The following is a 57,671-nucleotide window of genomic DNA, read 5'->3' as shown; positions in this document are numbered from 1 at the left end:
CACAGTCCGTCACCGAAGGCTTTCGGGAGCGCTTCGCTTGCCGGGAAATCGGATCCCTGTCCGATCTGCCGCAGGCCAACGACGCGCAACAGGAATACCTTCTGCTGATCGACCAGGAGGGCAGGCACCATTTCGCCCCGACCCAGGTGTCGACGAGCCAGTACTTCCGCAAGATGATCGCCGATAAGACCGGTGAGCTGCTCTGGAAATGGAGCGACAAAGTGCTGCTGGGAGACCGCGCGGAGACCCGCGACCGGATTCTGGAGCTGCACCGTGTCTTCGGCGTATTCGGCGTATTCGACTGAGGGGGGCCTCACCCGCCGCCGGGCCGGGCCACCGGTCCGGCGTAACACGGGGTTCACGCTAGGGCAACGGCCGGGAAATCGCGACTTGCCAAGCTGCGCGGCATACCGCTGGACCCGCAAAAGGATGAGGCCCGTGACCTTCAAGGCTGAGTACATCTGGATCGACGGCACCGAGCCGACGGCCAAGCTTCGCTCCAAGACGAAGATCCTCACCGAGGCCGGCGGCGAGCTGCCGATCTGGGGCTTCGACGGGTCCAGCACCAACCAGGCCGAGGGGCACGCCTCCGACTGTGTGCTGAAGCCGGTCTTCTCCTGCCCCGACCCGATCCGCGGCGGCGACGACCTGCTGGTGCTGTGCGAGGTCCTCAACACGGACATGACGCCGCACCCCTCCAACACCCGGGCGCAGCTGGCCGAGGTGGCGGCGGGGTTCACCGCGCAGGAGCCGATCTTCGGCATCGAGCAGGAGTACACGTTCTTCAAGGGCAGCCGCCCGCTCGGCTTCCCCGAGGGCGGCTTCCCGGCCGCGCAGGGCGGCTACTACTGCGGTGTCGGCGCGGACGAGATCTTCGGCCGTGACGTCGTCGAGGCCCACCTGGAGAACTGTCTCGCGGCGGGTCTCGGGATCTCCGGCATCAATGCCGAGGTCATGCCCGGCCAGTGGGAGTTCCAGGTCGGACCGCTCGCCCCGCTGGAGGTCTCCGACCAGCTGTGGATCGCGCGCTGGCTGCTCTACCGCACCGCCGAGGACTTCGAGGTCTCCGCGACGCTCGACCCGAAGCCGGTGAAGGGCGACTGGAACGGCGCCGGTGCGCACACCAACTTCTCGACCAAGGCGATGCGCGAGGGCTACGAAGCGATCATCACCGCCTGCGAGTCGCTGGGCGAGGGCTCCAAGCCGCTCGACCACGTCAAGAACTACGGCGCCGGCATCGACGACCGGCTCACCGGTCTGCACGAGACCGCCCCGTGGAACGAGTACAGCTACGGCGTCTCGAACCGCGGCGCCTCGGTGCGCATCCCGTGGCAGGTCGAGCAGGACGGCAAGGGCTACATCGAGGACCGCCGCCCGAACGCCAACGTCGACCCGTACGTGGTGACCCGTCTGCTGGTGGACACCTGCTGCACCGCTCTGGAGAAGGCCGGACAGGTCTGATCCCGCCCGTCCGCACCAGGGGCGCCCGCCGGCATCGGCGGGCGCCCCTCGCTGTCCCCGTCACCGGGCGGCCGGGCCGTCTCGCGAGATCTGTGTCTCGATCTGTGAGAGTGCCCCTCCTTCGCACGCCGTTCATCTGATTCAATGGGCCCATGGCCAGCCTTGAGAACCCCGCGACAGGTCGCACCGACCTCGAGCCGTTCTGGCCTTCCCGGCAGCACCACGACTTCGACCGGGTGTGTTGCCGCGCGGTGAACGCGCAGGCCCTCTAAAGCCGTTCCGGCCTTCGGCCAGCGCGCACGACGTACGTCCGTCTCAGACGACTCGACGACTCCTCCGCGCGAAAGAGCTGACCTCTCATGGCGAACTCCCGTTCCTTCTCCGCCGTCCACTCCCCCGCGGCCACCGCCGCCCAAACCGTGCAGGGCACCGGCCCCGGCGCTCTGCACCCCGGCCGTCACCGGCTGCGTGCCATCGACCGCGACGAGGTCGTGCCGCTCGGCAGCCTGGTGGACGTGACGGACTTCCTGCCGCCGGGCGCCACCTGGCTGCCCGCCCCGCAGCACAATGTGGCCGGGCTGCCGGGCCGGCCGCCGATGCTCGGCTACCTGGTCCTCGTCCCGGCCGAGCAGCAGGCCCCCGCCGCGCTGCTGCCGGAGCCCGCGCGCCTCGACACCGGCGAGGGCGCCGGTCCCGTACGGATCGACGCGTCCGAGCGCACCGCGTACGTGGACGGCCGGACGCTCGACCTCACATATCTCGAATTCGAGCTGCTGGCGCACCTGGTGGCCCATCCGCAGCGGGTGCACACCCGCGACCAGCTGGTGACCACGGTGTGGGGCTACGGCCATGTCGGCGACGGCCGGACCGTCGACGTCCATGTCGCCCGGCTGCGCCGCAAGCTGGGCGCCGACCACCGTCGCACGATCCAGACCGTGCGGCGGGTCGGCTACAAGTACGCGCCCTGACCCGGCGCCCAGGGGGAAGGCGAGGGGCCCGGCCCGCCGTGCGGCGGACCGGGCCCCTCGGCGTCAGATCCCTCAGGTACGCGCCCTGACCTTCCGTACGGCGCCGACCGCCGCGTCGACCAGCACGAACGCCAGCAGGGAGATGCCCAGCAGCGGCACGAACCAGCCGACCAGCGCCGTGGCCGCGGCGAGCGGCAGCAGGGCGGTGACGGGCGCCTTCCGCCAGGCTCCGCGCGGTATCGGCCGGCCTCCGGCGAGCGTGCGCCCCTTCGTGGGCCGGCGCAGCCACCACATGCGGTAGCCCCACAGGATCAGCAGGATCAGCGCGAGGGCGAGGGCGGCCAGGGCCAGCTGGTTGGCCAGGCCCAGGAACACGCCCATGTGCGCGTCGATGCCGAAGCGGGTCAGCTTGGCGAGCACCGGGTAGTCGGCGAACCGGAGTTCGTCGATGACCTCGCCGTTCGCGGGGTCGACGGCGACGGAGTCGAGGTGGACGGGGAACACGGTGTCCGTCTCCTTGACCACATAGCCGGTGCCCTCGGCGGGCATCGTGATCGCGAGTCTGCCGTCGATCCCCGCGGCCTGTGCGGACCGGAGGGCCTGGTCCACACCGACGTCCGCACCCTGGTGGGCGGCTCCGGCGCCGTCGCCGTGCCCCGCGTGTTCGCCGCCGGCGGCGGCGCCGGGCTCGACTGCCGCGGAGACGGCGGGGGTGGCCCCGCCGAGCTGGTCCTGCACCGCGCCGATGTTCTCGCCCGCGTATCGCGACCAGGTCAGACCGGTGGCGGAGAGCAGCACAAGACCGATCACGGCCCACAGACCGACGGTGCCGTGCCAGGAGAGCGTCCTGCGGCGGCCCTTGGTGCCGCGCTCGGGCACGAACAGGGCACGCTTCGAGCTGCGCCGGCGGCCGAGCCACAGGAGCAGACCGCCCAGTGCGACCACCCACAGCCAGCTGGCGGCCAGTTCGCTGTAGTGGCGGCCGAAGTCTCCGAGGAGGAGGTCCCGGTGCAGGCTGTCGATCCAGCTGCGCAGCGGGAGGGCACCCGAACTGCCGTAGGAGGGCAGCTCGCCGCGGACCTGGGCGGTGTACGGGTCGACGAAGACGGCGAGCGACTTGCCCTCCTCGACGCCGGGCGCGTCCATCAGGACGCGGGTGGTGGCGCCGTCCTCGGAGCTCGGCCAGACGCCGGTCACCGTGCCGTCGGGCCGGGCGTCGCGGGCGGCCTCGACCTGGGCGCTCAGCGGCAGGGCACGGTCGCCGACGGGGACCTCCAGCTCGTGGCTGTAGATGACCTTCTCGGCCTGGAACGAGAGGGCGTAGAGCAGTCCGCTGGCGGCCGCGGCGAGCAGCAGCGGTGCGATGAGCAGACCGGCGTAGAAGTGGATACGCAGGAGGAGCGGCCGCAGGGCACTCCAGGTGGAGCCCGTCGGCGGCTCCTGCTCGGTTTCGGTTCTGCCGTGAACGGGGGCGTCAATGGCCATGATGATCCTGGGGAGTTGATGTCGACATGGGGGAATCGGCCCCAGGTCAGACGGCTGCTCCGGGGGCCGTGGCGCGGGGTGCGAGGAACGCGGGCGGCCCGCGGCGCACCAGGGTGTGGCCGAGGACGACGCTGCGGCGGCGAACGGCGTCGGACCGGCGGCGCGCGAGGGGCCGCGGCGGTTCGGGCAGCGCGGGGACGGCGAGCAGAAGCCGCAACGGTGTGAAGGCCAGCGTGCCGACAGCGGCGGCGACCCGGAACACGGCGGTCTCGCCACGGGCCAGCCACAGGGCGCAGAGGACGGCGGCCAGGAGGTGGGCGGCGAGCATGCCGCCGGAGGAGTGTCCGAGGAGACCGTCGACCGTGGTGTCGACGGCCATGGTGTCGGCGGACAGGGAGCCCGGCGGTGTGGAGTCGGCGACCATGGTGCCGGCGGACGTGCTGTGCTCGTGGCTGTGGGCGGGGCCGCCGGTGTGCGGCTGGGCGCTGCTGAAGAGCAGATGCAGCGCGCCCTGCACGGTGAGCACCCCGGCGCCGATGGCGAGGCCACCCCTGCGGCGGGCGCCCGCGAGCCAGGCCACCGCCGCCGTCACGGCGAACGCGGGCAGCAGCACGGCGAACGGGATGTCCTGCCCAGACATGAACGAATGCCCCATCGCGGCCAATGCGGTGCAGACAGCCGCGAAGAGTGCGGCCCGCAGGGCGCGCATCGGCGACCGGGCATCTGTCATGGTCCGCACATGCTGCCATCCCGCACCGGGAAATGGGCACTCGCGGGCGGAATTGGTCCCACCGGCCCCGGCGTTCCGGGCTCCGCCGACCTGTGAACGGCCTCGATCGGGGCTCACGATCCGCGGGATTTCTCTTCTACCGGCAGAACTCCTGGTCAGCGCCGACAGGGTGGAGGCAGAGTCGGGTGCATGAGACTTCTGATGCTCGGGGGTACGGAGTTCGTCGGTCGCGCGATCGTCGAATCGGCCCTTGCCCGGGACTGGCATGTGACCGTCTTCCACCGCGGGCGGCACCCCGCCCCGCCCGGGGTCACGGAGCTCCTCGGCGACCGCACGACGCCGGACGGTCTCGCGGAACTCGCCGAGGGCCGGTGGGACATGGTCGTCGACACCTGGTCCGCCGCGCCCTCGGTGGTACGGGACTCGGCCCGGCTGCTCGCCGGCCGGGTGGAGCGCTACGTCTATGTGTCGAGCTGCTCGGTGTACGCCGCGCCCCAACCGGCCGGGTACGACGAGACCGCCCCCGTGGTCGACGGCTCGGCGGACGCGGGCGACGTGGCGTACCCGGAGGCGAAACGCGGTGGTGAACTCGCCGTCGTGGAGGCGTTCGGCGAGGACCGTTCGCTGCTGGTGCGCGCCGGGTTGATCATCGGCCCCTGGGAGAACATCGGCCGGCTGCCGTGGTGGCTGCGGCGGACCGCCCGTGGGGGCCCTATGACGGCGCCCGGCCCGCGGGACACCCCGCTCCAGTACATCGATGTGCGCGACCTCGCCGACTGGACGCTCTCGGCCGCGGCGGGCTGGCTGAGCGGTCCCTACAACCTGGTGAGCGAGGCGGGGCACACGACCGTCGAGGGTCTGCTGGAGGCGTGCGTCCGGGCCACGGGCGCGGTCCCGGAGCTGCGCTGGACGGATCCCGAGGTGATTCTGGCGGCGGGCGTGGAGCCCTGGACCGACCTGCCGATCTGGGTGCCCCGGGAGCAGTTGCCGGAGCTGCACCACGCGGTGCACGGCGTCGGGGTGGCCAAGGCGCTGGCGGCGGGCCTGCGTTGCCGGCCGGTCGGGGAGACGGTGGCGGACACCTGGGAGTGGCTCCAGTCGATCGGCGGCGAAGCACCGCAGCGGCCCGACCGGCCGGTGGTGGGCCTGTCCGAAGCCGCGGAGGCGAAACTGCTGGGCACGTGAACGCGCCGGCGGGGCTGGGATTCCGGCCCCGCCGGCGGCGGTTGGGGGTGCGGGGGGCCGGATCGGGCCGGGCGTCCATGGCACGGGGCTCGGGCGCCGGAGTTCGTTCCCGACCAGGCGGCCGGGGTACGAGGTCGGCCCGGATCCGGGCCGGGGGTACCGGGGTTCGGGCCCCGGACCGGGCGCCCGCGGTCACGCCCGGCCACCGTGCGCGGCCAGGGCTCGCCCACCCCAGCCCCGCACCCCCGGTACCGCGTCGCCCTCAGCGGCCCGCCGGCACCGGTGCCGCGTGCCGGCCCTGACCCGCCACCGGCTGTCCCTCGCCGTGGTCCATGGTCGGCAGCCACCGCAGCCCCTTCGGCGTACGCCAGTTGCGCTCTCCGAGCAGCGCCATCACCGACGGCAGCAGCACCATCCGGACGACCGTCGCGTCCAGCAGCACCGCCACCGCGAGGCCCACACCCATCTGCTGCATGTCCTGCATGGACAGCGTGCCGAAGACCGCGAACACCGCGACCATGATCGCCGCAGCGCCCGTCACCGCGCCTGCCGTACGGCGGATGCCCTCGCTGATCGCGGCGCGGGTGTCCGCGCCACGGTCACGCGCCTCGCGGATCCGGGACACCACGAACACGTGGTAGTCCATCGACAGTCCGAACAGCACCACCAGGACGAACAGCGGCATCCAGCCCTCGATCGCGCCCACGGCCTCGGTACCGAGCGCGGAGGCTCCCCAGCCGTGCTGGAAGACCGCGGTCATCACGCCGTACGCGGCCGCCACCGAGAGCAGGTTGAGCAGGATCGACGTCACGGCGATGACGTACGAGCGGAAGCACAGCAGCATCAGGAGGAAGGTGACGGCCGTGATGAAGACGAACACCGGCACGATGCCGCGCTTCAGCTGATCGTTGAAGTCGACCGACCCCGCCAGCTCACCGCCGACGTGGACCTGTGCACCGGTGCCGGCGAAGGCGGCCGGGACCGTCGTGTCGCGCAGTTCGGCGAGCGCGGCCTCGGAGCGGTCGTCGCTGCCGTTGCCGGGAAGGCTGACCTCGATCTCGGCGATGTTCTTCGCCGTGTGCACGGTGACATGGTCGAACCCGGCGAGCGCTTCGCGTACCGGCGCGGCGGTGATGTCGTCGGCCTTGACGACCACGAGCGCCGGCTCGGGACCGACCGGGAACGCCTCGGTGATCTTCTTGTGCGCCACCGAGAGGGCGGAGTCGGAGCCGAACTGCTTCTCCATGCCGAGCTGTTCGGTCTTCATGCCCAGTGCCGGGGCGGCCAGCACCAGCAGCACGGCGACCGCGCCGAGGGCGAACAGCTTGGGCCTGTTCAGGACGGGCTTCAGCACCGCGCCCGCGATCGCTCCGCTCTCGTGCACACCCTTCTTCTTGCGACGGTTGAGGAAGGGCAGCCGGCCCGCGTCGATCCGGTCCCCCAGCCAGGCCAGCAGGGCGGGTAGGACGGTCACCGAGCCCAGCATGGCGATGAAGACGACGAGGATCGTGGCGAGGGCGAACCCCTTGAAGAGCATCAGCCCGGACAGGAACATCCCGGCCATCGCCATCATGACGGTCACCCCGGAGACGAGGACGGCGCGTCCGCTGGTGGCGGCGGCGATCCGCAGAGCGGTGTCGGCGTCGTGGCCGGCGGCCCGCTCGTCGCGCTCCCGGCGCAGGTAGAACAGGCAGTAGTCGACTCCGACGGCGAGTCCCATCAGGAACATCACGGAGTACGTCGTCTGGAACAGATGCAGCTGGTGGCTGGCGAGGGAGAGAAGGCCGAAGGCCGCCATGCACGCCGTCAGTGCGAGGGCGACCGGCAGCAGGGCGGCGACGACCGCGCCGAAGGCGACCAGCAGGATGCCGAGCGCCAGCGGTACGGCGGTGAACTCCGCTTTCTGGAAGTCCTCGGAGAGCAGATCGCCGAGCCACTTCTCGGCGCTCGCCTGCCCGAACTGGTGCACCTCGACGCCGTCCCGGCCCGCTGCCGTGTCGCGTACGGCGTCGAGCACGGGCTGCACCCGGTCGGCGGCCGTTGTGGCGTCGCCCTTGATCTCGAAGCGGATCAGGGCCTCGCGGTCGTTCCCGGAAGCCAGCGGCGCCTCGATCCTCGTGGCCTCGCCCGTCTTCCCGATCGCCGCGGCCAGATCGCGTGCCGTGTCCTTCCAGCCGCCCGCGGTCCGGCTGCTGACCAGGACCAGTTCACCGGCCGGCCGGTCGAGGCCCGCGTCGTCGAGCATCTTCTGGGCCCGTGCGGAATCGCCCGTGCCCTGCTCGGACTCGGACATCTCGACCATGCCGGAGGCCCCGCCGGCGACGGTGGCCAGGACGACGAAGAGAAGCCAGCCGATGATCGCCGTTTTCCGGTGGTGTGCACTCCACACACCCATACGTGCTGCGAGGTTGCGCCTCATGACGTTTTCGCCCCCATGGTCCATCGAGTCACGCGCCGGGCCGGCGGCGAGACATGCCGAAAACACGTCGGAACAAGCCGAACAAGACGAGTACGACGCTAGGAACCGGCGGGCCCGCGCCCCAGCCGTCAGGACCCCCGTCCTCGGAGCCGTAGGGCGAGCTCAGGGGGGTGGTGCTGAGTACACCCCCGTTCGGGGTCCGGACCCAGTGCCCCGGCACATGGGCCACGGCGACACTGGTGCCTGAGACCGATCAACGAGGGGAATCCCGATGAAGTCGACGAAGGCACGAGAAGCGGTGACCGCCGGTGCCCAGGGGCTGGCGCTGAGCCTGATGGCACTGATCGGATCGATCACGCTCTTCGTCCTGGCAGTGGTCTCCATCTCCCTGATCCCGATCGGTGTAGGGGTGTTCACCACCCCGCCGATACTCCAGGCGGTGCGGGCGCACACCAACCAGCGCAGACTCCTCGCCGCCCAGTGGTCACGGACGAGAATCCCCGTCCGGTACCGCCCGTTCCCGCGCGATCTGCGCGGCGGCATCACCGGGCAGGTCGAGCGCTGCACCGTGATGCTGAAGGACCCCGCGACCTGGCGGGACCTCCAGTGGATGCTGGTCGACATGACGGCGGGGGCCATCGTCGCGCTCCTCGCGCCGGGGCTGATCCTGGAGGGCCTCTTCGGTCTGCTGCTCGCCGCCGGTCTGTGGAACCCGGTCGTCGACGCGGGGGGCACGTACTGGTACGCCTTCATCCCCGTCACCGGCTGGGGCACGGCGGGCCTCGCCGCCCTGCTCGGCCTGTTCTGGCTGCACCTCGCCCTCAGGGTCAACCCGGTACTCGTGCGCACCCACTTCAGGATCGCCGGATCGGTGCTGGTCCCGGGCCGCGAGGACGAGCTGGAGGAGCGCATCGACCGGCTGACCGAGACCCGGCACGACGCCCTGGACACCTCGGCGGCCGAACTGCGCCGCATCGAGCGCGACCTGCACGACGGCGCACAGGCCCGGCTGGTCGCGATGGGCATGAATCTCGGCACCATCGAGGCCCTCATCGAGAAGGACCCCGCGCAGGCGAAGGAGCTCATCTCCAAGGCCCGTGAGTCCTCCGCGGAGGCGCTGACCGAGCTGCGCGACCTGGTCCGTGGCATCCACCCGCCGGTGCTCGCCGAACGCGGTCTCGGCGACGCGGTGAAGGCGCTCGCCCTGCGGCTGCCGGTGCCGGCCGAGGTGGACGTGGAGCTGCCGGGCCGCGCGGACGCACCGGTGGAGTCCGCCGCGTACTTCGCGGTCAGCGAGGCCCTGACGAACGCGGTCAAGCACGCGGCGGCGGACCGCCTGTGGATCGACGTGTCGTACGCGGACGGTTCCCTGCGGATCGCCGTCACCGACAACGGCGGCGGCGGGGCGCGGATCGGCGCCGGATCCGGTCTGAGCGGCATCGAACGGCGACTCGGTACATTCGACGGAGTACTCGCCGTCAGCAGCCCCGCGGGCGGCCCGACCATGGTCACCATGGAGATCCCTTGCGAGTTGTTCTAGCCGAAGACCTGTTCCTGCTGCGTGACGGTCTGGTGCGCATGCTCGAGGCGTTCGGCTTCGAGATCCTGGCCGCGGTGGAGAGCGGGCCCGAACTGTCCAAGGCACTCGCGGAGCTGGAGCCGGACGTCGCCGTCGTCGACGTCCGGCTTCCGCCGTCCCACACGGACGAGGGGCTTCAGTGCGCACTGGCGGCGCGCCGGGCGAGGCCCGGCCTGCCGGTGCTGGTCCTCTCCCAGCATGTGGAGCAGTTGTACGCACGGGAGCTGCTGGCCGACGGCAACGGCGGGGTCGGTTACCTCCTGAAGGACCGGGTGTTCGACGCCGAGCAGTTCATCGACGCGGTCCGGCGGGTCGCGGCGGGCGGCACCGCGATGGACCCGCAGGTGATCTCCCAGCTGCTCAGCCGCCGGGCCCGGGACGAGCCGATGGGCGGTCTGACCCCGCGGGAGCGTGAGGTCATGGAGCTGATGGCGCAGGGCCGGTCCAATGCGGCGATCGCCGCCCAACTCGTGGTCACGGAGCGGGCGGTGGCCAAGCACACCTCCAACATCTTCGCCAAGCTGGGACTTCCGGTCTCGGACGACGACAACCGCCGCGTCCTCGCCGTTCTGGCCTACCTCGACCACGGCTGAGGGGCCCGCCCTCCTTCCGCTCGGTATGCCGGATTTGGCGATGGAGATTTCTACGAATCCCGGATTGCTTTGAACACCCCATGAGCCCCACCCGTATGGAACGTTGCGCTTCTCCCTCTGCCGGGACCCCCCAAACCCACACCCGGCAACGAAGCAGAGGAGTTCCATGGGACGCAATACGAGAAAACGCTCAACGCTGGCGAACCGGGCGATCGTCGCCTCGGCCGCTCTGATCCTGGGCGGGGGTGGGCTAGTGGCGGTCAACTTCTACGCATCCGCGGGTGAAGGCTGGTCATCCGGTCCGCGAACGCAGCGGGCCGAGAATGCCGGACAAGTGTCCACCATTGACTGCCCCGAGGTCGCCAACGAACTTCCCCGTGAAATGCCCAGGCAGGCACGCGGAGAAGTCGACCGTGAACTGGCGGCGATCGACAGCCAGATCACGGACGCGTACAAGAAGTTCGCTGATCAGAAGGAACAGATTCAGCGTGATCCGCAGTTGGCGGACAACGCGATTCTCAATCCTCTGAAGGACAAGCGTCAGGCGAGCATCGACCGGATCGCGAATGCCATCGGCCGAGGTGGCAACAAGCCGCAGGGCATGAACAACCTCGCCCCCTGTTCGCTGCGTGATGACGGCAACGACCAGGGCGACGGCCAGAACCAGGGAGACAACCAGGACGGCAACCAGGACCAGGGCCAGGACGGCGGTCAGGACCAGGGCAACGACCAGGGTCAGGACAACGGCGGACAGGACCAGGGTCAGGACAACGGCGGACAGGACGGCGGCCAGGACAACGGCGGACAGGCCGGCAACGGGCCCCAGGACGACGACTTCGTCGACATCCAGTCCATCCAGCCGAACGTCAATGAACCGCAGGAGGGCAATGACGCCTCCACGGGCTCCTTCGCCACCGACTGCGGGGTGAACGAGAACGGCAAGTTCAACCCGGACAACGTCATCGTCGCCCCGGGTGTCGCCAATGGCGCGCACCATATGCACGACTACGTCGGCAACCAGGCGAATGACGCTTTCGCGAGCGACGACGATCTCGCCAACGGCGACACCACCTGCCAGAACCAGGGTGACAAGTCGACCTATTACTGGCCGGTGCTGCGTCTGCAGAACGGTCAGGACGAGAACGACGCCAATGCGGACGGCGGCGGCAACGACCAGAACGTCGGTGAGATCCAGCAGCCTTCCCAGGTCACGCTGAACTTCGTCGGCAACCCGGTCAGCAAGGTCACCGCAATGCCGCGGTTCCTGCGCATCATCACCGGTGACGCCAAGGCGTTCACCAATGGTGACGCGAATGCCAATGCCTCCTGGAGCTGCACGGGATTCGAGGACCGTCAGCTGAAGGACAAGTACCCGATCTGCCCCGAGGGCAGTCAGGTGGTGCGCTCCTTCAAGTTCCAGAGCTGCTGGGACGGTCAGAACATCGACAGTGCCAATCACCGCACCCACGTGGCGTTTGCGAACGAGGACGGCGAGTGCGGTGACGGCTTCCAGGCGATTCCCCAGCTGGTGCAGCGGATCGTGTACGACGTGCCTCCGGGCCCGGGCTTCGCGGTCGACTCCTTCCCCGAGCAGCTGCACAAGCCGATCACGGACCACGGTGACTTCATCAATGTCTTCGATGACAACGTGATGGACGAGCTCGTGGACTGCATCAACAACGGCCAGCAGTGCCAGTGACCCTGTCCGGGTGACCCACCCGGACCGGCTGGAACGGCCCCCCTCTCGAGGGGGGCCGTTTCGTGTGTCCGGCCCCCCTGCCGCTGCCGCGCGCCGCGCGGGCTCAGCCGCCGTGGTGCCCGGTGTGCCCCGAGTGGCCCTTGCTGGGTTCGCCGCTTCCTCCGCCGGAGCCGTGCTGGGCACCGGTCTCCACCGAGCCGCCGAGCCGGCCGCGCAGCGCGGTGACGACCTTCGCGTCGCCGACGGCGATCCACTTGCGGCCCACGAGGTAGGAGCCGCCGTAGTCGTTGGCCTCGTTCAGCCATTCGCGCTGGCCGCGATCGGTGGCGAAGGTGGCCAGCACGTACTTGCCGTCACCCGTGGTGCAATTCGCCTGCCGCAGCTCTTTCGCGTTCGTCTGGATGTTCGGTTTGCACTCGGCCTTCGCCGCGATCTGTTCGAGCGTGCCGGTCGCCGTCTTGGGGACCTTCTCGTCGCCACGCCCGTCACCGTCGCCGGAAGATCCGCATGCCGTGGCCAGGGTCAGGGCCAGAACTGCCAGTGCCGCGCGGGCTGTACGCCTCGCGCCTGTCTTCGTACTCGTCCGCATCCGGCCATCGTGCCCCTTCACCACCGATCCGGGGAGTCGAACGGCGGGTAACCTGCGCCACGCACGCACCGCTTGTGACGTGGGCAACACGGAGGATTGCTGATGTTCGAGCTGTCGAGACGTACCGTGCTGGGCACCGCGGGGGCGATCGGTGCGGGTGCCGCCCTCGCCGGGCAGGTCCCGGCGACCGCCGCACCACTGCCCGCCACGCCGCCCGCCTCTCCGCCGATGAGTGCGTCGCCGTCCGGCCCGGCCGCGGCGTACGCGGCGCTGCGGCGGCTGCTCCCCCGCCACGCCGACCAGTTCTCGCTGCGGCTCCTCGACGGCCCCGAGCGTTTCCGGGTGACCGGCTCCGCCGGCCGTGTCGAGGTCGCGGGCACCTCCGCCGCCGTCCTGCTGACCGGCGTGCACTGGTATCTCAAGTACGTCTGCCGGGCGCACATCTCCTGGTCCGGGAGCAACCCCGCGCTGCCGCACCGGCTGCCCGCTCCGAGCCGGCCGCTGGAGCGGGCGGCGACCGTCCCGCACCGGTTCGCGTACAACGACACCCACGACGGCTACACCGCTCCGTACGCCGACTGGGCACGCTGGGAGCGGCTCCTCGACGTCCTCGCCCTGCACGGCTGCAACGAGGTGCTGGTGACCCCCGGGCAGGAGGCCGTCCACCACCGGCTCCTGATGGACTTCGGCTACTCCGACACCGAGGCCCGCACCTGGCTGCCCGCCCCCTCCCACCAGCCGTGGTGGCTGCTGCAGAACATGAGCGAGTACGGCGGCCCGCTCTCGCAGGCGCTCATCGACCGCCGCACGGACCTCGGCCGCCGCATCGCGGACCGGATGCGCGAGCTGGGCATGCACCCGGTGCTGCCCGGCTGGTTCGGGACCGTCCCCGACGGCTTCGTCGCCCGCAATCCCGGTGCCCGGGTCGTGCCTCAGGGCATCTGGAACGGACTGCGGCGCCCCGACTGGCTCGACCCCCGCACCACCACCTTCGCCGAGGTGGCCGCCGCCTTCTACCGGCACCAGGCCGAACTGTTCGGCGACGCCGCCCACTTCAAGATGGATCTGCTGCACGAGGGCGGCAGCGCCGGCGACGTGCCGGTGGCCGACGCGGCCCGCGCCGTGGAGAAGTCGCTGCAGACCGCGCATCCGGGCGCGACCTGGGTGATCCTCGGCTGGCAGTCCAATCCGCGGCCCGCGCTGCTCGACGCCGTCGACACCGGCCGGCTGCTGATCGTCGACGGACTCTCCGACCTGGACACGGTGACGGACCGGGAGAAGGAGTGGGGCGGGGCACCGTACGCCTTCGGCACCATCCCCAACTTCGGCGGCCGGACGACGATCGGCGCCAACACCGATCGCTGGACGGCCAAGTTCACCGCCTGGCGCGACAAGCCCGGCAGCGCGCTCGTCGGCACCGCCTACATGCCGGAGGCAGCGGAGCGCGACCCGGCGGCGCTGGAGCTGTTCAGTGAGCTGGCGTGGCGGGAGGAACGGATCGACCGGCGCGAGTGGTTCGAGGAGTACAGCCGCTTCCGCTACGGCGGCGACGACCCCGCCGCGCGGGCCGCTCTCGGCACGCTCGCCACGACCGCGTACCAGCTCACCAGCACGGACGGACGGCCGCACGACTCGCTGTTCTGCCGCCGGCCGGGGCTGTCCGGGGCCATCGGCACGGCCTTCGACCCCGCCACCTTCGACCGGGCGTTCACCGCGCTGCTGGACGTGCGGCCCGAACTGCGCGACACGGACACCTACCGCCACGATCTGACGGATGTCGCCCGGCAGGCGCTCGCCAACCGCTCGCGCACCCTCCAGCTCCCGCTGCGTGCCGCGTATCTGCACGGGGACGTGGACACCTTCCGCGCGCTGTCCTCGCTCTGGCTGAAGCTGATGCGGCTGAGCGACACCATGGCCGGCTGCCATCGCGCCTTCCTGCTCGGGCCCTGGCTGGAGGACGCCAAACGGCTGGCCACCAGTGCCGGTGAGGCGGTGGAGCTGGAACGCACCGCCCGCGCCCTGATCACCACCTGGGCCGACCGTCCGGCCGCCGTCCAGCTCAGCAACTACGCCAACCGCGACTGGCACGGGCTGATCAACGAGGTTCATCTCCCGCAGTGGGAGGCCTATCTGGACGAGGTGGCCACCGCGATGGCGGAGGGCCGCGCACCCACGCCGTTCGACTGGTACCCGGCCGAGGAAGCCTGGACCCGGGACCGCCGGCCCCATCCGGTCCGGCCCACCGCGGACGCGTACCGCACCGCCCGCCGCGTCCACGACACCCTGGCCACCGCCCCCTACCAGGGCTTCGTCGAGGTCTCGGTGGACCCGCCGGCCTTCACGCCCGGCAGCGAGGGCACGGTCACGGCCGCTTTCCGCAACCTCAACGGGCTGCGCGGCACCGGTCGCGTCGACCTCGACCTGACCGGCCTCACCGCCGAACCGCAGGGCGCCACCTGGCTGTCCCGTGTACCGGCGGGCGGAACCGGCTCGGTCCGCTGGCGGGTGACGGCACCACCGGAACCGCTCACCGAGCCGCTGCGCGCCCTGCCCTACGAGCTGCGCGCACGGTACGGGCCGCGTGGCGGGAAGCGGGTCGCCGTCACGCAGAAGGGCGCCCTGCACGTCGCCGCCCCGCTGGGCCCCGAGTGGCGCACCTTCACCAGCAACGCGGCCGTCTTCGGGCAGCTGGACGACCGGTTCGCGGTCAACGGGGCGGGCAACGACCTGTGGCGGGGCACCGCCCAGTTCGGCACCGCCTACCGGGAGGGGGCGCTGACGCCCGGCAGGAGCGTGGTGCTCCGGGTGGACGCCCAGGACAACACCGGGTCATGGGCCCGCGCCGGCATCGTCGTCCGCAACAGCCTGGCCACCCCCGGCGACACCGGCTTCCTCAACCTGGCCGTCACGCCGTCCCAGGGCGTCGCCCTCTCCTACGACACCAACGGCGACGGGACACTGGACACCTACCGGCGCGTGACGGGTGTCCGCGCCCCGGTACTGCTGCGGCTGACCCGGGGCACGGGGACGTCGTTCACGGGCGCCTGCTCGACGGACGGCGGGACGACATGGCGGACCGTCGCCACGGTCTCCGTGCCCGGGGCCGCCGCTGTGCAGGACGTGGGGCTGTTCATGACGGCCATAAACGGTGGCAGCGGGGCCCGCGGCACGGTGCGGTTCAGCGGATGGTCGCTCCGCTGAGGCCGTCTGACGGCCAGGGCGGTGACCATACGACCATTCGCTCGTTCTGCTGAACGTGCGCCCACAGGATGTCGTCACCCCGCCTGCCCCACCGTCGCCCGCTCCGACCGGCCGGGTGGAGCTCGACCAGGCCGAGGCGGCGCTGGTCGAGCACTACCCGCGCCTCGTCCGGATCGCCTATCTGGTGCTGCCCCCCACCCTCGGCCGCAACCGCCGTGTGCTGACCGCGCACGCGCTCGCGCAGCGCTCGCTGCCGCGCGGCCGGGCCGTCCCCGCTGACACCGGTGACACCGCTGCCGTCCGCGCGGCCGGACGGCCGGAGAACGCCGCCGACCCCGGATATCTCTATGTCCGGGGGCGGGTGCTGCGCCAGGCGCTGGACGCCGGGCTGCCGCTGCGGCGGTTCGCCCGGCCGAAGCGGGCGCAGTTGCCGCCGCTGCTGCCGCACGTCTGGGGCCTGCGGGTCTTCCCGCGCTCCGGCGGCGCCGACGAACTCGCCCTGGACCAGCGGCTGTCGGCGCTGTCCGGCCCAGGCCGGGCCGCGTACGTCCTGCGGGCGCTGGAGGACCTGCCGGACGCCGACGTCACCCAGGTGCTCACCGGCGCCGGGGTGAACGATCCGCACGCGGCACTCGCGGAGGCCGACGGCATGGCCGGGAGCGACCCGGCGCTGCTCGACTCCGCCGAGTTCGACCCGTGTTCGCTCCAGGCGCGTCCCACCGATCTGATGCGCCGCCGCCAGCACGCGAAGGCGGCGCTGGTGGCGGCCGCGGCGCTCGCCGTGTGCGGGGCGCTGCTCGGGCTGCCGGGCGAGGGCTGGGGCCCGGACGGTGCCGCCGCGCCGGCGTATGCCCGTAACCCCTCGGCCGAGGCGGCCCTCGACCCGGGCCGGCTGGTGCGGGTCTCCCCCACGGCGTGGCAGTACTCCGCCCGCAGGGACTTCTCGGTCTGGCCGGCCCGGGGCGGGCTCACCGGCGACGACGCCCTGCTGCGCCGGGCACTCGCCGTCTGGGCCAGGCCCGGCAGCGCCGTTCAGACATCGGCCACCCCCGCGACCCCGCCGGGGCCGCCGATGGGACCGCCGCAACTGCTGTACGCGGGAGTGGTGGACCGGGCGCGCGTGGTGCTGCTGCACGACGGACTGCGGGTGGTGCGGTACGCCGAGCCGAAGGAGGGCACCGGCGGGGTGGCGCTCGACTTCGCGCGGACGGACGACGCCGACTCCGCGTCGGCGAGCGCCCTGGTGGCCGGCCGCACCGACGGCAACGTCCGCTATCTGACAGCTCCCTGGGTGCGGACCACGTCCGTGCGTGACCTCCTCACCCCGGAGGGCGGGGCGCGGCCGCTGCGCCGGGACAAGGAGGGCCTGACGAACCCGCTGCCGAGTCCGGCACAGGCGCGGGACTGCCGCTCCTGGGACGTGCTGGAGCTCCGTGACTCGGCGGCCGACCGGCTGCTGACCGACCTCGGCGAGCTGACCCCGGCCCGTCTCACGTACGGCACCCCGTCGGCCCCGAAGGACCTCGGCGGCGCGGTGGAGCGTGCCGCGTGGGCACGAACGGCCTGTCTGCTGCCGGGAGTCGCCTCGCACGGCGTCCGCAGCGTCAATCTGTGGCAGTACGCCCAGCAGTCGCTGCCGGAGGCGAACGGCACGGCGGCCTGGCTGTGTACGCGGGCGGAGACGTGGCGGGGGCCGGGCAGCCGGGTCATGGCCCAGTTCCACGCGCCGGGGACGTCACCCGGCGCGCCGGGCGCGATCGCCGCGCGGGCCGAGGACTCGCCGGCCTGCGGGGTGCGGGACCCGAAGGTGCTGGCCGGGGTGCTGTGGAAGTCGCGTGCGGGCAGTTGGTACGTCCTGGCGGCGGGCAGCGGGCAGTTCGCCTCGCTCGCCACGTCGGGCGGTGTGGACGGCAGTGCCACGGGCCGGCTGCTGGCGGTGCGCGCGAAGGCGGGCGCGCGGGCGGAGCTCAACGGCGTGCTGTCGGACGGGAACCGGGTGGGCGCGCTGCACTGAACGGGCGCCCCGGGAAGGGCGTCACGAACGCTCTCCCCGGGGCGGACGCGGTGCACGTCCCGCGGGCCGGAATTCGGGTGCACACCCCTGTCGCGGGAGCTTACCCGTCAGTATATTGACGCCATGTCTCATACGCAGCCTGCGCCGGAGGCTTCGGAGCGGATGGCGCTCAAGGCCCGCAAGGTCTCCTTCGACTGGCAGGAGACCCCGCTCCACTGGGTCCCCGGTGACCCGTTCGCGACCCACACCATCAATGTGCTGCACCTCCTCCTCCCGGCCGGCGAGCGCTGGTTCGTGCACGTCTACCAGCAGGTCCTGCCGTACATCACGGACGAGCAACTGCGCGCGGACGTCATCGGCTTCATCGGGCAGGAGGCGATGCACTCCCAGGCGCACGACGACGTGCTGCCGCATCTGAAGAAGCTCGGCCTCGATCCGACGCCGTACACCGCGCAGGTGGACTGGCTCTTCGAGAAGCTGCTCGGCGACCGCACCCTGCCGCCGGGCAGGCCGCGTGAGTGGTGGCTGATGGAGCGGGTCGCCATCATCGCGGCGATCGAGCACTACACCGCCTTCCTCGGCAACTGGGTGCTCAACGCGGACGAGCTGGACCGCCGCGGCGCCGACGCCACGATGCTGGATCTGCTGCGCTGGCACGGCGCCGAGGAGGTCGAGCACCGTTCGGTGGCCTTCGAGCTGTTCATGCATGTCGACGGCGGCTACCGGCGCCGGGTGCGCACCTGGGCGACGGCGTTCTCCGCGCTGGTGTTCCTGTGGCAGCGCGGTGCGCGCTTCTTCATGGAGAACGACCCGTCCCTCGAGGACGGCCGGGCGAGCCTTCCGCAGTTCGTCCGCGCCGGACGGCAGGGCGTCCTGCCGTCGACGTCCGCGATGCTGCGCTCCGTTCCGCGCTATCTGAGCCGCGGCTACCACCCGTCCCAGGAGGGCAGCACGGCGCAGGCCGTCGCCTATCTCGCCACGTCCCCGGCCGCGAACGGGGGCCACTGAGATGGCGCCCCGCCTCAGGACCGTCGCCCTCGTCGCCGGCGCGGCGCTGCTCACCCGGCGGGCCCTGCGCCGCCGGATCGGGACCTCGCCGCTGTGGCCGCTGCCCGCCCTGGAGGAGCCGGTGTCAGGACGCGGACGCGGCGCCACGGCGACCCGGCGCGCGCTGGTCACCGAACGGACCTCCCCCGCCGAGGGTGTGGTCCGACTGCGGCTGGAGGGCACGGATCTGCCGCCCTGGGAGCCCGGCGCCCACCTCGATCTGGTGCTGCCGTCCGGCCTGGTGCGCCAGTACTCGCTCTGCGGCGACCCGGCCGAGTCCGGCACCTACACGGTGGCCGCGCGACTGATCGAGGACGGCCGGGGCGGTTCGCGCGAGGTGCACGAGCAGCTCCACGAGGGCACTGAGATCGAGATCCGCGGGCCCCGCAACCGGTTCGCCCTGGTCCGCTCCGCCGCCTATCTCTTCGTGGCGGGCGGTATCGGCATCACGCCCGTACTGCCGATGCTGCGGGCCGCCGAGGCCGCGGGCGCCGACTGGCGGCTGGTGTACTGCGGCCGCTCCCGCGCCTCGATGCCGTTCCTCGACGAGATCGAGAAGCTGGGCGCGGACGGCGGCCGGGTCACGGTCGTCGCCGAGGACGAATCCGGGCTGCCGGACCTCGCGTTCCTCGCCGGCACCCCGGAGGAGACCGCGGTGTACTGCTGCGGCCCCAACGGCCTCATGGACGCGGTCACCCGACTGCTCCCGGAGGGCAGGAGGCCGCATCTGGAGAGGTTCGCACCGGGAGCGCAGGAGGGCGGCGGGCCCTTCGAGGTCGAACTCCGCCGTACAGGACGGACCGTTCGGGTAGCCGAGGGCCAGTCGGTGCTGGCGGCGGTCCGCGCCGAGGTGCGGGACGTCTCGTACTCCTGCGAGCAGGGCTTCTGCGGCACCTGCCAACAGCGTGTCCTGGCGGGCGAGATCGATCACCGCGACGAACTGCTGACCGACGGCGAGCGGGAGGACTCGATGCTCATCTGCGTCTCGCGCTGTCACGGCGGACGGCTGGTGCTCGACCTGTAGAACAGGCGCACGGAGTGCAGTCGGTAGGCTGTCGGCATGACGACCGGGGTACGCCGCAGGATGGGCGTCGAGGAGCGCAGGCAGCAGCTGATCGGTGTGGCGCTGGAGCTCTTCAGCGCCCGCTCCCCCGATGAGGTGTCGATCGACGAGATAGCCGCGGCCGCGGGTATCTCGCGGCCTCTCGTCTACCACTACTTCCCCGGCAAGCAGAGCCTGTACGAGGCCGCGCTGCGGCGCGCGGCCGACGAGTTGGCCGGCCGGTTCGTGGAACCGCACGAGGGGCCGCTCGGCGCGCGGCTGCTGCGGGTGATGCGCCGGTACTTCGACTTCGTCGAGGAGCACGGGCCGGGCTTCTCCGCGCTGATGCGCGGTGGTCCGGCCGTCGGGTCGACCACCACCAACGCGATGATCGACGAGGTGCGGCAGGCCGCGTACGAGCAGATCCTCGCGCACCTCGGGGTCCGTCGCCCGCCCGCGCGGCTCGCGTTGGTCGTCCGCTCCTGGGTGTCTCTCGCGGAGTCGACGGCGCTGATCTGGCTGGACGGGCGCCGGATTCCGCGCACGGAGCTGGAGTTGCAGCTCGTGCACGACTTCGCGGCGCTGTGCGCGGTGAGCGCGGCCTACGACGAGGAGATGGCCGGCATCCTGATCGGCGTCCTGACGGACGAACCCGCCGAGGGACCCTTCGGTGATCTGGTCGGCCGGCTCATGACACTGGCGCCCGCGCTCGTCGGCACGGTGCCGTCCCAGCGCCGGCCGTAGGACGACACCGGACGCCCACGGCCCCCAGCCCTGGTCCGGGGGGGGCCGTGGGGCCGTGGTCAGAGCCCGGTCATCCGCAGGGCCAGCAGCGCCACATCGTCCTCACGGGTGCCGAAGCGGTCGAGCAGGGAGTCGCACAGCGCCTCGACACCCGGCGGCGCCTGGCGGGCCGCGTGGCGCAGCCGGTCCATCGAGACCGCCAGATCGGTTCCCCGGGTCTCGATCAGACCGTCGGTGACCATCAACAGCCGCTCGCTGCGGGCGAGCCGGACCTCAGCCGGCCGAGGGCGCCCCAGCCCCAGGCCGAGGAGCGGGCCCGACACCTCCGCGTAGCGGGCTCCTCCGGTGCCGTCGACGATCAGCGGGCGGATGTGACCGCCGTTGGCGATACGGGTGCGTCCGGTGGCCGGGTCGATCAGGGCGAGGCAGACCGTCGCCGTCGCCTCCGGGTGGTAGCGCTGGAGCATACGGTCGAGCCGGTGGAGCAGGACGGCCGGATCGGTCTCGTCGGTGGCGTACGCCCGCAGCGCGTGGCGCAGTTCGACCATCACGGTGGCCGCGTCGAGGGAGTGGCCGACGACGTCGCCGACACCGACGAGCAGGCCGTCGGCGGTGGCCAGGGCCACGTAGAAGTCGCCGCCGATCTCGGCGTTGCGCGAGGCGGGGACATAGCGCAGGGCCAGCTCCGCGCCCGGCAGGGCGGGCGGCTGCTGGGGCAGGAAGCTGCGCTGGAGGGTGAGGGCGACATGGCGTTCCTCGGCCGCGGTGCGCAGCGTACGGGCCGTGAGGGCGGTGGTGTGCGCGAGCCGTCGCAGCAGCAGTGTGGTGTGCGGGTCGCGTCGGGGGCCGAGCGGGTACGCCAGGCAGACCGGCGGCTGGTCGGGGCCGCTGCGGGCGAGCAGCAGGGCCGCGCCGCCGGGGGGTTCGGGGCGGAAGAAGCCGGGGGGCCACAGCGGTGGCGGTAGGACGAGGGGCTGTACGCCGGTGCGGCCCTCCGTGCACCGCTCCATCAGCCGGGCCACCACCGCGCGTTCCTCGACGCCGGGCAGGCTTCCGTACCGCAGGGGGCTGCCCGCGTGCAGGGTCTCGTCGACCCCGAACACGAAGGCCGCCGCGGGGCCGCCGGTGAGCGAGCCGACCGCGCCGGCGGCGAGGTCGGCCAGCTCCTGCGGGCCGTGCGCACAGTGCAGTTCGGTGGTGACGGCGGCCAGCCGGTTCAGCCGGTCCGCCTGGGCCTCGGCGTCGTGCAGGGAACGGGCGCCGCGCAGGGCGGCGCGGACGACGGCCTCGATCTCCTCGGGCTCGACGGGGATCGTGAGATAGGCCTCGGCGCCGGAGTCGAGACCGCGGGTGCGGTCGCGCGGAGTGACGGCCGCGGCGCTGAAGTGCACCACCGGAATGGCGGCGATCTCCGGATGGGCCTTGATACGGCGGCAGAGCTCGAACCCGCTCATGTCCGGCAGCCCGACATCGACCAGTGCCGCGTCCGGCAACGCACCTGATCTGAGCCGGGCATCCAGCTCGATCAGGGCGTCGCCGGCACACGCGGACGGCACGACCAGGTGTCCCGCTCGGCGCAGTACGGCACCCATGGCATAGCGGTTGGCCTCGAGGTCGTCGACGACCAGGACCGTGGTGCCGTCCGCTTCGTTCATCGTGCGCTCCCGTCGAACCGGGGAGATGGTGCCTCTCCGTAGTCGGTCCACTACGCTAGCGCGATCAGCTCAGCTCCGGGTGAAGACGGCGACTGTTCGCCCGGGTACCGAGAAGGTGCCCGAACTCCTTTCGTAGGAGGAGGTCTTGGTCACGGCGTCGGCGCCGGTTGTCTGGACGGGGTGCAGGGCGTACGGGGCGCCGGTCAGGGCCTCGATCCGCTGGGTCCTGCGCTGCGGGGTGGAGTTGAAGACCACGACCAGGTCACCGGCCCGCATGGTGATCACACCCGGTGTCTCGTCCTTCCCGGACAGCGGGAAGGAGACCGCGGACTGGACCTGCTCGGCGGTGCCGAGACCGAACGCCTTCTCGGTGGTGCGGATGGTGAGCAGATCGCGGTAGGCGGCCGACGCTCCCGTGATCTGCGGGCAGCCCACCGTGAGAGCGGGGGCGGTCAGCAGCGGTTTGGCGTAGGGCCACTTGGGCCGGTTGTCGGCCGCGGGCGGCAGTCCGCGGCCGAAGCCGTTGCCGTCCCGGCAGTCCCAGTGGATGGCGTTGAACCAGTCGCCGCTGTCGTAGGAGTTGCGGTCCAGCGACTTGGAGCGCAGCAGGTCCGTGCCGGCCTGGGAGAGCGCGGGGCCCTGGGAGAGTGCCGCCGTGGCCATCGCCAGCACCTGCATGCGCGCCCGGTCACCGGGTGAGGTGGTGGCGGGGAGCTTGAAGGCGAGGGCGTCGTACAGCGATTCGTTGTCGTGGGCGTCGGCGTAGGCCAGTGCGTCGCCGGGGGCGGCCGCGTACCCGGCGGGGGCGCCGTTGTAGTCGACCTCGGAACCCTTGACGCTGCGGCCCGCGGTGTCGGTGAAGGTGTACTCGGCGAGGTTGCCGGTGAGCCCGACCTTGATCAGGTCCTGGTAGTGGAGCAGCCGGGCCTTCTGCTGGGCCTCGGTGCCGTTGGCGGGCGAGGAGTTGGGGTCGGTGAAGAGTCCGGAGGCGAAGCCCTGCACACCCGGGTCCTCGTCGAACGGTCCGCCGCCGCGGACCGCGTCACGGGCCCGGTCGGAGAAGGTCGCGATGCCGGTGCCGGCCATGTTCTTCTGCGTCGCCTGCACGAACCGGGCGTCGTCGGCGATCTCGCCGAAGTTCCAGCCCTCGCCGTACAGGACGATCTTCTTGCCGTCCACGCCGTCCCGTGCGGGGGTGAGGGCGTCGAGCGCCTTGCGGACGGCCAGGATGTTGGCCTTCGGGTGGTGTCCCATCAGGTCGAAGCGGAAGCCGTCGACCTTGTACTCCTTCGCCCAGGTGACGACGGAGTCCACCACGAGCTTGCCCATCATGGCGTTCTCGGGCGCGGTGTTGGCGCAGCAGGTGGAGGTGGCCACGGTGCCGTCCGCCAGCAGGCGCTGGTAGTAGCCGGGCACGATCCTGTCGAGTACGGACTTGTCGGCCTGGCCGCTCGCCACGGTGTGGTTGTAGACGACGTCCATGACCGTGCGCAGCCCGGTCCCGTTGAGGGCCTGGACCATCTTCCGGAACTCGACCGTGCGGCGGGTGCCTTCGGGATCGGAGGCATACGAGCCCTCCGGCACGGTGTAGTGCAGCGGGTCGTAGCCCCAGTTGTAGGCGTCCTTGGCGGCCGCCGCGGCGACGCAGGCCTGCTGCTCCTCCGAGTCGGGGGCGTAGACCGAGAGGTCGCAGCCGGGCTTCGTCCGGTCGGCCCTGCGCTCGGGGATCGTGCCGATGTCGAAGGCGGGCAGGAGGTGGACATAGGACGTACCGCTCGCGGCGAGGGACGACAGGTGCTTCATCCCGGCCGATGCGCGGTCGGTGAAGGCGAGGTACTCGCCCGGGTGCCGCGAGGTGCGGTCCGCGACCGAGAAGTCACGGATGTGCAGCTCCTGGATCTGCGCATTGCGCAGCGGCACCGCCGCGGGCTTCCTCAGGGTGCGCCAGCCGGCCGGGGCGAGCTTCGGGTCGGCGAGGTCGACGAGGAGGCTGCGGGCGGAGTCGGTGGTCAGGGCGGTGGAGTAGGGGTCGGTGACCTTGTTGGTCACCAGTTTCCGGACGCTGGGCGCCCAGACGGTGACGGCGTACCGGTAGGGCTTGCCGGTCCAGGACTTCTTGCCGGTGACCGACCAGACGCCCGAGGAGTCGTCCCGTCGCATCGGGACGCTCGTGCCGTCGAGTTCGAGGGAGACGGAGCGCGCCGTCGGCGCCCAGAGGGACAGGGAGGGGGTTCCGTGGCGGAAGACCGGTCCGAGGGCGGCCTTGGTGGCCGCGGGCGCGTACAGGTCGTCGAGGATTCCCGCGGTCTGCACACCGGTGGCGGCCAGCAGCGCTCCCCCGGCAGCCCGCTGGGTCGCGATGACCTGACCGCGCAGGGCGCCGCGCACACGGTCCCGGTCGCGCGGGTCGACCGTGAAGGCCGGATAGTCCTTGAGGTGGGGGTACTTGGCCTTCTGCGCATCGGTGAGCGCGGCTGTGCCGAGCCGCAGCCAGCGGCCCTCGTCGCTCAGCGCGCCGTCGACGACGGAGATGCCGCCCTTCTCGGCGTAGACGAGCTGCTGGCTGGTCGCCTCGGTCGCCTTCACCTTCCAGACGACGGTGTTCCGGTCGATCCACTGCGCCTCGGACGTCCCGAGGTCGAGCGAGGGCGCCCCGCCGGTCTGCGGGAGGAGGTACTTCGGCTGTCCGGCGAGCAGCCGGACCTCGTTGCCGTACGTCGCCAGGTCCAGCGACTGGTCGGTGGGCAGGTCCTTCTGGTCGCCCTTGTGGAGGATGTAGCTGAGTGAGCCGGCACCGGCGGCGAGCGGCACCTCGAAGGTCGCTCCGTAGGCGTCCATGCGCACGGGCTGGAGGGGCTTGGACCAGTCGGTGGGGTTCGCGGCACCGGCCCAGGTGTGCAGACCCCAGCCGTCGTAGTCGCCGTCCGGACGGTGGTAGTGCAGGACGGCCTTCGTCTTGTCCTGCGGCGGGTACGCGCCGTCGGGGGCGCGGTCCGTCTGGGCGTCCTTGCCCTGGGCGATCCACACCTCGCCGGTGCGGGCCAGGTCGACCGTGCGCTGCGGGCCGTCCGCCGTGCCGTTCTTCTCCACGGTGTACGGGAGCGTCGAAGTGTCGTCGTCGAGCGTGATCCAGGCGAACGCTCCGTAGGCGTCGCGGCCGGTGAACGCGGCGGTGGTGGAGCCGGACTTCAGCTGCCAGCCGTCGTAGTCGCCGTCGGGCCGCTGGTAGTGGACGACCACGTGGTCACGGTCCACCGCTCCGGGCTTCTCGGGCGGCGGCGCCTGGCCGGCGGTCGTCGAGGCGAGCGCGCTCGCGGTGCGGCCCGCGGCGTCCACCACAACCGCCTTGTAGCGCAGGGGCGTTCCGGCGGGCACGGTGGTGCCGATGTGCTGGGTGACCTTGTAGGGGGCGTGGTCGGCGGTGCCGAGGGTGCGCCACGGGCCGTTGCCGACCTGCGCGGCGAAGACGACGCGGGCGAGCTGCCCGCCGTCGGCGTCGGCGGCGATCTCGACGGTGCCGGTGGCCCCGGCGGCCGGTGCCTTCAGGCTGATCACGGGCTTCGCGGCGGGCGCGGGCTGCGGCGCCCCGGCCAGGAGCACGACGGACGACAGCGCGGGCACGGTGACGGTGACCTTGCGGGCCGCGTCGCTGCGGGTGGTGGCGGTGCTGCCGTAGATCCCGCGGAAGGCGGTGTCCGCCGAGCCGGTGGTCACCTCGACCGTCTTGGGCGCCGTGCCGTTGTTGACCGCGACCAGGTACTCCGTCTTCCGCCGGGTGTCGGTACGGGAGAAGGCGTAGACGGAACCCTCGGCATAGCGCTGCTGCTGGACGCCGTCCCGCAGTGCCGGGTGGGCCGTGGTCAGCCGGGAGAGCGCGGCGATCGAGCGGTAGAGCGGGTGCCCGGAGTCGTAGGCGTCCGAGGCGTGCGTACGGTCCGTGCCGAGCTGGTCGTCGTCCAGGTAGTCGGGAGTCCTGGAGGCGAAGAGCGTCTGGCGGGCGTCCTTGTCGCCGCCGGCTCCGGTGAAGCCCTGCTCGTCGCCGTAGTAGATCACCGGGTTGCCCCGGGAGAGGAACATCAGCTCGTTGGAGAGCCGGGCCCGGCCGAGCAGTTCGGCGTCGTCCGCCGTCGGGTTGTCCTGCTTCAGGAACGTCCCGATGCGGCCCATGTCGTGGTTGCCGAGGAAGGTCACCTGCTCATAGGCGTTGGCCTTGTCGGTGGTGTAGCGGTAGTCGTCGGCGAACACCTTCGCGAGCCGGTCGGCGGGCGCGCCCTGGGAGGCGTAGGCGCGGGCCGCGTCCTGGAAGGGGAAGTCGAGGGTGGCGTCGAGCCGGCCGCGGGTGACGTACGGCGAGGTGACGGCGGTGTCCGCGGAGAAGACCTCGCCGAACATGAAGAAGTCGTCCCGGCCCTGCTTCGCCGCGTACGCGTCGAGCGCGGTCGCCCACCGGGTCCAGAAGTCCATGTCGACGTGTTTGACGGTGTCGATGCGGAAGCCGTCGATGTCGAAGTCGCGGACCCACTTCTGGTAGATCCGCTCCATGCCGGTGACGACCTCGGGCCGCTCGGTCCACAGGTCGTCGAGCCCGGAGAAGTCCCCGTACTCGGAACTCTCGCCCGCGAAGGTGGAGTCGCCGCGGTTGTGGTACATCGTGGGGTCGTTCAGCCAACTCGGCACCTTGGCCGCGGTGTTGTCGCGAGTGACCGGGGTGTAGGGGAAGGAGTCCGCGTCCACCGCGGGGACGCCGGCCCGGTCGTCGAAGGGACGGCCGGACGCGTCGAGGTAGGGATACGCGCCCTTGGGGCGGTAGCCGTACTTCTTCTCGGCGTAGTCGACGGTGTCGGCGGTGTGGTTGGTGATGACGTCGAAGAAGACCTTCATGCCTTTGGCATGGGCCTTGTCGATGAGGGTTTCCAGGTCCTTGTTGGTCCCGAAGTGCGGGTCGACCTGGGTGAAGTCGGTGATCCAGTACCCGTGGTAGCCGGCGGAGGCGTCCTTGCCGGTGCCCTGGACGGGCCGGTTCTTGAAGATGGGCGCGAGCCAGATCCCGGTGGTGCCGAGGCCCTTGATGTAGTCGAGCTTCTTCGTCAGTCCCTTGAGGTCACCGCCCTGGTAGAACCCCTTGTCGCCGGGGTCGTACCCGGTGTCGAGCCGGTCCCCCTGGAGGCCGCCGCGGTCGTTGGCGGGGTCGCCGTTGGCGAACCGGTCGGGCAGCACGAAGTAGAACTGCTCGCGGGTCAGGTCGTGCCGGGCCGGTTCGGCGGCGAGCCGGGCGTCGGACGGTGGGCCGGGGGCCTTGGTCTCGGCCGCGACCGGCGCGGCGGGTACGAGCGCGGCGCACAGCGCCCCGACGATGCCGACGACGGCTCTGCGCGGTCGTCCGGTTCGGAACACGGTTGTTCTCCTTGGGTAGTCCTGCGCGCGCGGTGCGGCCCGGCGGGCGGGCCCGGGATGTGCGGGACCGCCCGTGGGGACGTGCTGTGCCGACGCGCGGCGAAAGGGATCCGGCTCGGATGCCCGTCGGGTGCGGCTGTGTGTCTGTCAGCCGCAGCTGCGGGCGCCCGTGTGCAGCGCCACCGCGGTGTTGGGGCCGAGCGTCGTCGTGAACTGGCCGGAGCCGTTCACCGTGACCGCGCGTCCCGACTGGACGTCGCAGTAACCGCCCGCGGGCAGCGACGTCTGGAACGTCCGGGTCAGCGACCCCGTCTCGTGGTTGATGGCCACATACGCCTTCGAACCGCGCCCGAAGGCGATCTGGTCACCGCCGTTGTCCCACCAGTTGCTGACGGCCTGCCCGCGGGCCACGTTGCGGAAGGCGACCATCGACCTGATCTCCGGCCAGGCGTGCTGGCACTTCCAGCCGTCCTGCCAGCACGCGTTCACCGTCCCGCCGTTCGGCGGGCCGGCGTCGCGGTCGGAGAACTCGTAGCCGGAGTGCACGTCCGGGGAGCCGTAGGGCCAGGCCAGCATGAAGACGTTCGCCAGCGTGTAGTCGGCGCCGTTCTTGTAGGTGAGGGTGTCGCCGCCGCGCTCGGTGTCGTGGTTGTCGACGAAGACCGCCGACTTCCCCGACTCCATGTAGCCCCAGCCCTCGCCGTAGTTCTTCAGATAGGCGAGGTTCTCGGCTGTGAAGACCCGCTTGAGGTCGCGGGCGTAGCGGAACTCCTGGACGTCGCCGTTGCCGAGGTACTCGCTCGGCGAGACGGCCTCGCCCGCGCCGAAGATGGCTTCCTGCTTCCAGTACACGGACGGCTTGCTGAGCCGGGACTTGATGTTCGCGAGGTCCCCCGCCGGCATGTGCTTGGCCGCGTCGATGCGGAAGCCGTCGACGCCGAGCGAGAGCAGGTCGTTGAGATAGGCGGCGATGCGCCCGCGGACGTAGTCCTCGCCGGTGTCGAGGTCCGCGAGGCCCACCAGCTCACAGTTCTGGACATTGCCGCGGTCCTGGTAGTTGCTGATGTGGGCACGGCAGTCGTCCATGTCGGCGCCGGACCAGATCCCGGGGTAGGTGTACTTCGTGTACGACGAGCCGCCGGTGCCGGTGCCGTCCGCCGACGCCATGTGGTTGATCACCGCGTCGACGACGACCTTGACGCCGGCGGCGTGACACGTGTTCACCATCGCGGCGAAGGAGGCGCGGTCGCCGAGCCGTCCGGCGATCTTGTAGCTGACGGGCTGGTACGAGGTCCACCACTGGCCGCCCTGGATGTGCTCCTGCGGCGGGGAGACCTGGACGTAGCCGTAGCCGGCGGGGCCCAGGGTGCCGCTGCACGCGGTGGCGACCGATGCGTACTTCCACTCGAAAAGGACAGCCGTGACGTCCTTGTCCCCCGGCGGTGCCGCCTGCGCGGTGCCCGCCGGTGCAACCACACTCACCGCCGCACACGCCACCAGGGCGAGTGCCGCGGCCAGAGGTCTGCCGGCCATTGTTCCTCCTGCATGGGGGGAGGTGCGGGTGACGGAGAAGCCTTGTCCGGCAACGCGCCGTGCCCGTAAGGCCTGTGAGGGTTCTTGCTGCAAGGCAGCAGAAAGTTATTGCGGTCGCGACCGTACGATTCCGCCGGTCCGCGGTCAACCCTTTGGACACACTGGTGTTGCACCGTGGAAATCTTGCGGTTTCCCAACTGCAAGCTCTTTCGCAAGACTTGCAGCGGTGTTAGTTTTCAGCCATGACTCCGGGCCGGTCGGCCGGGGGGCCGGCCTGTCCGGACCCCACGCGCCCGGCCGGCCGGTCCGGTCACGCGCTCATCCGCGCGGTGAGCCGAACGGGCCCTCGGAGCACGCCTACCGGCGCGCCTGCGCGGTGCTGCCCCGGACCACGAGTTCGGGCTGGAACACATACTCCGTGCTCTGCACCGGACTTCCCTGGAGCTCCTCCAGCAGCGCGCCCACCGCGGCCGCCGCCATCGCCTTCACCGGCTGGCGGATCGTCGTGAGCGGCGGGTCGGTGAACGCCACCAGCCGTGAGTCGTCGAACCCGACCACCGAGAGGTCGTACGGCACATGGAGCCCGCGCTCCCGGGCCGCCCGGATCACACCGAGGGCCATCATGTCGCTGCCGCAGACGACAGCGGTGCAGTCCTTCTCCAGCAGCGCACCCGCCGCCGCGTGGCCGCCCTCGACGCTGAACAGGGAGCGCTCCACCAGTTGTTCGGCCGCCGCGCGGGTGTAGCCGAGGAGGGAGACGAGCCCGTCCAGAAAGCCCTCGGTCTTGCGCTGCGCCGGCACATAGCGGACGGGGCCGATCGCGAGGCCGATCCGCTCGTGCCCCAGCTCGGCCAGATGGTTCACGGCCGTCCGCATCGCCGCCCGGTCGTCGCAGGAGACGCACGGCGCGCTGATCTGCTCGCTGTGGCCGTTGATGAGGACGAACGGGACTCCCCGGGCCGCGAGTTCGGCGTAGCGCGAGTGATCCGCCGAGGTGTCGGAGTGCTGCCCGGACAGGAACACGATGCCGTTGACACCGCTCTCCTGGAGCTGCTCGACGAGCTCCTCCTCGGTGGCGCCGCCGGGCAACTGCGTGCAGAGCACCGGGGTGTAGCCGTGCCCGGCCAGCACCTGCTCCAGGGCCTGGGCGAAGGCGGGGAAGATCGGGTTGGTGAGTTCGGGCGTGAGCAGCCCGACGAGGCCCGCGCTGCGCTGCCGCAGCCGCACGGGCCTCTCGTATCCGAGCACGTCGAGCGCCGCGAGCACCCGCTGCCGGGTGCCGCTCGCCACACCCGGCTTGCCGTTCATCACCCGGCTGGCGGTCGCCTCGCTGACCGACGCCTGAGCCGCGATGTCCGCGAGCCGCGGGGCGGCGGCGCCGGTCTGGACGGCGCCGCCCCGCGACGGAGGAATCGTCACACCGCCCACCAGACGGTGGTGTCCGCGGGCAGTACGGCCTCGCCGTCGGTGATCCGCACGGCGCTGTTGGCGAGCAGGACACGGCCGGCGGCCGGGACGCGCACGGCCGTGCCCGTCGTGTTGACGGTGCAGACGAAGCCGCCCTCCCTGCGGAAGGCGAGCACGCCCTCGGGGGCGTCGAGCCACTCGACCGTGTCGCCCGCGCCCAGCGCCGGGTGCTCGCGCCGCGCCGCGAGAGCGCTGCGGTACAGCTCCAGCGTCGAGTCGGGGTCGCCGGTCTGCGCCTCGACGCTCAGCTCCGCCCAGCTGTCCGGCTGCGGAAGCCAGCTGCCGCCTTCGCCGAAGCCGAACGACGGGCCCTTCGCGGTCCACGGGATCGGCACCCGGCAGCCGTCGCGGAAGCCGTCCTGGCCCTCGGTGCGGCCGAAGGCGGGGTCCTGGCGGACCTCGTCGGGCAGGTCGGTGACGTCGGGGAGGCCGAGCTCCTCGCCCTGGTAGACGTAGGCGGAGCCGGGCAGCGCCAGCATCAGCAGGGTGGCGGCGCGGGCGCGCCGCAGCCCCAGTTCACGGTCGCCGGCCTCGCGGATCTGGGTGCCCGCGGGCGGACCGGCGAAGCGGGTGGCGTGCCGGGTCACGTCGTGGTTGGAGAGCACCCAGGTCGCCGGGGCGCCGACGGGCCGCATGGCGTCGAGCGACTGGTCGATGACCCGGCGCAGCTCCGGGGCGTCCCAATGGGTGCCCAGGTACTGGAAGTTGAAGGCCTGGTGCAGTTCGTCGGGGCGTACGTAGTTGGCGGTGCGCTCGACGGTGGGGGTCCAGGCCTCGGCCACAGCGATGCGGTCGCCGGGGTACTCGTCCAGGATCGTGCGCCAGCTGCGGTAGATCTCGTGGACGCCGTCCTGGTCGAAGAAGGGCATGACATCGTTTCCGAGCAGCTTCAGCTGGTCGCTGCCGCCGAGGTCGGGCAGGCCCTCGGCCTTGACCAGGCCGTGCGCGACGTCGATCCGGAAGCCGTCGACCCCCATGTCGAGCCAGAAGCGCAGGATGGAGCGGAACTCGTCGGCGACGGCGGGGTGTTCCCAGTTGAAGTCGGGCTGCTCGGGCGCGAAGAGGTGCAGATACCAGTCGCCGGGGGTCCCGTCGGGGTTCTCGGTACGGGTCCAGGCGGGGCCGCCGAAGATGGACTCCCAGTCGTTGGGCGGCAGTTCGCCGTCCTCGCCCTTGCCGGGGCGGAAGTGGTAGCGCTCGCGCAGGGCCGACCCCGGGCCCTCCTTCAGCGCCCGCTTGAACCACTCGTGGGCGTCCGAGGAGTGGTTGGGCACCAGGTCGACGATGATCCGCAGACCGAGCTCGTGCGCGTCCCTGATCAGCGCGTCGGCGTCGAGGAGCGTGCCGAACATCGGGTCGATGGCGCGGTAGTCGGCGACGTCGTAACCGGCGTCGGCCTGCGGCGACGCGTAGAAGGGGCTCAGCCACACGGCATCGACGCCGAGTTCCCTCAGATACGGCAGCCGGCTGCGGATGCCGGGAAGGTCGCCCATGCCGTCGCCGTTCCCGTCGGCGAAGCTGCGGGGGTACACCTGGTAGATGACGGCGTCTCTCCACCAGTCCGCGCCGGGCGCGGTCGTCTTGGCGGCGTGATGGGCGTCAGCCAGGTACTGGGTCATTCTCGATCCCTCTGAGGCTCGGTGCAGCGATGGGGGCGAAACATCAGGCAGCAGGGGCACCCGGCCGGTCAGGCGGCCGGGCGCCCCGGTTCGGGGGGGTCAGGACTTGGCGGCGCCGGCGGTGAGACCGGTGACCAGGTGCCGCTGGACCAGGTAGAAGAACAGCGAGGCCGGGATGGCGATGAGCACGGAGGTCGCGGCCATCAGGTCCCACTGGGTGTCGTGCTCGCTGATGAAGGTGGTCAGGCCGATGGCGAGGGTGTACTTGTCGTCGCTGAGCATGAAGACCGACGCATAGGCGACCTCGGCCCAGGCGGTGAGGAAGGTGTAGAACGCCGCCACCGCCAGGCCCGGCCGCGCCAGCGGCAGGATCAGCCGGTAGAAGGTGCCGAACGGGGTGAGTCCGTCGATGCGGCCGGCCTCGTCGATCTCCGCGGGGATGGTGTCGAAGTACCCCTTGAGCAGCCAGGCACAGTACGGGATCGCCGTGGTGCAGTAGACGAGGATCAGCGCCCAGTAGGTGTCGAGCAGGCCGAGGTTCGCCAGGATGTTGTAGAGCGGCACCATCAGGATGGCGACCGGGAACATCTGCGTGACCAGGAAGGTCCACATCAGCTGCCGGTGGCCGGGGAAGCGCATCCGGGAGACGGCGTAGCCGGAGCTGGCGGCGATGAAGACGCCGAGCAGGCACGTACCGAGCGCGACGATCATCGAGTTGACGAACCACTGGAGGAACGACGTGTCGCTCAGGACCGTCGTGTAGTTCTCGAAGCTGATCTTGCCGGCGATGTCGCCGGGGTGCAGGAAGTCGCTCTTGTCGGGACCGAGGGAGATCCAGGCGATCCAGCCGATCGGGAACGCGGCGATGAAGCTCGCGAGGATCAGCGCGCTGTGGATCAGCACGGAAACCGAGCGGGGACGCTCGCCGCGCTTCAGCGGGCGCTTGCCCGCGGCGCGTCCGCGGGGCGGAACGGCGGCGGTGGATTCGGCGGCCGGTCCCGCGGCCGGGAGATCTGCTGTGGTGCTCATGGGGTCGCTCCCCTCTCTTTCGTCAGGACTGCTTCTGATGGCCCGTTGGCCGTGTACGGACCGTCAGACGGCCTTCTCGTTGCGGGCCAGCCAGCGCCGGTAGAAGGAGGCGAAGACGATGAGCATCGACAGGATGATGACGCCGTAGGCGGCGGAGCCCGCGTAGTCGCGCGGCTCCTGCCCGAAGCCGAGGCGGTACGCCCAGGTGACGAGGATCTGGGCGTCGGTGCCCGAGTTGTTGCCGAACAGCAGGAAGATGACCACGAACTGGTTGAAGGTCCAGATCACTCCGAGCAGGACGACCGTGCTGCTGACCGAGCGCAGACCCGGGAGCGTCACGAAGCGGAAGCGCTGCCAGGGGGTGGCTCCGTCGACCTCGGCGGCCTCGTAGAGCTCGGGCGGGATCGACTGAAGACCGCCGAGCAGCGAGACCATCATGAAGGGGACGCCGACCCAGGTGTTGACCATGATGGCGGCGGTCTTCTGCCAGAACGGCTCGCTCAGCCAGGCCGGGGTGGGCAGATGCGCCCATTCCAGCACCATGTTGAGGACGCCGCCGTCGTCGGCGAGGATCAGCCGCCAGGCGAAGACGGTGACGAAGGTGGGCACGGCCCACGGCAGGATGAGGACCATCCGGTAGAAGGTGCGGCCGCGGAGCTTGCGGTTCAGCATCAGCGCGAGCCCCATGCCGATGCCGTAGTGCAGGGCCACACAGACGACGGTCCAGACGATCGTCCAGGTGAAGTGGGGCCAGAACTGGTGGTCGCCGCCGGAGAGGATCTCCGTGTAGTTGTCGAGGCCCACCCACGAGAAGCTGTCGGGGATCTCGTTGACGCCGATGGTCCGGCCGACGTTCTGGCTGTTGGCGTCGGTCAGCGACAGATAGATGCCGCGGGCCAGGGGGTAGAGCACCAGGACGCCGATGACCGCCACCACGGGGGCGACCATGGCCCAGGCGTACCAGTTCCGGTTGTACGACTGCCTGATACGGCTCATCGGCCCGGGACGCTGCCCAGCGCCACGCCGGGTCTTATCGCTTCCGCCCTCGACGGCGACGGTCATCTTCGACACCTTTACGACAGATTCTCAGCAGGGTGTACGGCGTGGTGGCACGGCCCGGTTCCGGGCCGCACCACGACGGGCGGCCGTCCGGTCCCGCCCCTGTCGGGGCCGGTCCCGGACGGCCGACGGCCTTAGGAGAAGTCCTTGAGCAGCTTCTTGTAGGACTCGGCGGTGGTGTCGAGACCCTTCTGCGTGCTCACCTTGCCCTGGAGGATCGCGGTGAGGTTGGTGCCCAGGTCGGCGAAGAGCGAGCTGTACTCGGGCAGTTCGGGACGCGGGCGGGCGGAGCCGGCGAGGATCGCCTGGAACTCGGTGATGCCCGGGGTGGCCTTGACCTCGGCGGTGTAGGCGGAGGTACGGGTCGGCAGCGTGCCGTTCTTCAGCGCGATCTTGGCCTGGGTCTCGCCCGAGGTCATGAAGCCGACGAACTTCTGGGCCGCGGCCTGGTGCGCCTTGTCGGAGCCGGCGTACACGGAGAGGTTGTGGCCGCCGGTCGGGGCGCCGGCCTTGCCGGTGGCGCCGGCCGGGACGCCGGAGATGCCGAGGTTCGCCTTGTCCTTGAACGCGGCGCCCTTGTAGATGTTCGTGAGCTCCCAGGGACCCTGGAGGATCATCGCGACCTTGCCGGTGTTGAACGCGTCCATCATGTGGGCGTACGAGTCGGCGGTCACGTCGAGCTTGGAGACACCCGGGGCCTTGAGGAGGTCCTTGCTCGCGTCCACGGCCTTGACGGCCTCGGGGGAGTTGACGGTGATCTTCTTCGCCTCGGCGTCGACCATGTCGGTGCCCTCGCCGAAGAGGAAGGGCAGCTCGAAGTAGGCGTCGGCGCGCAGCGTGAAGCCGTCGACCTTGGCCTTCTCCTTGACCGCCTTGGCGACGGCCTTGACCTCGTCCCAGGTGGCGGGCGCCTTGTCGTAGCCGGCCTTCTTCAGGATCTCCTTGTTCCACATCAGGCCGAGGGAGTCGGTGACGAAGGGGGCGCCGTAGGTCTTGCCCTCGTACTGGGCCTGCTTGAGGAGCGAGGGAGTGATGTCCTCGGTGTTCTTGAGGGCGTCGGTCCCGTCGAGGGGGGCGAGGAACTGCGACTTGGCCCAGGCGGCGGTCCAGCCGACCTCGGCGCGGACGATGTCCGGCGCGCCCTTGCTGCCGGCCGCGGTCTGGAACTTGTTCTGCGCCTGGTCGAACGGGACGTTGACGTACTTGACCTTGATGTCCTTGTTGGCCTTCTCGAACTCGGCGATCATCGCCTTGTACGTCGGCGCCTCGTTCGTCGCGTTGGACGTGTCCCACCAGGTCAGGGTGACCGGGCCGCCGGCCTCGTCACCGCTGTCGTCCCCGCCGCACGCCGTCGCTGCCAGTGCCAGTGCCGCTACCAGCGCGGTGGCCGCTATGCCACGCCGCATGTGAACTCCTTCAGAGATGCCCGAGATGGCGGAGGCCGGGGGCCTCCCGCCGACCGCTCCCTCGCGGCGCCGGGTTCGGCAGGAACGTAACAAGGATGAAAGGAAGCGGAAAGACCTTGCGGCAATTTTCTGCAAGGGCGGAGGATCGTTACATCCACGTGTCCGGAGAGTTGCCGTTGTATCGCTTGACGGTGGCTCCTCCGACCGCTTCCGTGCGCCCCCGCAATCACTTCCGCAAGATCTTGCAGAGCTGATATTTTGATTCCCGAGCACCGTCACCAAGCGCCCGCACCCACGTTGACCTCGTTGGTTGTACGTCCCCCCGCCTCCGGACCGTACGAGAGGGACCCACTCATGACCCACGAACTCGCTCCCGCCGTCGGCCTCCCCGCGCCCACGGCCGCCGAGGGACAGAGCCTTGCAAGCTCTTCCAGCGAGGGCCGCGACTGGTGGCGCGATGCCGTCATCTACCAGGTGTACGTCCGCTCCTTCGCCGACAGCGACGGCGACGGCATCGGCGATCTGCGCGGCGCCACGCAGCGCCTGCCGCACCTGGCCGAGCTGGGCGTCGACGCCGTATGGCTCACCCCCTTCTATGCCTCCCCCCAGGCCGACGGCGGCTACGACGTCGCCGACTACCGGGCCGTCGACCCGCTCTTCGGGGATCTCGCCGACGCCGACGACCTGGTGCGCACCGCCCACGAGCTGGGCCTGCGGGTGATCGTGGACGTCGTCCCGAACCACACATCGGACCAGCACCCGTGGTTCCTGGCCGCGCTCGCGGACCCGGACCCGGAGGGCGCCCGCCGGCGCTACCACTTCCGGCCCGGCAGGGGCGCGCACGGCGAGCTGCCGCCGAACGACTGGGAATCCGTCTTCGGCGGACCCGCCTGGACCCGCACCCCCGACGGCGCCTGGTACCTGCACCTCTTCGCACCCGAGCAGCCCGACCTCAACTGGGACGACCAGGAGGTGCACGAGGAGTTCGACTCCGTCCTGCGCTTCTGGCTGGACCTCGGTGTGGACGGCTTCCGCATCGACGTCGCGCACGGCATGGTCAAGGCCGCCGGGATGCCGGACATCGGCCACGGGGAACAGGCCAGCCTGATCGGTTCCCAGACACTGCCCTTCTTCGACCAGGACGGGGTCCACGAGATCCACCGCGGCTGGCGCAGACTGCTCGACTCCTACCCGGGCGAGCGGATCGGGGTCGCCGAGGCCTGGGCACCCAGCGCGGAACGGCTGGCGCTGTACGTACGGCCCGACGAGCTGCACCAGGCCTTCAACTTCCAGTTCCTGCGGTGCCCGTGGGAGCCGGCGGCGATGCGCAGCGTGATCGACGAGTCGCTGGCCGCCACCGCATCGGTCGGAGCGCCCACCACCTGGGTGCTCTCCAACCACGACGTGGTCCGCCACCCCACCCGCTACGGCGGCGGCGCACAGGGACTGCGCCGCGCCCGCGCGGCGGCGCTGCTGATGCTCGCGCTGCCCGGCTCGACGTACATCTACCAGGGCGAGGAGCTCGGACTCCCCGAGGTCACCGACCTGCCGAGCGAGGTGCGCCAGGACCCCGCGTTCTTCCGGGCGGCCGGGCAGGACGGTTTCCGCGACGGCTGCCGGGTGCCGATCCCGTGGACCGCGAAGGGCCCGTCGTACGGCTTCGGCGAGGGCGGCAGCTGGCTTCCGCAGCCCGCCGAATGGGGCGCACTCTCGGTGGCGGCCCAGACCGGCGACCCGCTCTCGACGCTGGAGCTGTACCGCTCGGCCCTCGCCCTGCGCCGTCAGCTGCCGGGCGGCCCGATGCGGTGGCTGCCGGGGCCGGACGGACTGCTCGTACTGGCTCGAAACGGCCTGGTCTGCACCCTCAACACCACCGCGTCGACGGTCGAACTCCCCACGCCGGGACGGCTGCTGATCTCCTCCGATGCCATGGACCAGCCGGGCGACACAGCCCGTATTCCGGCTGATTCCTGTGCGTGGTGGGCAATCTGACGTGCGCCCGGTACAGTCCAATCCTGTGACCGCACGGCTTGCCGACATCGCAGCCCAGGCGGGGGTCAGCGAAGCCACAGTCAGCCGCGTGCTCAACGGCAAGCCCGGTGTGGCCGCAGCCACCCGCGAATCCGTACTCGCCGCGCTCGACGTGCTCGGATACGAACGCCCGGTGCGTCTGCGCCACCGCAGCGCCGGACTGGTCGGTCTGATAACCCCGGAGCTCGACAACCCGATCTTCCCGGCTCTCGCCCAGGTCATCGGCCAGGCACTGACCCGGCAGGGGTACACCCCCGTCCTGGCCACCCAGACACCGGGCGGCTCCACCGAGGACGAACTCACCGAAATGCTGGTGGACCGGGGCGTGTCCGGCATCATCTTCGTCTCGGGACTGCACGCGGACACCACCGCGGACATGCAGCGCTACGACCAGCTGCGCGGACAGGGCGTGCCCTATGTCCTCCTGGGCGGCTTCTCCCCCAAGGTGAAAGCGCCCTTCGTCTCGCCCGACGACCGGGCGGCGATGCATCTGGCCGTGACCCACCTCGCCTCGCTCGGCCACACCCGGATCGGCCTGGCGGTCGGCCCGAAGCGGTTCGTTCCCGTGCTGCGGAAGATCGAGGGTTTCCAGCAGGCCATGGAAATCCAGCTCGGACTCGCCCCCGAGGAATCGGAAGAGCTCATCCAGCACTCCCTCTACACCCTCGAAGGCGGTCAGGCGGCGGCCGGCGCCCTGATCGGGGAGGGGTGCACCGCCGTGGTGTGCGCGAGCGACATGATGGCGCTCGGCGCGATCAGGGCCGCCCGCGGGCTGGGCCTGGAGGTGCCGCGCGACGTCTCGGTGGTGGGTTTCGACGACTCCCCGCTCATAGCGTTCACGGATCCGCCGCTGACCACGATCCGGCAGCCCGTGCAGGCCATGGGACAGGCCGCCGTCCGGACCCTGCTGGAGGAGATCGGGGGCACCCCCGCCCCGCACAGCGAGTTCATCTTCATGCCTGAGCTGGTGGTTCGCGGGTCGACGGCGTCGGGCCCCGGAGCCGCTGTCCGGGGCTGACTCCTCCCTGAGTCGGACCGGGTGCGAGGGGAACCAGACCGGGGGATGATCGGTCGGTGGGCGCGCATCTGGCAGACTCTCGTCCCATGGGTGAAACGACCGTGAAGAGTTTGGAAGGCCGGACGGCCACTCCGTCACCCATGACGGACGAGGTAGCCGAAACGCCGCATGTCCGGCGTACCCGACTGCAGACTCTCCGGTCGCCGCGCCGGCCCCGGATCTGGTTCGAAGTCCTGCTGATCGCGGTCAGTTACTGGACGTACTCGCTGATCCGCAATGCCGTGCCGGAGCAGAAGACGCAGGCGCTGCACAACGCCGACTGGATCTGGCGCGTCGAGCAGACACTCGGCATAGCGGTCGAGCAGTCCGTCAACCATGCGGTGAACTCGGTGACATGGCTGATCGTCTCGATGAACTACTACTACGCGACGCTGCACTTCATCGTGACGATCGGCGTACTGGTGTGGCTGTACCGGTGGCATCCGGGACGGTACGCGGCCGCCCGGCTCGCCCTGTTCGCGACGACGGGTGTGGCCCTGGTCGGTTACTACCTGTATCCGCTCGCACCCCCTCGGCTGATGAGCAACCAGGACTTCGTGGACACCGTGCTCGTCCACCACACCTGGGGCTCGATGGCCTCGGGCAACCTGAAGAACATGTCGAACCAGTACGCGGCGATGCCGTCGATGCACATCGGCTGGTCGCTGTGGTGCGGCCTCATCATCTGCGCGGTGGCGACCGCCCCCTGGGCACGCATCCTGGGCCTGCTGTACCCGACGGCGACGCTGGTCGTCATCGTCGCGACGGCGAACCACTTCTGGCTGGACGCGGTCGGCGGCATGATCTGCCTGGCCTTCGGCTTCGCGCTCTCGTACGTCTGGTTCGGCGCTGCGCCGCACCGGCTGCCCCGCCTGCCGGAGAGCGGGAGCAGGAAGCGCCTGCTCCCCGCCCGGGCCTGATCCGGCCGCTCCCGGCTCGGCGGGCCCCCCTCCGCAGACGCACGCGGGCCTTCGGCTGCACGCAGCCGCACCTGGGGCCGCCGGGACCGCTCACGCGCCGTAGAACAGCACCTCCACGACCGCCCGCGCCCGTCGAGTGATCCTCCGGTAGTCGTCGAGCATGTCGCCCACGTGCCCCGGTCCGTACCCCAGGTACCGTCCGACGGCCGCCAGCTCGCGGCTCTCCGAGGGGAACGTGTCGCCGGCGCGGCCGCGGACCAGCATCACGGCGTTGCGGACGCGGGCCGCGAGGACCCAGGCCTCGTCGAGGATCTGCGCGTCCTCCGTGCCGATCAGGCCCGCCGCGTGCGCCGCGGCCAGTGCCTCGCGGGTGCGGGTCGTCCGCAGTCCCGGTTCCGCCCAGCCGTGCTGCATCTGCAACAGCTGAACCGTCCATTCGACATCGCTCAGACCGCCGCGCCCGAGTTTCGTGTGCAGTGTGGGGTCCGCGCCCCTCGGCAGCCGTTCGGACTCCATCCGCGCCTTCAGCCTGCGGATCTCGCGGACCGCGTCGTCCCCGAGGCCCTCCGCCGGATAGCGCAGCGGGTCGACCAGCTCGATGAAGCGGGCGCCGAGCTCCCGGTCCCCCGCCATCGGTTCGGCCCGCAGCAGCGCCTGGCTCTCCCACACGAGGGCCCACCGGCGGTAGTACGCCTCGTAGGAGCGGAGCGTGCGGACCATCGGCCCGCTCTTGCCCTCCGGACGCAGATCCGCGTCGATGAGCAACGGCGGGTCCGACGTGGGAAGTTGAAGCAGCCGCCGGATCTCCAGGACCACGGCGTTCGCGGCCCGGGCGGCCTCCTGCTCGTCCACGCCCTCGCGCGGTTCGTGCACGAGGAGCACATCCGCGTCCGAGCCGTAACTCATCTCGTGCCCGCCGAAGCGCCCCATGCCGATGACCGCGAACCGGGTCGGCAGTTCGTCGCCCCACTGCTGTCGTACGGCCGCCCGGAGCGCGCCCGCGATCGTCGCCGCGTTCAGGTCGGTGACGGCGCCCCCGATCTGGTCGACCAGCGCGCCCGTGTCCGTCTCGGCGGGGCTCTCCTCGGTGCCGTACGAGCCGATGAGGTCGGCGGACGTGGTGCGGAACAGCTCCCGCCGGCGCACCCCGCGGGCCGCGGCGACGGCGCCCTCCGCGGTGTCGGCGCGCCCGACGGCCGCCAGGATCTCCTGTTCCAGGTGGTCCCGGCCGCGCGGCTTCAGACCCTCCGGGTCACCGAGGATGGCGACCGCCTCCGGCGCCCGCAGCAGCAGGTCGGGCGCGAGACGCCCGGCGGAGAGCACGCGCGCCAGATTCTCCGCCGCCGCCCCCTCGTCCCGCAGCAGCCGCAGGTACCAGGGCGTCTTTCCGAGCGCGTCGGACACCTTGCGGAAGCCCAGCAGCCCCGCGTCCGGGTCGGCGGAGTCGGCGAACCAGCCCAGCAGGACGGGCAGCAGGGTCCGCTGGATCGCCGCCTTGCGGGTGACCCCGGAGGCGAGGGCCTCCAGATGGCGGAGCGCTGCGGCCGGGTCCCCGTAGCCGAGCGCCTCCAGCCGCTGTCCCGCCGCCTTCGGGCTGAGCCGGGTCTCGCCGGGGGTGAGCTGGGCGACGGCGTCGAGCAGGGGCCGGTAGAAGATCTTCTCGTGCAGCCGGCGCACGACCGACGCGTGCCGCCGCCATTCCTTGTTGAGCTCGGCGACCGGGTCGGTACGCATCCCCAGCGAGCGTCCGAGGCGCCGCAGATCGGCCTCCTGCTCGGGCACCAGGTGCGTACGCCGCAGCCGGTACAGCTGGATCCGGTGCTCCATGGCACGCAGGAAGCGGTACGCCTCGTCGAGCTGTGCCGCGTCCACCCGGCCGACGTATCCGCCCGCCGCCAGCGCCTGAAGGGCCTCCAGGGTGCTGCCGCTGTGCAGGGTGGCGTCGCTGCGCCCGTGCACCAACTGGAGCAACTGCACGGCGAACTCGACGTCCCGCAGTCCGCCGGGGCCGAGCTTGAGCTCGCGCTCCACCTCGGCCACCGGGATGTTGTCGACCACCCGGCGGCGCATCTTCTGCACGTCGGGGACGAAGTTCTCCCGCTCCGCGGCCTGCCACACCAGCGGCGAGACGGCCTCGATGTAGTCCTCACCGAGGGACGGGTCACCGGCGACGGGCCGGGCCTTGAGCAGCGCCTGGAACTCCCAGGTCTTGGCCCAGCGCTGGTAGTACGCGAGATGGCTGGACAGCGTCCGCACCAGCGGCCCGTTGCGGCCCTCGGGCCGCAGATTGGCGTCCACCGGCCAGATCGTGCCCTCGACGTTGGTCTCGGAGCAGATCCGCATGAGGTGGGAGGCCAGCCGGGTCGCGGCCTGCATCGCCTTGCTCTCGTCGGCGCCGTCGGCAGGCTCCCCCACGAAGATCACGTCCACGTCGGAGACGTAATTGAGCTCGTGGCCCCCGCACTTGCCCATCGCGATGACGGCGAGGCGGCACTGGGCCGCGTCGGCGGGGGCGGCGCTGCGGGCGATGGCGAGCGCGGCGCGCAGGGTGGCGGTGGCGAGGTCGGCCAGTTCGGCGGCGGTCTGCGCGACATCGGTCGTCCCGCACACATCACGGGCCGCGATGGACAGCAGACAGCGCCGGTAGGCGATCCGCAGCGTCACCGGGTCGGCCGCGTCGGCGAGACACCGCTCGAACTCCTCGACACCCGGGTGCAGGTCCGCCGACTCGTACGTGGCCAGCGCCCGCCAGTCGCCCGGGTGCCGGGCCAGGTGGTCGCCGAGCGCCTCGGAGGCACCCAGAACGCCGAGCAGCCGGTCGCGCAGCGGCTTCGCGCTGACCAGGGTGTCGAGCAGGACGCTGCGGTCGGACGGTTCCTGTCCCTCCACCAGCCGTACGAGGCTGCGCAGCGCCAGGTCGGGGTCGGCGACGGCGCCGAGCGCTTCCAGGAGCACCGGGTCGGTCCGTACGGATGCCATGTCGGGGAGTTCGAGGAACCGCTCGGCCTCCCCCGGGTCGGTGAAGCCGTGCCGCAGCAGTCGGGTGAACGTACTGCTTCTGCGCCCCGGCACCGTCATCCCGCGGTCTCCTGTCGTGCGTACGAGCTGTCGAGCATCCGATCAAGGTCCGGATTCGAGCGTAGCCGCCGGGGGCCGCGGGGGACCCCTCGAGGGTCTGTCCACCCACCGACGCGCCCCACCGATGAATACGGGCGAGGCTCGCAGTCATCACTGTGGGAGCCCCCAGGACCCGACGCGCATCCGACCCGAGAGGACCGTGCCATGGCCGCGAAGAGCCCCGTGACCGAACTCGACGCCCGCTACAGCGAGGAGAAGGCCACCGCCTCGGACTGGTCGGAGGCCGTCGACCACCTGAGGACCGCGGAGGTGTTCTGGCTGTCGACCGTACGCCCGGACGGCCGCCCGCACGTCACCCCGCTGATCGCGGTGTGGCACGACGGCGGACTGCACTTCTGCACCGGTCCCGACGAGCGCAAGGCCAAGAACCTCCGGGAGAATCAGGAAGTGGTCCTCACCACCGGCGCGAACGCCCTGAACGAGGGCTACGACCTGGTGCTGGAGGGCACCGCGGCGACCGTGAGCGACGAGGCGCGGCTGCGTGCGCTCGCCGGTGCGTATGTCGAGAAGTACGGTGCGGACTGGACCTTCGAGGTCCGTGACGGCGCCTTCGTGGGCGACGGCGGGACAGCCCTGGTCTTCCGTGTGGAGCCGCGTACGGCCTTCGGGTTCGCCAAGAGCCCCTACAGCCAGACGCGGTGGCAGTTCACCCAGTGAAGGGAACGGCACCCCGATGGAATGGACACTCGAAGTCGTCATCCTCCCGGTCGCGGACCTGGACCGGTCACGGGGCTTCTACGAGGACACCTGCGGATTCGCGGTCGACACCGACACCGAGATCGGCCCGGGCATGCGGATCGTCCAGCTGACCCCGCCCGGCTCCCGCTGCTCGATCGCCCTCTCCAGCGGCCTCCCGCCGGCCCCGGGCCAGCACGACATGGCGCCCGGCTCGGTCCAGGGACTCCAGCTGTGCGTCACCGACATCTACCAGGCGCACGCGGAACTGCTCGAGCGGGGCGTCGAGGTGAGCAACGTGCAGCACGTCGGCGCGAGCGGCTCGTGGGAGGAGGGCCGCGGGGACACATGGAACGCCTTCATGTTCTTCAAGGACCCGGACGGCAACGGCTGGGTGGTCCAGGAGGCTCCGGCCCCGCTCTCGGAGCGCTGAGCACCGGGCCTTCGCGCCCGCGCCCTGACCTACCGACCCCTTTCGTCCCTTGCCGGCTCTTCATGCCGACGGCCGGACGGCTCCGGCGCTGGGCGCCCGGGCCGTCCGGCCGTGAGTGGCGTGAGAGGCGTGGAGAGAGACCGGCCTGCGGTCAGGTCTGAGGCGGGCCGCCCTGGTCGCGGTCGGAGCGGAGCTGGTCCTTCATCCGGTCCTGCGCCGTGTCGACGTGACCGCTGTATTTGCCCTGGGTCTTGCCATCGACCATGTCACCGGTCTTGTCCACACCCTTGCCGGCCTGGTCCTCGTGGCCCTTGAGCATGTGCTTGAGCTTGTCCATCACGGACATGGGACATCCCTTTCGCCGCGTTGCCCCCCGCTCTTCCAGGGTCACCGCACACCGCCGGGTTCGCATCCCGACAGGGCCGCCCACTAGGACAGGATCTGGCCTAGTGGGCGCCTATCGTTCCGTCAGGGAAACCGCAGGGACGAAGGGACGACGACCATGCTCCGAGGACTCGCCACCATCAACTTCTGGGCCGACGACCTGGCCGCGGCCAAGGCCTGGTACACGGATCTGCTCGGCATCGAGCCGTACTTCGAGCGCCCCGGATACATCGAATTCCGCATCGGCGACTACCAGCACGAACTGGGCATCGTCGACGCGTCCTACGCCCCGCCGGGAGCGGCGGCCACCCCGGGCGGAGCCATCGCCCACTGGGCGGTCGACGACCTGGAGGCGACGGTCGACCGGCTCCTCGCGCTCGGTGCGAAGGAGTACCAGCCGCTGCGGGTCCACGGCCCGGGTTTCGTGACGGCGACGGTCGTGGACCCGTTCGGCAATGTGCTGGGTGTGATGACGAACGTCCACTACATGGAGATCCTGGCGAAGACGGGAGCGGCGTGAGCGACGATCGCCGACCCAGCCCCGTCGTCGAGGCGGCGTGGCAGGACCTGCTGGCCGGCGACGACGTGGACCCGGCGCTGGTACGGGCCGCCTACGCGCAGCCCCGACTCCGGCAGCTGTTCCCCTGGACCGGCATGTGGGAGCTGCACTTCAGCCGCTGCACCGAGCATCCGCCGACGTGGGACGTCCCCTACATCACCCCGCGAAAGGGCGGCGGCTTCCTCGTGGCCGGTCCGTCGCGGTCGCAGACCGTCGGAGAGGCCGGCACCGCGGAAGCAGCAGTCGCGCTGGTGGCGCGGCTGCTGCCGCCCGGCTGCGGCCGCGCCTTCCTCGGCGACCGGCACGAACTCGCGGCTCACGAACAGAAAGGGCCGGTCAGGGTCGGTCAGGAATCCGCCGTGAAGCGCACCGACCAGGCGTAGCCGCTCAGGTTGTCGTGCGGGACGCGGCGCACTTCCGTGACGCGGCAGCCGTCGTGGGCGTATTTGAGTGCGAAGCGGTCGAGGCGCTGTTCGTCGGTGAGATCCTCCATCGACAGCGGCGCGCCGACGACGAGGTCCTCGTGCAGGACCGGTTCCTGCGCAGCGGTGTCCGAGCATGCCTGACAGTGATGCGTTCTGGGGAGGGCCATACGGCCAGTGTGCTCCTGTGGAGCGCACCGGCAAGGCCCGACGCGTCACCCGATCGCAGCGAACGCCGCCGTCCGCTGTCCTGAAGCGGCCCGTGGGCCGGGACAGCGGACGGCGGCGCCGTGGTGACCGCTACGGCTCCAGCACGACCGGCAGTGCCGAGAGGCCGCGGAACGCCGGAAACGGGACCTGGAGCCAGGCCGGCTCCTGCGCCGGGTCGGCGAAGGCCAGCCGCGGGAAGCGGCCGAGCAGGCTCGTGAGGGCGATCTGCGTCTCCATCCGGGCCAGCGGCGCTCCGAGGCAGTAGTGACTGCCGTTGCCGAACCCGATGTGGGCGTTCTGCGCGTTGTCGGGCCGGGACACGTCGAACTCGTCCGGGGAGTCGAACTTCCGCGGATCGCGGTTGGCCGAGGTGATCGCGATCTGCACGAGCGACCCCTTCGGGATCCGCGTCCCGGACATCTCCACGTCCTCGGTCGCGAAGCGGAACGTCGCGCTCTCCACCGAGCCGTCGTAGCGCAGCACTTCCTCCACCGCCCGGCCCATCAGCTCCGGGTTGTCCTGCACGGCGCGCAGCTGTGCGGGGTGCGAGAGAAGGTGCTGGACCGCGTTGCCGATGAGGTACGCGGTCGTCTTGTGACCCGCGAACATCAGCAGGAAAGCCGTCGAGACGAGCTCGTTCTCGGTGAGGCCGCCGTCCTTGTCCCGCGCCTCGGTGAGCGCGCTGAGCAGGTCCTCCTCCGGGTGGCTGCGCTTGCGCGCGATGAGGTCCGAGAAGTAGTGGTGGAGGCTCTCCTCCGCCTGCTGCTGAGCGCGCTTGGACTCCTCGCTGAAGCCGGTCTGGGCCACCGTCGTGGACCAGGTCTGGACGTCCGACCGCTCGTCCTCCGGTACACCGAGAAGTTCGCAGATCACCGTGATGGGCAGCGGGAACGCGAAGGCGGGGAGCAGGTCGAACGCCTCCCGCTTCGGGCACGCGTCCAGCAGCATGTCGGTGATGCCCTGGATCTTCGGCCGCAGCGCCTCCACACGACGGGGGGTGAACCCCGAGTTGACCAGCTTGCGCAGCCGGGTGTGCTTGGGCGCGTCGGCGTTGAGCATGTGGTCGTCCAGCGCCACCGACGAGTCGCCGAAGATTCTCCGGTACGCGTCCATGGCGCCGTACATGTCCTTGCTCAGCCGCGGGTCCGACAGAGCGGCCCGTGCGTCCTCGTACCGCGTGATGAGGTACGTGTCGATGCCGTGCGGCGGCTTCATCGGACAGACGGGCTGGTTGTCCCGCAGGTGTTCATAGACGGGGTGCGGGTTCCGCCGGAACTCGGGAGTACACCGCTCGGCTGCGGCGGCGGGGTCTTGCGTGGTGGTCACGGACGACTCCTGAGGTCGAAGAGGGCCTCGGCGTTGCCGCCGAGGATGCGCTGCTGGGCCGCTTTGTCGACCGGCAGCTTCTCGATCATGCGGACCCACTCCGTCAGCGGCATCGCCATCGGCGGCGAGTCGGTGCCGAACAACATCCGTTCGGGCCCCAGGACCTCCGCGTTGAGGCTCAGGTGCGCCGCGCTGAGAGGACTGGTGTCGACGTACATCCGCTGGAGGGCCGCGCCCGGGTCGGCGGCGGGCGCGAGGGCGGGCTCCATGGGCGGTGCGCCGGCCGCTCCCGGCTTTCCGCCCGGGGCCCCGGCGGGCGGACCCCAGTGCCGGGGCCGCGCCGCCGTCTGCAGACGATCGGCCAGCAGCGCCATCGCACCGCCGCCGGTGGCACCGATGAGCCGCAGATCCGGGTACTTCTCCAGCCACCCGGCGAACGCCAGCATCGCCATGCCCACGGTCAGGTCGCCGAAGCGGCCGATCTGCTCGACGAAGCCCATGTTCTGGACGTGCTCCGTGCCGACGGGTTCGGCCGGGGCGTGCACCAGGACCGGCACCCCCGCCTCCGCGGCCAGCGCGAAGAAGGAGTCGGCCCGGGGCGAGCCGAGCAGCTCGCCGTGGACGCTGGAGGTGGTGATCAGACCGACGAAGGCGGGGTCCGCCAACGTCTCCCTGACGCCCTCCAGATGGTCGTCGTCGCCGAACGGATTGGCGTACACGTAGCCGCGCAGCTGGTCCGGGAACGAGGCGATCAGGCCCGACATCCAGGCGTGGAAGCTGCGCAGCCGGTCCCGCGGCTGGGCGTAGTTGTCGACGCCCGGGACCCGTGCCATCGCGCCCGCCCCGACGGGGCTGCCGATGATGGTGAGGTCGATCCCGGCCTCGGCGCGGGCGGCGAGCATGCCGTCGACGTCGGTCAGGGCGGGGGGCATCGGGAAGCGCTGTGCCGCTTCGGGCGGGGACAGGTGCCCGTGGATATCGATGATCATGCGCCCACTCCCGTGTCGGGCACGATCGCGCGGGTCACCGCGGCGCAGTCCTCGTCGCCGAGGCCCTGCTCGGTGGCGCGGAGGTGGGTCTCCGCGGCAGCGGCGGTGAGCGGCAGGTGCAGCCCGGCAGCCGCGGCCTGCTCCGTGGCGAGCACGAGGTCCTTGGCCATCAGACGCAGCCGGAAGTCCGGCTTGTCGTAACGCCCGGCTGCCAGGCGCTTGGACTTGAAGGCCATGACCGGCGAGGCGAAACCGCTGCCCGCGATGGTCGCGAGGACCTGCTTCCGGTCGAGTCCGCAGACGGCGGCCAGTTCGGCGGCCTCGGCCATCGCCTGGACCTCGATGCCCATCAGCAGGTTGAGGAGCAGCTTCATCCTCATGCCCGAGCCGAGCGCGCCGAGGTGGACGACCTCCTTGCCCAGCATGTCGAGCAGCGGCCGGCCGGCGGTGAAGACCCGCTCCTCACCGCCGACGAACAGCCGCAGGTCTCCGCTGCGGGCGTGGTCGCGGTTGCCGAGCATGCCGACGTCCAGCACGGAGGGCTCGTCGCCCACCAGGCGGACGACCTCGTCCGGAGAGACGGTGCTCGCGCAGATGATGGCTCCGGGGTACGACCCCCCGGCCAGGACCCCGTCGGGTCCCCGCAGCACCGCGCGGAGCGCCTCGCCGTCGGCCACGGTGCATATGGTCGCGCTCGTGCCCTCGACGGCTTCTATCGGCCGGGCCGCGGCGACGGCACCGGCCTTGGTCAGCGGTTCGGCGCGCTCGGGGGTGCGGTTCCACACCCGCACCTGCACGCCCTGGTCGAGCAGGCGGCCGGCCAGGCCGGCGCCCATCGTGCCGAGTCCGAGCACGGCGACGGGTCCTTGGGTGGGCGTCATGACTTCACCTCCGCGGTCTCCTTGACGACGCGGAAGCGCAGCGACTGGGTCGAGTCGACCCACTTGCGCAGCGGAGCCACCATCTCCTGGTGCTCGTCGCTCTGCTGCCAGGCGAAGAAGGCCTCAGGGGTCTCCCACTCGCTGGTGATGACCCACTGACGGGAGCCCTCCTCCACGGGTTCTCCGAGACGGTCGATGATGTGACCGGGAGTGCGGGCGACGGACTTCCGGATCTGGTCGTACATCTCCAGAAACCCTTCCTCGCAGCCCTCGGTGACCTGGACGGCGAAGACGACGGAAAGCCTGTCGGCCGAATGGCCGTTCTGCACAGTGCCCATATCTCCTCCTGGTGGGTGAGCTCTGCTGGGACACGCCTCCTACCGACTCATGGGCCCAGCGCCGCTGCAACTCCACCGCGGGGAGGGCGCCATGGGGCCACGGCGCCTCCCACGAGGGGTCGCCCGTACGGGTGAGGGCTGAAGTCGCCCCTGTTCAGGCGTTCCTGGTACGGAGCGTCGACGGGTGTTCACGGGGCGGCGCGATGGGGCCATTCGGGTGGCGGAGAAGGCCGGCCTGCGAGGGGTCCCGGGCGCCGGATCCGGTGCGCCGAGGAGCGCCCGCCGGGAGGAGGAAAGGGCTGCCGGCGGAGCCCGCTCAGGCCTGCGACTCGGCCCAGAACTGGAAGATCCTGGAGATCCCCGCCCGTACGGCACCGCGCCGCGTGAGGACGGACCGGTCGACTCCGCAGAAGAGCACCGCGAGCGAGACGTCGGCGGGCAGCACCCGGCCCGCCGCGTGCACGGTGGCCTTCCTGCCGTTCCCGAGGCCGGACTGCCGCACCGTGACGACGACACCCGGGTCCTCGGCGTCGGCCCGCCGGGACAGCGTGTACGCCCGGCGGTTGATCGCCGTGAGCCGGTAGGCGTCACCCAGATACCTCATGTGCAGGCACCGCCCCCGGTGCGTCGGCGCCCACCGGTTCCGGCTCATCCGCACGAGCCCGTCGCCCACCCGGAGCGTCGCGCGGTTCAGGGTCGGCATCGCCACGACGTCCGTGTGCACGCCCCGCGTCTCGAAGGCGGCCGTGGGGATCAGACCGCCGCGCGCCTCCGTGACGATCACGTTCGGCAGGTCCGGGCCCGCCGGATGGACGACCCGTATCTCGCCGAACTCGGGCGAGGTGCCCTGCCAGCAGGACGTCCTGCGCCCGGCGGGCGGCTTCTCCTTCCGGTACGCGAGCGTGAACGGGCTGATGGTCGTGTGCACGGATGTTCCTCACTGGTCGACAGGGCCGTGGGCGCCGGCCGGGCGGGGCACGGAACGGCTCCGGGCCGGTGGCGTACTGCCACCGGCCCGGAGCCGACTCACGAACGGGAAACCGACCCGCGTCTACAGCACCGGCAGGTTCTTCCGCAGCTCGAAGGCCGTGACCTCGCTGCGGTACTCCTCCCACTCGCTCTTCTTGTTGCGGAGGAAGAAGTCGAACACATGCTCCCCCAGCGTCTCCGCCACCAGTTCGCTGCGCTCCATCAGCGAGATCGCCTCGCCCAGGTTCTGCGGCAGCGGTTCGATGCCCATCGCGCGGCGTTCCGCGTCCGAGAGCGCCCACACGTCGTCGTCCGCGCCGGCCGGGAGTTCGTAGCCCTCCTCGATGCCCTTCAGGCCCGCCGCCAGCAGCACCGCGTACGTCAGGTACGGGTTCGCGCCGGAGTCGATCGAGCGGACCTCCACGCGGGCCGAGCCCGTCTTGCCCGGCTTGTACATCGGGACCCGGATCAGGGCCGAGCGGTTGTTGTGGCCCCAGCAGATGTACGAGGGGGCCTCGCCGCCCGCGCCCGCGCTGCGGGCCGAGCCGCCCCAGATGCGCTTGTAGGAGTTGACCCACTGGTTGGTGACGGCCGAGATCTCGGCCGCGTGCGTGAGCAGGCCCGCGATGAAGGACCGGCCGACCTTGGAGAGCTGGTACTCGGCGCCCGACTCGTAGAAGGCGTTCCGGTCGCCCTCGAAGAGCGAGAGGTGGGTGTGCATGCCCGAGCCCGGGTATTCGCTGAACGGCTTGGGCATGAAGGTCGCCTGCACGCCCTGTTCCAGCGCGACCTGCTTCATGACCAGGCGGAAGGTCATGATGTTGTCCGCCGTGGAGAGCGCGTCCGCGTACCGCAGGTCGATCTCCTGCTGGCCCGGCGCGCCCTCGTGGTGGCTGAACTCGACCGAGATGCCCATGGATTCGAGCATGGTGATCGCCTGCCGACGGAAGTCCATGCCGACGTTCTGGGGGGTGTGGTCGAAGTAGCCGGAGTTGTCCGCGGGCACCGGGCGCGTCCCGTCGAGGGGCTTGTCCTTCAGCAGGAAGAACTCGATCTCGGGATGCGTGTAGAACGTGAAGCCCAGGTCCGAGGTGCGCGCGAGGATCCGCTTGAGGACGAAGCGCGGGTCCGCGAAGGACGGGGAGCCGTCGGGCATCAGGATGTCGCAGAACATCCGGGCGGTCCCGGGGGCCTCTGCGCGCCAGGGCAGGATCTGGAAGGTGCTCGGATCGGGCTTGGCGATCATGTCGGACTCGTAGACGCGCGCGAAGCCCTCGATGGCGGAGCCGTCGAAGCCGATGCCTTCGTCGAAGGCCTGTTCCAGCTCGGCCGGGGCCACCGCGACCGACTTCAGGAAGCCGAGTACGTCGGTGAACCACAGGCGCACGAAGCGGATGTCGCGCTCCTCGAGCGTACGGAGCACGAATTCCTGCTGCTTATCCATGTCAACCCAATCCTTGCTGGTCAAGCCGCCTGCTACCGCGAGCATCCCACCCATGGGTTTCAGGCAGGTTGCGAACCCGGGCTGAGCCCATTGTGGGTCAGGGCACACCGGGAGACGACCCTGAGTCCCCTCTCACCTGTGGCGGGCGTGTTCCGCGGGCCGCGACCGGGGTGGGAGGGCTGCTCCGGAGGCCGGTCACGAAGGCCGGAAGCGGCCGGTCGCGAGGGCCGGGAACGGAGCCCCCGTTCCGGCGGGCCGCCCCGCTCGCTACGATCGCGGCCATGGGGGGCCCTCGGCTCACGCGCACCATGCGTCCCGTGGCACTGCTGAGTGCCGTGGCGACGCTCCTCGGCGCGCTCTTCATCTGCCCGAGCGCGTCGGCCGACCACCACACCGCGGTGCCGGACACGACGGTGGCCGCGTACTCGTGCCCGTACGACGACGGTGCCTGCGGGCTGCTGCCCATGGTCAGCCCCGCCGTGCTCACGGCTCCGCCGCTCGACCCTCCGCAGGCCGCGGAGGAGCAGCTGCCGCGGCTGGACCGCCCGGCCGGCACGGCCCGGCCTCCCCATGCCACCGCGCTGCCCCGCGCTCCGAGCCTGCACGTCCTTCAGGTGCTGCGGACCTGAGTCGTCCCGCACCTCCCCCGCCCCCACTGATCACTTCATTGACGAAGGACGACACATCATGGCTTCCCGCACCAACGACCGCCGGGCCCGGATAGAGGAGATGCGCCGCGCCGAGCAGGCGCGCGAGCGCCGCGGGCGCATCATCACGATCGCCATCAGCGGTGTCGTCGTGGCCGGTCTGGTCGGCTTCGGCGTCTTCGTCCTCAACAAGGAGTCCGAGAAGAAGGACCAGCAGGTCGCCGAGGCGAAGGCGCCGGTCACCGGCGAGAAGTCCTGGGACGCCAAGAAGCTCGGGCGCAACCATGTCGCCAAGGCCGTCAGCTACCCCATGAAGCCGCCGGTCGGCGGTGACCACAACCAGGTCTGGATGAACTGCAACGGCGACGTCTACACGGAGCCCGTCCCCGACGTGAACGCGGTGCACTCGCTGGAGCACGGCGCCGTGTGGGTGACGTACAACGACAAGGCCCCGGCCGGTGAGGTCAGCAAGCTCGCCGACAAGGTGAAGAAGACGCCGTACACGATGATGAGCCCGGTCAAGGACCAGGCGGGCGCCATCATGATCTCCGCGTGGGGCAAGCAGGTCACCGTGGACAGCGCGAGCGACAAGCGCGTGAGCCAGTTCTTCACCAAGTACGTGCAGGGCCCGCAGACGCCCGAGCCGGGCGCCGCGTGCACCAACGGTCTGGGTGGCAAGTGATCCGTATGACCCGTACGCACTGGGCGGCCGTCGTGGCGGTCGTCCTGGCGCTGCTGTTCGCGGGGGCCGCCACGGTGGCCTCCGCGGGTGGTGGTGGTGACTCCGCCACGGCCGCGACGCCGACGGCGGATTCGGCGGACGCCGGGTTCGCGCGCGACATGGCGGTCCATCACCAGCAGGCGGTGGAGATGTCGTTCATCGTGCGCGACGGTACGCAGGACGAGGAGGTCCGCCGGCTGGCGTACGACATCGCCAACACCCAGGCCAACCAGCGCGGCATGATGCTGGGCTGGCTGGATCTGTGGGGCCTGCCGAAGGTCGCGGCGGACCGTGAGCCGATGGCCTGGATGGCGGGCGACGCGAAGGGCGGCCACGGCGGCCACGGCGGGACCGGTCATCAGGCCGAGGACGGCTCGCTGATGCCGGGCATGGCGACCAAGGCGGATGTGGAACGGCTGGACAAGGCCGTGGGCAAGCAGGCGGAGATCGAGTATCTCCAGCTGATGATCGTCCACCACAACGGCGGGATCTCCATGGCCAAGGGCTGTGTGGAGCTGTGCACGGTCGGTGCGGAGCGGGACCTCGCGGCGGGCATGGTCGCCGCGCAGGAGTCGGAGGTCGCCCTGATGGTGGACCTGCTGCACAAGCGGGGCGCGGACGCCCGGTCCTGAACACCCGGTCCGCGGGGGTGGGTTCGGTACGACCTGGCCCGGTCCGGTACGGGCCTGCCGCGCGGATGCCTCCGGTACGGGCCGGCCTGGTCCGTACCGGACGGGTCGCTCGGGACGGGCCGCCGCGGCGGGTCCGTCCGGCCCACACCGACGCCGTACCCACGCGTCTCAGCGACCCCGACCGCGCCCGCTCCCCCGCCTGCGGTCCCGCCCGCCTCAGTGTCCGTCCGGCCCCGTCAGCCGCCAGGTGATCCGGGGCGGGCGGACCGCCGCGCACAGCGGCATTCCGCAGCTGTCCGTCAGGCCGAGCGCGGTCTCCGCCGTACCGCCGGACGCCGCCCCCTCCGGCAGATCGGCGAGGAAGATCTTCGCCCGGCGGAACATCGCGAACTCGCCGCTGTCCGGAAGCTCGCCCCACGTCAGATAGACGAAGCGCTCCCCGCGCCGCCCCTGGACGTACGGGCCGCGGAAGTCGGCCGATCCGTCGGCGGCCTCGACCGTCTCGACCGGGATGTGGAACACCGCCTCGGCCGCGTCGGCCCGCACCAACTGGTCCGGCTCGCGGCCGCGCTGGGTGCCCACATGGATGTCGCGGTAGTCGCCGCACGCGCTGCCGGGCAGCTCGCGGCCCGAGATCCGCAGGGTCAGCCGTGCCATGCCGGGACCTCCTGGTGGCTGTCGAGTACGGCCGCGGCCACCACGGCCGGCCGGTCGAGCATCATCAGATGGCCGGCCGCGACCTCCTGGAACCGGGCGCCGAGCAGCTCCGCGAACGCCCGCTGCCGGGCCGTCCACCGGCTCCCCGCCGCGTCGGCGGCGAGCACGGTGACCGGTACCTCCGGCAGGGCGTACCGCTCGCGCAGGTCGAGGAGTTCGGCGGCGACCGCGCGGTAGTGGGTGTTCTCCAGCAGCGCGCCGCGCAGGACGCGCGAGGTGCCGTAGCAGCGCCGTACGAGATCCGCGGGTGCCGGGTCGCCACCGCCCGTGCGGGACAGCCGTACGGCCGCGCGCCGGGTCGGCGGGCCGAGGACGGCCGGTGCCCCGAGGACTCCCAGCGCCCTGCCGACCGCGCCGGTGACCGCGGTGCGTACGGCGGGCGCGGCCGGTCTGCGCGCACCCTCCTCGATGCTGGAGTCGACGAGGACGACGGCCGCGGTACGGGCGGGGTGGAGCCGGGCGAAGGCCTCGGCGTGGAACCCGGCGATCGAATGGCCCACCACCGTCACCGGCCCGTGGGTCCCGAGCGCGTCGAGCAGGCCCGCGATGCGGTGGGCCTCGCCGGCGGCCGAGGGCGGCACGGCGGCGGGGGCGCTGAGCCCGTGTCCCGGCCGGTCGAAGCGGACGACCGTGCGGTGCGGTGCGAGGAGGGCTACGACGGGGTCCCAGTCGAACCAGCTCATGGCGAGGCCGGCGCTCAGGACGCAGACCGGGCCGCTGCCCTCGACGACCACATGGTGCGCCACCCCGCCCACCCGTACGAACGTCACTGCGCCCCGCCTCTCCCCGCCCCTGCCGATCGACGGCACGTGAGTTTCCCGCCAGCCTGCCACGAGCGGCGGCCGGCCGGCCCCGCACCCCGGCCGGCGCCGCCCGTTCCGCGCGGGCGAGCGGGTGCGGCCGGTGCTCCGCAACGGCACGAGGCGGTGGCACCTCACCCCCGCGATACTGGGCATCTCTGCCTCCCCCAGGACATCGCGTCAGAAAGACGATTACACTGGGCCGCGTGCCTCAACTACGTCTCGCTCTGAATCAGATCGACTCGACCGTCGGCGACCTCACCGGCAACGCCGAGGCGATCGTGCACTGGACCCGGCACTCCGCCGAGCAGGGGGCGCACCTCGTCGCCTTCCCCGAGATGGTGCTGACCGGCTACCCCGTGGAGGACCTGGCCCTGCGGTCGTCCTTCGTGGAAGCGTCCCGGGCCGCCGTGCGAGCACTCGCGGTGCGGCTCGACGACGAGGGCTTCGGCGAACTGCCCGTGATCCTCGGGTTTCTCGACCGCGCCGAGCACGCCCAGCCGAAGTACGGCCAGCCGGCGGGGGCGCCCCGGAACGCGGCCGCCGTGCTGCACCGGGGCGAGGTGGTGCTGACGTTCGCCAAGCACCACCTGCCCAACTACGGCGTCTTCGACGAGTTCCGCTACTTCATGCCCGGCGACACGATGCCGGTGATCCGGGTGCACGGCGTCGATGTCGCGCTCGCGATCTGCGAGGACCTCTGGCAGGACGGCGGGCGGGTACCGGCCGCCCGCTCCGCCGGTGCCGGGCTGCTGGTCTCCATCAACGCCTCGCCGTACGAGCAGGACAAGGACGACACCCGGCTGGAACTGGTGCGCAAGCGCGCCCAGGAGGCCGGCTGCACCACCGCGTACCTGGCGATGATCGGCGGGCAGGATGAGCTGGTCTTCGACGGCGACTCGATCGTGGTCGACGCGCGGGGTGAAGTCGTCGCGCGTGCACCGCAGTTCGCGGAGGGCTGTGTCGTCCTCGACCTGGAGCTGCCCGCCGCGGGCGAGGTGCCGTCGGGGGTGGTGGACGACGGGCTGCGGATCGACCACGTCGTCATCTCCGAGGACCCGCTGCCCGCGTACGAGGCGGAGGTGCCGGGCGGGTACGCCGAGCGCCTGGAGGACGACGAGGAGGTGTACTCCGCGCTGGTCGTGGGCCTGCGCGCGTACGCCGCCAAGAACGGCTTCCGTTCGGTGCTGGTCGGGCTGTCGGGCGGTATCGACTCGGCGCTCGTCGCCGCGATCGCCTGCGACGCCCTCGGCGCGCAGAACGTGTACGGCGTCTCCATGCCGTCGAAGTACTCCTCGGACCACTCCAAGGGCGACGCGGCCGAGCTGGCCCGCCGCACGGGGCTCAACTTCCGCACGGTGTCGATCGAGCCGATGTTCGACGCGTACATGGGCTCGCTCTCCCTCACCGGCCTCGCCGAGGAGAACCTCCAGTCACGGCTGCGCGGCACGATGCTGATGGCCCTGTCCAACCAGGAGGGTCACATCGTGCTCGCGCCGGGCAACAAGTCCGAGCTGGCGGTGGGGTACTCGACGCTGTACGGCGACTCGGTCGGCGCGTACGGGCCGATCAAGGACGTCTACAAGACGACCGTGTTCCGGCTCGCGCGGTGGCGCAACCGCGCCGCCGAGGAGCGCGGTCAGGTGCCGCCGATCCCGGAGGCCTCGATCAGCAAGCCGCCGAGCGCCGAGCTGCGCCCCGGTCAGGTCGACACCGACTCGCTGCCGGACTACGACGTGCTGGACCGGATCCTCGCGATGTACGTGGACCGGGACCAGGGCAAGGACGCGATCGTCGAGGCCGGGTTCGACGAGGAGCTGGTGGCGAAGACACTGCGGATGGTGGACACGGCGGAGTACAAGCGACGCCAGTACCCGCCGGGCACCAAGATCTCGGCGAAGGGCTTCGGCAAGGACCGGCGGCTGCCGATCACGAACCGCTGGCGCGAGACGACGGGCTGACCTCGCGCTGTCCGGACGGAGGGGGGCTTCCCGCGGCGATGACGCGGGAGGTCCTCTTCGCCGTACGGTCCAGCAGTCCGGCGGCCGCGGCGATACCCAGTCCGGCCACCGCGAGCACGGCGCCGACCAGCATCGGGGACGTCCAGCCCCAGCCCGCCGCGATGGCCGCGCCACCGAGCCAGGCGCCGCCCGCGTTGGCGAGGTTGAACGCGGAGTGGTTGGAGGCGGATGCCAGGGTCGGGGCGTCCTTGGCCTTGTTCATCACCAGCATCTGCAGCGGGGTCGTGGTCATGAAACCGACCGCGCCGAGCACGACGACGGTGACCAGGGCGGCCGCCTGGTGGTGCACGGTGAAGCGGAAGGCCACCAGCACGATCGCGAGGGCGGCGAGCGATCCGTAGAGCGTGGGGCGCAGCGCCCGGTCGGTGAGCGGTCCCGCGGCCAGCGCGCCGAGCGTCATGCCGATGCCGAACAGCGCGAGGACGAGGGTCACGGAGGA

General features: G+C 71.2%; 46 protein-coding genes and 1 pseudogene (2 of these 47 running past the window's edge). 23 read left to right on the top strand and 24 right to left on the bottom strand.

What is annotated here, in order from left to right; all coding sequences use genetic code 11:
• From RPQ07_RS26690 to RPQ07_RS26680, 3 genes are all read left to right on the top strand, one after another.
• On the top strand, positions 1-305 hold the 3' end of the coding sequence (locus tag RPQ07_RS26690) for a TIR domain-containing protein (protein ID WP_313946734.1). Its footprint begins 1,561 nt before the window's first position; the window shows 305 of its 1,866 coding nt (coding positions 1,562-1,866); the start codon falls outside the window, past its left edge; it ends in the stop codon at positions 303-305.
• 133 nt (positions 306-438) lie between these two features.
• A complete protein-coding gene (gene glnII / locus RPQ07_RS26685; protein WP_313946733.1) occupies positions 439-1,461 on the top strand; it encodes a glutamine synthetase in 1,023 nt (340 codons plus the stop codon).
• Between the two features lie 359 nt (positions 1,462-1,820).
• A complete protein-coding gene (locus tag RPQ07_RS26680) occupies positions 1,821-2,429 on the top strand; it encodes a winged helix-turn-helix domain-containing protein (protein ID WP_313946732.1) in 609 nt (202 codons plus the stop codon).
• A 72-nt stretch (positions 2,430-2,501) separates the two neighbouring features.
• On the opposite strand, the gene RPQ07_RS26675 is transcribed toward RPQ07_RS26680, so the two are convergent.
• Positions 2,502-3,914: a PepSY domain-containing protein gene (locus tag RPQ07_RS26675; RefSeq protein ID WP_313946731.1), complete on the bottom strand. Its 1,413-nt coding sequence runs from the start codon at positions 3,912-3,914 to the stop codon at positions 2,502-2,504.
• Between the two features lie 46 nt (positions 3,915-3,960).
• Positions 3,961-4,644, bottom strand: a complete 684-nt coding sequence (locus RPQ07_RS26670; RefSeq protein ID WP_313946730.1) for a hypothetical protein — start codon at positions 4,642-4,644, stop codon at positions 3,961-3,963.
• A gap of 189 nt (positions 4,645-4,833) precedes the next feature.
• Between RPQ07_RS26670 and RPQ07_RS26665 the strand changes: the two genes are divergently transcribed.
• Complete coding sequence (locus RPQ07_RS26665) at positions 4,834-5,829, top strand: NAD-dependent epimerase/dehydratase family protein (RefSeq protein WP_313946729.1); 996 nt, start codon at positions 4,834-4,836, stop codon at positions 5,827-5,829.
• A gap of 262 nt (positions 5,830-6,091) precedes the next feature.
• Here the strand turns inward: RPQ07_RS26665 and RPQ07_RS26660 are convergent, their stop codons facing one another.
• Positions 6,092-8,248, bottom strand: a complete 2,157-nt coding sequence (locus RPQ07_RS26660) for an MMPL family transporter (protein ID WP_313946728.1) — start codon at positions 8,246-8,248, stop codon at positions 6,092-6,094.
• Positions 8,249-8,519: 271 nt separating this feature from the next.
• Between RPQ07_RS26660 and RPQ07_RS26655 the strand changes: the two genes are divergently transcribed.
• The 3 genes from RPQ07_RS26655 to RPQ07_RS26645 all read left to right on the top strand — a co-directional run bounded on the left by RPQ07_RS26655 (position 8,520) and on the right by RPQ07_RS26645 (position 12,119).
• Positions 8,520-9,788 carry a sensor histidine kinase gene (locus RPQ07_RS26655; RefSeq protein ID WP_313946727.1) on the top strand — a complete coding sequence of 423 codons (1,269 nt, stop codon included), beginning with the start codon at positions 8,520-8,522 and terminating at the stop codon, positions 9,786-9,788.
• A complete protein-coding gene (locus RPQ07_RS26650) occupies positions 9,773-10,420 on the top strand; it encodes a response regulator transcription factor (RefSeq protein ID WP_313946726.1) in 648 nt (215 codons plus the stop codon). The genes RPQ07_RS26655 and RPQ07_RS26650 overlap by 16 nt, the downstream gene beginning before the upstream one ends.
• 166 nt (positions 10,421-10,586) lie before the next feature.
• Complete coding sequence (locus RPQ07_RS26645) at positions 10,587-12,119, top strand: DUF1996 domain-containing protein (protein WP_313949034.1); 1,533 nt, start codon at positions 10,587-10,589, stop codon at positions 12,117-12,119.
• A 103-nt stretch (positions 12,120-12,222) separates the two neighbouring features.
• Here the strand turns inward: RPQ07_RS26645 and RPQ07_RS26640 are convergent, their stop codons facing one another.
• Complete coding sequence (locus RPQ07_RS26640) at positions 12,223-12,708, bottom strand: hypothetical protein (RefSeq protein WP_313946725.1); 486 nt, start codon at positions 12,706-12,708, stop codon at positions 12,223-12,225.
• Between the two features lie 102 nt (positions 12,709-12,810).
• Here RPQ07_RS26640 and RPQ07_RS26635 point away from each other — a divergent pair, with 102 nt between their 5' ends.
• The 5 genes from RPQ07_RS26635 (at position 12,811) to RPQ07_RS26615 (ending at position 20,756) form a co-directional block, all read left to right on the top strand.
• The gene (locus RPQ07_RS26635) at positions 12,811-15,909 is read left to right on the top strand and encodes an alpha-N-acetylglucosaminidase (RefSeq protein WP_313946724.1); all 3,099 of its coding nucleotides are present in this window, start codon (positions 12,811-12,813) and stop codon (positions 15,907-15,909) included.
• 55 nt (positions 15,910-15,964) lie between these two features.
• Complete coding sequence (locus tag RPQ07_RS26630) at positions 15,965-17,923, top strand: hypothetical protein (protein WP_313946723.1); 1,959 nt, start codon at positions 15,965-15,967, stop codon at positions 17,921-17,923.
• A gap of 123 nt (positions 17,924-18,046) precedes the next feature.
• A complete protein-coding gene (locus RPQ07_RS26625) occupies positions 18,047-18,931 on the top strand; it encodes a metal-dependent hydrolase (protein WP_313946722.1) in 885 nt (294 codons plus the stop codon).
• 1 nt (position 18,932) lies between these two features.
• Positions 18,933-19,994, top strand: a complete 1,062-nt coding sequence (locus RPQ07_RS26620; protein ID WP_313946721.1) for a PDR/VanB family oxidoreductase — start codon at positions 18,933-18,935, stop codon at positions 19,992-19,994.
• 36 nt (positions 19,995-20,030) lie between these two features.
• Positions 20,031-20,756, top strand: a complete 726-nt coding sequence (locus tag RPQ07_RS26615; RefSeq protein ID WP_313946720.1) for a TetR/AcrR family transcriptional regulator — start codon at positions 20,031-20,033, stop codon at positions 20,754-20,756.
• 59 nt (positions 20,757-20,815) lie between these two features.
• On the opposite strand, the gene RPQ07_RS26610 is transcribed toward RPQ07_RS26615, so the two are convergent.
• The 8 genes and pseudogenes from RPQ07_RS26610 to RPQ07_RS26575 all read right to left on the bottom strand — a co-directional run bounded on the left by RPQ07_RS26610 (position 20,816) and on the right by RPQ07_RS26575 (position 35,918).
• A complete protein-coding gene (locus RPQ07_RS26610) occupies positions 20,816-22,411 on the bottom strand; it encodes a fused response regulator/phosphatase (RefSeq protein WP_313946719.1) in 1,596 nt (531 codons plus the stop codon).
• Between the two features lie 69 nt (positions 22,412-22,480).
• Positions 22,481-27,805 carry a pullulanase-type alpha-1,6-glucosidase gene (gene pulA / locus RPQ07_RS26605; protein ID WP_313946718.1) on the bottom strand — a complete coding sequence of 1,775 codons (5,325 nt, stop codon included), beginning with the start codon at positions 27,803-27,805 and terminating at the stop codon, positions 22,481-22,483.
• 153 nt (positions 27,806-27,958) lie between these two features.
• Positions 27,959-29,338, bottom strand: a pseudogene (locus RPQ07_RS26600) (alpha-amylase); the annotation flags it as partial.
• 357 nt (positions 29,339-29,695) lie between these two features.
• Positions 29,696-30,769 carry a LacI family DNA-binding transcriptional regulator gene (locus tag RPQ07_RS26595; RefSeq protein WP_391839693.1) on the bottom strand — a complete coding sequence of 358 codons (1,074 nt, stop codon included), beginning with the start codon at positions 30,767-30,769 and terminating at the stop codon, positions 29,696-29,698.
• Complete coding sequence (locus tag RPQ07_RS26590; RefSeq protein ID WP_313946716.1) at positions 30,754-32,424, bottom strand: glycoside hydrolase family 13 protein; 1,671 nt, start codon at positions 32,422-32,424, stop codon at positions 30,754-30,756. The genes RPQ07_RS26595 and RPQ07_RS26590 overlap by 16 nt, the downstream gene beginning before the upstream one ends.
• Positions 32,425-32,523: 99 nt before the next feature.
• Positions 32,524-33,453, bottom strand: coding sequence for a carbohydrate ABC transporter permease (locus RPQ07_RS26585; RefSeq protein WP_313946715.1), 930 nt, complete (start codon positions 33,451-33,453; stop codon positions 32,524-32,526).
• A 63-nt stretch (positions 33,454-33,516) separates the two neighbouring features.
• Positions 33,517-34,515 (bottom strand): sugar ABC transporter permease, encoded by a 999-nt coding sequence (locus RPQ07_RS26580; protein ID WP_313946714.1) that lies wholly within the window; start codon positions 34,513-34,515, stop codon positions 33,517-33,519.
• A 131-nt stretch (positions 34,516-34,646) separates the two neighbouring features.
• Positions 34,647-35,918: an extracellular solute-binding protein gene (locus RPQ07_RS26575; RefSeq protein WP_313946713.1), complete on the bottom strand. Its 1,272-nt coding sequence runs from the start codon at positions 35,916-35,918 to the stop codon at positions 34,647-34,649.
• A 354-nt stretch (positions 35,919-36,272) separates the two neighbouring features.
• Between RPQ07_RS26575 and RPQ07_RS26570 the strand changes: the two genes are divergently transcribed.
• The 3 genes from RPQ07_RS26570 to RPQ07_RS26560 all read left to right on the top strand — a co-directional run bounded on the left by RPQ07_RS26570 (position 36,273) and on the right by RPQ07_RS26560 (position 39,926).
• The gene (locus tag RPQ07_RS26570) at positions 36,273-37,910 is read left to right on the top strand and encodes a glycoside hydrolase family 13 protein (protein WP_313946712.1); all 1,638 of its coding nucleotides are present in this window, start codon (positions 36,273-36,275) and stop codon (positions 37,908-37,910) included.
• A 25-nt stretch (positions 37,911-37,935) separates the two neighbouring features.
• Positions 37,936-38,967: a LacI family DNA-binding transcriptional regulator gene (locus tag RPQ07_RS26565; protein ID WP_313946711.1), complete on the top strand. Its 1,032-nt coding sequence runs from the start codon at positions 37,936-37,938 to the stop codon at positions 38,965-38,967.
• Between the two features lie 86 nt (positions 38,968-39,053).
• On the top strand, positions 39,054-39,926 hold the full coding sequence (locus RPQ07_RS26560) for a phosphatase PAP2 family protein (RefSeq protein WP_313946710.1): 873 nt from the start codon (positions 39,054-39,056) through the stop codon (positions 39,924-39,926).
• A gap of 90 nt (positions 39,927-40,016) precedes the next feature.
• Here RPQ07_RS26560 and RPQ07_RS26555 read toward each other — a convergent pair whose 3' ends face one another.
• Entirely contained in the window at positions 40,017-43,004 is a 2,988-nt protein-coding gene (locus tag RPQ07_RS26555) for a bifunctional [glutamine synthetase] adenylyltransferase/[glutamine synthetase]-adenylyl-L-tyrosine phosphorylase (protein WP_313946709.1), read from the bottom strand.
• Between the two features lie 204 nt (positions 43,005-43,208).
• Here RPQ07_RS26555 and RPQ07_RS26550 point away from each other — a divergent pair, with 204 nt between their 5' ends.
• Both RPQ07_RS26550 and RPQ07_RS26545 read left to right on the top strand, forming a co-directional pair.
• Complete coding sequence (locus tag RPQ07_RS26550; RefSeq protein WP_313946708.1) at positions 43,209-43,721, top strand: pyridoxamine 5'-phosphate oxidase family protein; 513 nt, start codon at positions 43,209-43,211, stop codon at positions 43,719-43,721.
• 16 nt (positions 43,722-43,737) lie between these two features.
• On the top strand, positions 43,738-44,172 hold the full coding sequence (locus tag RPQ07_RS26545; protein ID WP_313946707.1) for a VOC family protein: 435 nt from the start codon (positions 43,738-43,740) through the stop codon (positions 44,170-44,172).
• Between the two features lie 151 nt (positions 44,173-44,323).
• Here RPQ07_RS26545 and RPQ07_RS26540 read toward each other — a convergent pair whose 3' ends face one another.
• Positions 44,324-44,518: an antitoxin gene (locus RPQ07_RS26540; protein ID WP_313946706.1), complete on the bottom strand. Its 195-nt coding sequence runs from the start codon at positions 44,516-44,518 to the stop codon at positions 44,324-44,326.
• A 156-nt stretch (positions 44,519-44,674) separates the two neighbouring features.
• Between RPQ07_RS26540 and RPQ07_RS26535 the strand changes: the two genes are divergently transcribed.
• Both RPQ07_RS26535 and RPQ07_RS26530 read left to right on the top strand, forming a co-directional pair.
• Positions 44,675-45,076, top strand: a complete 402-nt coding sequence (locus RPQ07_RS26535) for a VOC family protein (RefSeq protein ID WP_313946705.1) — start codon at positions 44,675-44,677, stop codon at positions 45,074-45,076.
• The gene (locus RPQ07_RS26530; RefSeq protein ID WP_313946704.1) at positions 45,073-45,498 is read left to right on the top strand and encodes a DUF6193 family natural product biosynthesis protein; all 426 of its coding nucleotides are present in this window, start codon (positions 45,073-45,075) and stop codon (positions 45,496-45,498) included. The genes RPQ07_RS26535 and RPQ07_RS26530 overlap by 4 nt, the downstream gene beginning before the upstream one ends.
• Here the strand turns inward: RPQ07_RS26530 and RPQ07_RS26525 are convergent.
• The 7 genes from RPQ07_RS26525 to glnA form a co-directional block, all read right to left on the bottom strand.
• Positions 45,462-45,707 carry a hypothetical protein gene (locus tag RPQ07_RS26525; protein ID WP_313946703.1) on the bottom strand — a complete coding sequence of 82 codons (246 nt, stop codon included), beginning with the start codon at positions 45,705-45,707 and terminating at the stop codon, positions 45,462-45,464. The genes RPQ07_RS26530 and RPQ07_RS26525 overlap by 37 nt on opposite strands.
• 130 nt (positions 45,708-45,837) lie before the next feature.
• Positions 45,838-47,073, bottom strand: coding sequence for a cytochrome P450 (locus RPQ07_RS26520; protein ID WP_313946702.1), 1,236 nt, complete (start codon positions 47,071-47,073; stop codon positions 45,838-45,840).
• Entirely contained in the window at positions 47,070-48,062 is a 993-nt protein-coding gene (locus RPQ07_RS26515; protein WP_313946701.1) for an amidohydrolase family protein, read from the bottom strand. Before RPQ07_RS26515 ends, RPQ07_RS26520 begins: the two co-directional genes overlap by 4 nt.
• On the bottom strand, positions 48,059-48,943 hold the full coding sequence (locus RPQ07_RS26510) for an NAD(P)-dependent oxidoreductase (protein WP_313946700.1): 885 nt from the start codon (positions 48,941-48,943) through the stop codon (positions 48,059-48,061). Before RPQ07_RS26510 ends, RPQ07_RS26515 begins: the two co-directional genes overlap by 4 nt.
• Positions 48,940-49,281: an antibiotic biosynthesis monooxygenase family protein gene (locus RPQ07_RS26505; protein WP_313946699.1), complete on the bottom strand. Its 342-nt coding sequence runs from the start codon at positions 49,279-49,281 to the stop codon at positions 48,940-48,942. The genes RPQ07_RS26510 and RPQ07_RS26505 overlap by 4 nt, the downstream gene beginning before the upstream one ends.
• A gap of 316 nt (positions 49,282-49,597) precedes the next feature.
• A complete protein-coding gene (locus RPQ07_RS26500; RefSeq protein WP_313946698.1) occupies positions 49,598-50,209 on the bottom strand; it encodes a hypothetical protein in 612 nt (203 codons plus the stop codon).
• Positions 50,210-50,332: 123 nt separating this feature from the next.
• Positions 50,333-51,694 carry a type I glutamate--ammonia ligase gene (gene glnA, locus RPQ07_RS26495; RefSeq protein ID WP_313946697.1) on the bottom strand — a complete coding sequence of 454 codons (1,362 nt, stop codon included), beginning with the start codon at positions 51,692-51,694 and terminating at the stop codon, positions 50,333-50,335.
• A gap of 308 nt (positions 51,695-52,002) precedes the next feature.
• Between glnA and RPQ07_RS26490 the strand changes: the two genes are divergently transcribed.
• From RPQ07_RS26490 to RPQ07_RS26480, 3 genes are read left to right on the top strand one after another with little or no spacing between them, the layout of a single operon-like run.
• Positions 52,003-52,323, top strand: a complete 321-nt coding sequence (locus tag RPQ07_RS26490) for a hypothetical protein (RefSeq protein ID WP_313949033.1) — start codon at positions 52,003-52,005, stop codon at positions 52,321-52,323.
• A 58-nt stretch (positions 52,324-52,381) separates the two neighbouring features.
• Positions 52,382-53,023, top strand: coding sequence for a DUF3105 domain-containing protein (locus tag RPQ07_RS26485; protein ID WP_313946696.1), 642 nt, complete (start codon positions 52,382-52,384; stop codon positions 53,021-53,023).
• 5 nt (positions 53,024-53,028) lie between these two features.
• The gene (locus tag RPQ07_RS26480; protein WP_313946695.1) at positions 53,029-53,694 is read left to right on the top strand and encodes a DUF305 domain-containing protein; all 666 of its coding nucleotides are present in this window, start codon (positions 53,029-53,031) and stop codon (positions 53,692-53,694) included.
• 216 nt (positions 53,695-53,910) lie between these two features.
• Here RPQ07_RS26480 and RPQ07_RS26475 read toward each other — a convergent pair whose 3' ends face one another.
• Both RPQ07_RS26475 and RPQ07_RS26470 read right to left on the bottom strand, forming a co-directional pair.
• Entirely contained in the window at positions 53,911-54,351 is a 441-nt protein-coding gene (locus tag RPQ07_RS26475; RefSeq protein ID WP_313946694.1) for a DUF5990 family protein, read from the bottom strand.
• A complete protein-coding gene (locus RPQ07_RS26470) occupies positions 54,339-55,181 on the bottom strand; it encodes an alpha/beta hydrolase (RefSeq protein ID WP_313946693.1) in 843 nt (280 codons plus the stop codon). The genes RPQ07_RS26475 and RPQ07_RS26470 overlap by 13 nt, the downstream gene beginning before the upstream one ends.
• A gap of 236 nt (positions 55,182-55,417) precedes the next feature.
• Here RPQ07_RS26470 and RPQ07_RS26465 point away from each other — a divergent pair, with 236 nt between their 5' ends.
• On the top strand, positions 55,418-57,172 hold the full coding sequence (locus RPQ07_RS26465) for an NAD+ synthase (protein ID WP_313946692.1): 1,755 nt from the start codon (positions 55,418-55,420) through the stop codon (positions 57,170-57,172).
• On the opposite strand, the gene RPQ07_RS26460 is transcribed toward RPQ07_RS26465, so the two are convergent.
• Positions 57,141-57,671: the 3' end of an MFS transporter gene (locus RPQ07_RS26460; protein WP_313946691.1), read on the bottom strand. 702 nt of this gene lie beyond the right edge of the window; 531 of the gene's 1,233 nt are visible here — the last part of the coding sequence; the start codon falls outside the window, past its right edge; its stop codon occupies positions 57,141-57,143. The genes RPQ07_RS26465 and RPQ07_RS26460 overlap by 32 nt on opposite strands.

Origin of the sequence: Streptomyces sp. AM8-1-1 (assembly GCF_032229325.1) — a bacterium.
GTDB classification, from domain to species: Bacteria; Actinomycetota; Actinomycetes; order Streptomycetales; family Streptomycetaceae; genus Streptomyces; species Streptomyces achmelvichensis.
Note: the sequence above shows the minus strand (reverse complement) of the source record. Positions and strands in the feature narration are given on the sequence as shown.

Bases quoted from the DNA above. Each gene is read 5' to 3' on its own strand.
- RPQ07_RS26585 (WP_313946715.1), bottom strand. From the start codon at position 33,453: ATGAGCACCACAGCAGATCTCCCGGCCGCGGGACCGGCCGCCGAATCC.
- RPQ07_RS26670 (WP_313946730.1), bottom strand. From the start codon at position 4,644: ATGACAGATGCCCGGTCGCCGATGCGCGCCCTGCGGGCCGCACTCTTC.
- RPQ07_RS26645 (WP_313949034.1), top strand. From the start codon at position 10,587: ATGGGACGCAATACGAGAAAACGCTCAACGCTGGCGAACCGGGCGATC.
- RPQ07_RS26590 (WP_313946716.1), bottom strand. From the start codon at position 32,424: ATGACCCAGTACCTGGCTGACGCCCATCACGCCGCCAAGACGACCGCG.
- RPQ07_RS26505 (WP_313946699.1), bottom strand. From the start codon at position 49,281: ATGGGCACTGTGCAGAACGGCCATTCGGCCGACAGGCTTTCCGTCGTC.
- RPQ07_RS26610 (WP_313946719.1), bottom strand. From the start codon at position 22,411: ATGAACGAAGCGGACGGCACCACGGTCCTGGTCGTCGACGACCTCGAG.
- RPQ07_RS26555 (WP_313946709.1), bottom strand. From the start codon at position 43,004: ATGACGGTGCCGGGGCGCAGAAGCAGTACGTTCACCCGACTGCTGCGG.
- RPQ07_RS26570 (WP_313946712.1), top strand. From the start codon at position 36,273: ATGACCCACGAACTCGCTCCCGCCGTCGGCCTCCCCGCGCCCACGGCC.
- RPQ07_RS26580 (WP_313946714.1), bottom strand. From the start codon at position 34,515: ATGACCGTCGCCGTCGAGGGCGGAAGCGATAAGACCCGGCGTGGCGCT.
- RPQ07_RS26545 (WP_313946707.1), top strand. From the start codon at position 43,738: ATGGAATGGACACTCGAAGTCGTCATCCTCCCGGTCGCGGACCTGGAC.
- RPQ07_RS26675 (WP_313946731.1), bottom strand. From the start codon at position 3,914: ATGGCCATTGACGCCCCCGTTCACGGCAGAACCGAAACCGAGCAGGAG.
- RPQ07_RS26615 (WP_313946720.1), top strand. From the start codon at position 20,031: ATGACGACCGGGGTACGCCGCAGGATGGGCGTCGAGGAGCGCAGGCAG.
- RPQ07_RS26655 (WP_313946727.1), top strand. From the start codon at position 8,520: ATGAAGTCGACGAAGGCACGAGAAGCGGTGACCGCCGGTGCCCAGGGG.
- glnA (WP_313946697.1), bottom strand. From the start codon at position 51,694: ATGGATAAGCAGCAGGAATTCGTGCTCCGTACGCTCGAGGAGCGCGAC.
- RPQ07_RS26540 (WP_313946706.1), bottom strand. From the start codon at position 44,518: ATGTCCGTGATGGACAAGCTCAAGCACATGCTCAAGGGCCACGAGGAC.
- RPQ07_RS26550 (WP_313946708.1), top strand. From the start codon at position 43,209: ATGGCCGCGAAGAGCCCCGTGACCGAACTCGACGCCCGCTACAGCGAG.
- RPQ07_RS26485 (WP_313946696.1), top strand. From the start codon at position 52,382: ATGGCTTCCCGCACCAACGACCGCCGGGCCCGGATAGAGGAGATGCGC.
- RPQ07_RS26665 (WP_313946729.1), top strand. From the start codon at position 4,834: ATGAGACTTCTGATGCTCGGGGGTACGGAGTTCGTCGGTCGCGCGATC.
- RPQ07_RS26625 (WP_313946722.1), top strand. From the start codon at position 18,047: ATGTCTCATACGCAGCCTGCGCCGGAGGCTTCGGAGCGGATGGCGCTC.
- RPQ07_RS26620 (WP_313946721.1), top strand. From the start codon at position 18,933: ATGGCGCCCCGCCTCAGGACCGTCGCCCTCGTCGCCGGCGCGGCGCTG.
- RPQ07_RS26510 (WP_313946700.1), bottom strand. From the start codon at position 48,943: ATGACGCCCACCCAAGGACCCGTCGCCGTGCTCGGACTCGGCACGATG.
- RPQ07_RS26640 (WP_313946725.1), bottom strand. From the start codon at position 12,708: ATGCGGACGAGTACGAAGACAGGCGCGAGGCGTACAGCCCGCGCGGCA.
- RPQ07_RS26660 (WP_313946728.1), bottom strand. From the start codon at position 8,248: ATGAGGCGCAACCTCGCAGCACGTATGGGTGTGTGGAGTGCACACCAC.
- RPQ07_RS26515 (WP_313946701.1), bottom strand. From the start codon at position 48,062: ATGATCATCGATATCCACGGGCACCTGTCCCCGCCCGAAGCGGCACAG.
- RPQ07_RS26490 (WP_313949033.1), top strand. From the start codon at position 52,003: ATGCGTCCCGTGGCACTGCTGAGTGCCGTGGCGACGCTCCTCGGCGCG.
- RPQ07_RS26635 (WP_313946724.1), top strand. From the start codon at position 12,811: ATGTTCGAGCTGTCGAGACGTACCGTGCTGGGCACCGCGGGGGCGATC.
- RPQ07_RS26575 (WP_313946713.1), bottom strand. From the start codon at position 35,918: ATGCGGCGTGGCATAGCGGCCACCGCGCTGGTAGCGGCACTGGCACTG.
- RPQ07_RS26535 (WP_313946705.1), top strand. From the start codon at position 44,675: ATGCTCCGAGGACTCGCCACCATCAACTTCTGGGCCGACGACCTGGCC.
- RPQ07_RS26475 (WP_313946694.1), bottom strand. From the start codon at position 54,351: ATGGCACGGCTGACCCTGCGGATCTCGGGCCGCGAGCTGCCCGGCAGC.
- RPQ07_RS26680 (WP_313946732.1), top strand. From the start codon at position 1,821: ATGGCGAACTCCCGTTCCTTCTCCGCCGTCCACTCCCCCGCGGCCACC.
- RPQ07_RS26560 (WP_313946710.1), top strand. From the start codon at position 39,054: ATGGGTGAAACGACCGTGAAGAGTTTGGAAGGCCGGACGGCCACTCCG.
- RPQ07_RS26480 (WP_313946695.1), top strand. From the start codon at position 53,029: ATGACCCGTACGCACTGGGCGGCCGTCGTGGCGGTCGTCCTGGCGCTG.
- RPQ07_RS26525 (WP_313946703.1), bottom strand. From the start codon at position 45,707: ATGGCCCTCCCCAGAACGCATCACTGTCAGGCATGCTCGGACACCGCT.